Here is a 57,671-nt window from a genome sequence, read left to right on the forward strand (position 1 = left end):
AACGTTGAAGACGACGACGTTGATAGGCCGGGTGTGTAAGCGCAGCGATGCGTTGAGCTAACCGGTACTAATGAACCGTGAGGCTTAACCTTACAACGCCGAAGATGTTTTGGCGTGATTTGAGAGATTTCAGCTTGTGACGGATAAGCACTCATGGCGCAGGCGGTGAGTGTAATTTTAGCGTGCTGATATGGCTCAGTTGGTAGAGCGCACCCTTGGTAAGGGTGAGGTCCCCAGTTCGACTCTGGGTATCAGCACCACTTTTTCGGTTAAAGTTCGGCGCTTAGAAAGCAAAAAACCCGGTCTTATGACCGGGTTTTTTGCTTTCTGTATCCTGTCTGCAGTCATTTTGGCTAACCCTTACCGGGAGATAACTTAGCAAACAACACTTCAGACAACCTCATGCAATGAATAATAAAAGGCCATCCTGGAGGATGGCCTTTTTACATTGGAAAAAGTTAATGGATCACCTGAGACAGGAACGCTCGGGTGCGCTCCGACTTAGGATTAGCAAAAAATTCATTTGGGGGCGCCTGTTCAACAATTTCTCCGCGATCCATAAAAATGACCCGATCGGCGACAGTGCGAGCGAACCCCATCTCATGTGTTACGCAGAGCATCGTCATGCCCGATTCTGCCAGACCAATCATTGTATCTAACACTTCTTTCACCATCTCTGGATCAAGAGCAGAGGTCGGCTCGTCGAAAAGCATAATTTTGGGCTTCATACATAACGAGCGCGCAATGGCGACACGCTGCTGTTGCCCACCTGAAATCTGGCCTGGAAATTTATGCGCATGTTCCGCAATACGTACGCGCTCCAGGTAATGCATAGCAAGCGCTTCAGCCTCTTTCTTCGGCAATTTTCGCACCCAGATGGGCGCAAGCGTACAGTTTTGCAGCACGGTAAGGTGAGGAAACAGATTGAAATGCTGAAAGACCATGCCGACTTCAGTACGTACACGCTCGATATTGCGCAGGTCATCATTCAGTTCAATACCGTCTACTACTATTCGTCCCTGCTGATGTTCTTCAAGATGATTAATGCAGCGGATAGTGGTCGATTTACCCGAACCTGAAGGGCCGCAGAGAACGATACGCTCGCCTTGTTTAACTTTAAGGTTAATATCCTTCAGCACATGAAACTGCCCATACCATTTATTCACATTTTCGAGCGTAATCATCGCATCGGTAGCTGGCGTGGTTATATGGCTCATAAATTTCCTTAGTGCGGTGTACGCCCGGTGTTAAAGCGCTTTTCCAGATGCTGGCTGTAGCGCGACATGCTGAAACAGAAAATCCAGTAAACCAGCGCGGCAAAAACATAGCCTTCGGTCGACATTCCCAACCAGGCCGGGTCGACCGTTGCCTGCTGCACGCTGCTGAAAAGATCGAACAGGCCGATGATGATGACCAGACTGGTGTCTTTAAATAACGCGATGATGGTATTCACGAGGCCCGGGATGACGAGCTTTAACGCCTGCGGAAGAATGACCAGCCCCTGCGTTTTCCAGTAACCCAGCGCCAGCGATTCCGCGGCTTCGTACTGGCCTTTCGGCAATGCCTGCAATCCCCCGCGCACGACTTCCGCAACATAGGCGGACTGAAATAAAATGACGCCTACCAGCGCACGGACCAGCTTGTCGATGCTGGTGCCTTCAGCCATAAACAGCGGCAGCATAACGGAGGACATAAAGAGCACGGTGATTAACGGCACGCCGCGCCAGAACTCAATGAAGATCACCGACAGTATCCTCACAACTGGCATACGCGAGCGTCGCCCCAGCGCCAGCAGAATACCTAGCGGCAGCGCGCCGGCAATCCCGACAGAAGCGATAATTAGCGTAAGCGTAAGCCCGCCCCACTGACGCGTTTCCACCCGCTCCAGCCCAAGGAAACCACCGTACAGCAAGCCCCATACGACTAACGGGTAAACCACCGCCCAGCAGGCAATATAACGTCCGCGTGAAGGAAGCCCCTTCCAGAACATCAGTGCGATAGAAAACAGGCCGATAATCAGCGCCACGTTAATGCGCCAGCGTTGATCGTGCGGATAAAGCCCATACATGAACTGTCCGAAGCGGGCGTGGATAAATACCCAACACGCGCCTTCTTTGGTGCAATCCGCTCGCGTCTCGCCGGTCCAGTTAGCCTGAAAAAGCGCCCAGTTCAGCAGTGGCGGGATAAGCTCCCACATCAGCCACAGGCAAAAAATCGTCAGCAGGCTATTGCTCCAACTGGAAAAGAGATTCTTACGCGCCCAGGCAATAGCGCGTCCAGAGCCTGCCGGCGTTGCCGGGGTATCCGGCGACAATAAAACTTTCGACATAGGATCCTCAGCGCTCTATCAGGGCGATACGTCGGTTATATATATTCATCAGTAATGAAATCGTCAGGCTGATGATTAGATAAACCGACATGGTAATAGCGATGGTTTCAATCGCCTGGCCAGTCTGGTTAAGCACTGTGCCGGCAAACAGCGACACCATATCGGGATAACCGATAGCGGCCGCCAGTGAGGAGTTTTTTACAATATTGAGATACTGGCTGGTTAACGGCGGAATAATCACCCGTAGCGCCTGCGGTATGATGACCTGGCGTAGCGTTACCGGATTGGGCAGGCCTAGCGAGCGAGCCGCTTCGTGCTGGCCGTGCGGTACCGACTGAATGCCGGCGCGGATGATTTCCGCTATGAATGCAGAGGTATAAACCGAAAGCGCCAGCGTCAGCGCCGCAAGCTCGGGAATCAACGCAAGGCCGCCGCGAAAGTTAAAACCGCGTAGCTCTGGCACGTCCCAGTGAAGCGCCGGGCCAAAGGCAAGGTGCGCCGCTATTGGCAATCCTATGATAAGCCCAAGGGCAACAGGCCATGTACGGCGCAACTGACCCGTCTTTATTTGATGCTTGCTGTTAAAGCGATAAAGACCCACAGTCACCACGACGGCAACCACCAGCGCGACGAAAAACGCCATAAGCCCTTCACCCATCATGGGCGCAGGCAAATAAAGCCCTCGGTTGCTAAGGAACATCAGATCAAAGGCATTGACCGCCTGGCGAGGCCCTGGAAGGTTACGCAACACAGCGAAATACCAAAAGAAGATCTGTAGCAGCGGGGGGATATTGCGGAACGTCTCAATATAAATCGTGGAAAGCTTTCGCAGCAGCCAGTTTTCGGAAAGGCGAGCCAGCCCAAGAAAGAAGCCCAGAACAGAAGCGAAGACAATACAGAGCGCGGAAACCAGCAGCGTATTGAGCAAGCCGACTAAAAACACGCGGCCATAGGTATCGCCTTCGTGGTAGTCAATCAAGTGCTGGACGATGCCAAACCCCGCTCCCCGATCAAGAAAAGCGAACCCTGAGGTGATCCCACGGTTATTCAGGTTAGTAACAGTGTTGTGGATCAGATAAGCGACGATAGCAAGAACAACGGCAACGGCGAGGATCTGGAACAGCCAGGCGCGAACCGCAGGATTGGAAAAGGATAAATCACCTTTTACGGTTGGGCGGCGATGGGACATAGATAAACCTCAGTGACCATAACTCCGGACTGGACGCCGCAATGCGGCGCCCGTAACAGCAAACAGTTAGCGTACCGGCGGAGCGTACTGGATCCCGCCTTTGTTCCAGAGGTTGTTCTGACCACGTTTGATCTTCAACGGGCTTTCCGAACCTACGTTGCGCTCGAACACTTCCGCGTAGTTGCCTACCTGCTTCACAATGTTGTAGGCCCATTTGTTATCGAGCTTGAGATCCTTACCGTAATCGCCTTCTTTGCCCAGCAGATGCGCCATATCCGGCGTGGTTGGGTTAGCCGCTTTCGCATCAACGTTTTTCGAATCCACACCCATCTCTTCGGCGTTCAGCATGGCGAACAGCGTCCAGCGCACCACGGAGAACCATTCGTCATCGCCACGGCGCACGACCGGACCGAGCGGCTCCTTAGAGATAACTTCAGGCAGAACGAGCCATTCGGCGGGGTTGCTCAACTTAATGCGCAGTGCATACAGCTGTGACTGGTCGGAAGCAAGGGTATCGCAACGACCGGATTCCAGTGCTTTGGCGGATTCATCAGAGCGGTCGAAAGTGACCGGGGTGTACTTCATATTGTTCGCTTTAAAGTAGTCCGCCACGTTCAGCTCAGTATCGGTCCCCGCCTGAATACAAACGGTAGCGCCATCAAGTTCTTTCGCGCTCTTCAGGCCTGCTTTGTTATGCGTGAGGAAGCCGATGCCGTCGTAATAGGTGACACCGGTAAACGCCATGCCCATGCCCGTGTCGCGGGAAGAGGTCCACGTCGTGTTCCGGGAAAGCATGTCGACTTCGCCAGACTGAAGCGCGGTAAAACGCTCTTTAGCGGTCAGCGGCGTATATTTTACCTTAGAGGCGTCGCCAAACATGGCTGCGGCCACGCCACGGCAAACATCTACATCAATCCCGGTAAATTTGCCGCTGGCATCGGCATAAGAGAAACCCGGTAACCCGTCGCTAATACCGCACTGCACAAAACCTTTCTTTTTTACCGCATCGAATGTCGCGCCGGCGTGGGCTTGATTGGCAACAGCAAACAGCGCGGCCGCTGCGGCCAGAGTGGCTATCACTTTTTTCATAATGCATCCTGTGTGGCGAAAATTATCGTTATAAGTTTCAGGTCGTCCGGGAGGCGCCTGTTTCCTGTCTGTGGCATCAGCCATTGTGGGTAAAGCAAACGGAGTGCCAGGTTTGCATTCGCTACAGAAAGGGGCATGCGGATGCAATAAGCGAAGTGTAGCCGTGAAAAAAAGAGTTAAGCGCCCTGAAATGGTGCGAAACTGAAACCTGCGCCACATTTTGGCGCAAAAAAGTTTCATCTCTTTATTAAAAGGTAAGAGAGTGGTTGCGAGCGTGAATATTGGCCTGATCAGTATCGGAGCGGCTTGTGAGTTAACTCACGAAGCGTAATGAAATAAAACGAAGCGAGCATTCAAAACGTGAGTTGTTTCAGCGGTGAAGTTATTTCTCTGCTCTGTTGTGATGCCAGAAAATTGCCTTTCACAAGGCAGTTGCACCTTAATAAAGCAAAAAGCGCGGCCAGGCCGCGCTTTATTTAATAAAATGAGTTATTTACTCAAAGCGATGATGCCCATCGTCAACCCAGCCACCGCAGCAGCGCCGCCAGCAATGGCGCCAGCCGTTTCCCAGTTATCCTGAGTTGTGCCTTTCATGCAGGTATTAGTGTGCACCAGACGACCCTGATCGTCATAAACGGGTACGCAAGGCGAGTCGTGGGCACAGCCAGCCAGCAGGGTGGAAAGCAATGCGATAGCGATGACGTTTTTCATGATATTACCTCAGCAAGATACTCCTTCAGCAACCCACTGCTTTTACGCTTTCATTTCAGGTTAACTGAATCAGATGGCGCTATTTTATCATTCGGCGGTTGCGTCAGGCACCGGGAAATAATTGCAATCCATGTGCATTGTAAAAATTATGGAGGGAAAAATGGGGTTAAGGCGAAATAGTGAGAAAATTATGGAGAGCGCAAAGACTGAACGCTAAAAAGTAAAGTATTTGAAAGCAGGATGGCTTATCGGAGCACGACCTGAACGAAAGCGTAAAAATCCTAATATAAAAACTCAGGCTTTTAAATCTTCTTTTATGTAACGCCTTGTTTATTGAGCGAAAGGCGACAAGCGCCGCCTTTCGCTTATCTTTTAGCCGTGGCTTTTACCAAACCGTCGACGGATGACGACAAAGAACACGGGGACAAAGAAAATGGCAAGCAACGTGGCGGAAAGCATGCCGCCCATCACGCCGGTGCCGACGGCATTCTGGGCGCCGCTGCCCGCGCCGTGATTCAGCACCAGCGGCAGTACGCCAAGAATAAACGCCAGCGAGGTCATCAGAATCGGGCGTAAACGAAGCCGTACTGCTTCGAGCGTCGCTTCGATAAGCCCTTTGCCTTCTTTCTCCATTAAGTCCTTGGCGAACTCGACAATCAGAATGGCGTTTTTCGCTGAAAGACCAATAGTGGTTAACAAACCCACCTGGAAATAGACGTCATTATTCAGACCGCGTAGCGTCGCCGCCAACAGCGCGCCGATAACGCCAAGCGGCACCACCAGCATGACCGAAAACGGTATTGACCAGCTTTCATAAAGCGCTGCGAGACACAGGAAAACCACGATTAACGAGATGGCATAAAGCGCGGGCGCCTGGTTGCCTGAAAGGCGCTCCTGATAAGAAAGCCCCGTCCAGTCATAGCCGATGCCGGCTGGCAGTTTCGCGGCCAGCGCTTCCATCAACGCCATCGCCTCGCCGGTACTTTTGCCGGGCGCCGCTTCGCCAAGGATCTCCATAGACGGTACGCCGTTATAGCGCTCCAGGCGCGGCGACCCGGTGATCCAGTGAGAAGAGGAAAAGGCGGAAAAAGGCACCATTTGTCCATTGCTACCGCGGACATAAAGGTTGTTAATATCGCCTGGCAGCATACGGAAACGCGCATCCGCCTGCACATAGACTTTCTTTACGCGTCCACGGTCGATAAAGTCGTTTACATAGGTGCCGCCAAGCGCGGTGGAAATCGTCTGGTTGATATCGGAAACCGTCACGCCCAGCGCCTGCGCCTTATCCTGATCCACTTCCAGTTTAAACTGCGGCGTGTCTTCAAGGCCGTTGGGACGCACGCGAACCAGCAGGTCGGGCCGTGCTTTTACCATACCGAGCAACTGATTGCGCGCCTGCGTCAGCGCATCATGCCCCAGGTTGGCCTGATCCGTTAGTTCAAAGTCAAAACCTGTTGCGGTACCAAGTTCAAGAATAGCGGGCAGGTTGAAGGGGAACACCATGCCGTCCTGAATTTGGGAGAATGCGCGAGTAGCACGGCCAACAATGGCCTCTACATTGTTTTCGCTGCCCGGTCTTTCCTCCCAGGGTTTCAGGCTAACAAAAGCAATACCTGCGTTTTGCCCCTGACCGCTAAAGCTAAAGCCGCTAACGGTAAAGACCGATTCGACGTTCTCTTTCTCTGCCGTCAGGTAGTAATGCTGCACTTGATCCAGCACCTGCTGCGTGCGCGCCTGCGTAGCCCCGGCTGGCAATTGCACCATGGTCATGAAAACCCCCTGATCCTCCTCCGGCAGGAAGGCGCTGGGCAGGCGCAAAAACAGTACGGCCATGCCGCCGACAATCAGCAGATAAAGCAGCAGGTAACGCCCGGTATTCGCGAGAATGCCGCTCACGCTCTGCGTATAGTGGTGCGTGCTGTCATCGAACTTTTTATTGAACCAGGTGAAGAAGCGTAGCTGGTGGGCCTGATGTTCAGGATTGTGCGGCTTAAGCAGCGTGGCGCACAGCGCAGGCGTCAGAATCAGCGCCACCAGGACCGAAAGCGCCATCGCCGCCACGATAGTCACCGAGAACTGGCGATAAATCGCACCGGTTGAGCCGCCAAAAAACGCCATCGGCACAAACACGGCGGAGAGCACCATGGCAATCCCCACCAGAGCGCCCTGAATCTGCTGCATCGACATCTGCGTCGCTTCTTTCGGCGGCAAATGTTCCTCCGCCATAACGCGCTCGACGTTTTCTACCACCACGATAGCGTCGTCAACCAGTAGCCCTATCGCCAGCACCATGCCAAACATCGTCAGGGTGTTAATGGAATAGCCGAAGGCCGCCAGCACAGCAAACGTGCCGAGCAATACGACCGGGACGGCGATAGTGGGAATGAGCGTGGCGCGGAGGTTTTGCAGAAAAAGATACATAACGAGGAACACCAGAATGATGGCCTCGAACAGTGTTTTCACCACCTCATGAATAGAGATTTTCACAAACGGCGTGGTGTCATAGGGGTAAACGACCTTCATGCCCTGGGGGAAGAAGGTTTGCATCTGTGCCAGTTTCGTTTTAATCGCTTCGGCGGTATCCAGTGCGTTCGCACCAGTGGCGAGCTTGATGCCAAGGCCCGTGGCCGCCTGGCCGTTGATTTTGGTCACCATATTGTAGTTTTCGCCGCCAAGCTCAATGCGTGCTACATCTTTCAGCCGCACAACGGAGCCATCCTGATTTACCTTGAGCGTGACGCGGGCGAATTGCTGCGGATCCTTAAGCCTTGTCTGAGCGATGATAGAAGCGTTCAGCTGCTGACCCGTTATGGCTGGCGTGCCGCCAAGCTGGCCTGCCGCTATCTGGTCATTCTGCGCCTTGAGCTGGTTGATAACATCCAGCGGCGTAAGTTGATATTTATTGAGCAAGTTAGCATCAAGCCAGATACGCATCGCGTACTGGGCGCCGAAGAGCTGGACGTCGCCCACGCCGCTGGTGCGGCTGATGGCATCCTTCACATTGGATGCTACGTAATCGGAAATATCTTCCTGGGTCAGCGCCGGGTTGCTAGTGATAAAGCCTGCGACCAGCAGGAAGCTGCTGCTTGCTTTTTCTACGCTGATACCCTGCTGTTGCACTTCCTGCGGCAGCAGCGGCATCGCAAGCTGAAGCTTGTTCTGCACCTGCACCTGAGCGATATCCGGATCGGTGCCGGAGGTGAAAGTCAACGTGACGGTTACGTTGCCAGCGGAGTCGCTGGTGGAGGACATATACATCAGGTTGTCGATACCGTTCATGTTCTGTTCGATAACCTGCATTACCGTATCCTGCACCGTCTGCGCATCCGCGCCAGGGTAAACCGCGGTGACGGCGATAGCCGGCGGGGCGATGGTGGGATATTGGGCAACGGGAAGCTGCAGAATAGCCAGACCGCCCGCCATCATCAGGATAATCGCCAGCACCCAGGCGAAAATAGGCCGTTGAATAAAGAAATTAGCCATAGCGCCGCCTTAACTTGCTGGTTTCGCTGCGCTGTCAGGCGTGGCGTTAACCGTGACGCCCTCCCTTGCGCTTTGCAGGCCGCTGACAATGACCTTTTCTCCCGGTTTCAGTCCGGCGGTCACAAGCCATTTATCGCCTACCGCTTGTCCGGTAATCACCGTGCGCACCTCGACCTTGTTTTGCTCATTCACCACCATGACGGTAGCGTCGCCGCGCGGCGTGCGGGTTAGCGCTTGTTGAGGAACCAGAATGGCATCCGGGCGAACGCCTTCGTCAATGCGCGCGCGCACAAACATGCCTGGCAGCAGCATATGTTGTGGGTTTGGGAAAACCGCGCGAAGCGTAATAGAACCCGTGCTTTCATCCACCGTCACGTCGGAAAATTGCAGGGTTCCTTTAAGCGGGTAGGGTTGACCATTTTCCATCACCAGCTCTACAGCGCCTTGCCCATTCTGCTCAAGCTGCCCGTGAGTAAGCGCGTTCCTGAGTTGCTGGAAATCGGTGCTCGACTGGGTGACATCAACGTACATTGGATCGAGTTGTTGTACCGTTGCTAACGCGGTGGCCTGACCGTTTGTCACCAGCGCGCCTTCCGTCACGTTTGATTTGCCGATGCGGCCGCTGACTGGCGAGGTTACGCGCGTGTAAGCAAGATTTATCTCCGCTGTTTTGACTGCCGCCAGGGCGGCTTTCACGCTGGCGTCCGCCTGGTTAGCGCTCGCCAGCGCCTGGTCATATTCTTGCTTGCTGATGTATTGCGTGCCCGCGAGCGGGGCATAGCGCTTAACCGTCAGATGGGCGATAGCGGCGGCGGCCTGCGCTTTCGCCAGTTCGCCTTTGGCGCTCTGCCAGGCGGCCTGATAGGTTGCCGGATCGATTTGATAGAGCGATTCCCCGGCACGGATGTCGCTGCCTTCGGTGAAGTTGCGCTTGAGAATAATTCCGCTCACCTGGGGACGAACCTCCGCAACGCGAAAGGCGGAGGTCCTGCCTGGCAGTTCAGTCGTAATAGTTAACGGCGCGCTTTTTATGTTATGTACAGTGACGTGCGGAACCGCTGCCTGATTATGGGCGCCGTTATCGTCGTCGCATCCCGCCAGCAACGTGGCGCTGATAATAAAAGAAAGAGGCCAATATAAAAGCCCGACACGTTTCGTCATTGCTGTTCCTTTAAAAAACGCTAACACGCTATTCACCCTCAGGTGGGCAGCAGGAATAGGCGTGAACGAGAAAATAACAAGGTGCTATCCTACAAATAATAAAGCGGCGATGTAAGCAATCCTTATTTTTCGGAGGCGTTGAAAGCACGCAAACGCAAAAAATAAGATTACGCCAGGCCTGCTTATTCATGCGTGAGGTCGTCGGTGGGTATAATATATTGCTTGCTTGTTTATTATTTGTGATTTGAATTTATTCTGTTGATGTATTCACCGCATTTATTTATTGCGATGTGCGTTAGTGTGTTGCTGGTTAATAAAAAGCATAAGGCCGCATGACGAATAAGACATTCAAAAATTAAATGCCTTTAATTTTACTATTTAATAAATCTATGGCTCGAAAAACAAAACTTGATGCGCTTAAAACGCGTCAGCAGCTTCTCGACGCTGCCATCACAGAATTTGCTACACGCGGGTTTAACGGCACCACGCTCACTGATATCGCCCGAGCGGCAGGCGTTACGCGCGGCGCGGTTTACTGGCATTTCGAAAGCAAAGAGGCGCTTTTTAATGAAATATGGAAAGAGCAGTTGCCCGTACGACAACTCATTGCGCCGCTGCTTTCCTCTGAGACGCGGCATAATCCGCTCCAGTTGCTGCGTGAAACGTTAACGCTTGCCTTGCAATATATTTCCTGTAATCCGCGCTGGCGCGCATTAATGCAGATTCTGTATCAAAAATGTGAATTCAACAGCGAGATGATGCCGGAGCAGGAGATTCGTAGCCAGCTTGGTTTTAATAAAGAACGCATGGCTGCGCTCATTCGGCAGTGCATAGCAAGCGGACAGGTATCGCAAAGCATAAATATTGAACTTACGCTCACGCTTTTTTGTGGTTGCCTGAGCGGTATTGTTAAAAACTGGTTATTAAAACCTGACGCGATAAACCTATACGGTCAGGCTCAGGAGATAGTCGATAATATGCTACTGATGTTGCCGCCGAATAATAAGGAAAACGTGGCGACATTATCCGCGACAAGCGTTGAATTTACGCCCGCCGCGGAGAATAACGTTCCGATTACTCTTCCTGAAGTTGGGGCTGCGTTTCGCCATGGTGGGATAAATCCGCGCCCAGGCGAGTGATAGTATCAGGCGGCAGGGGCTTGCCAAGCAAATAGCCCTGCAGCGTGTTACAGCCGAGCCGCGTCAGGAATTGCTGCTGCTCCACGGTCTCTACGCCTTCAGCCACAACCTTCAGGTTGAGCGTTTTAGCCAGCGCGACAATGGCGGATACGATCGTCGCATCTTCGCCGTCAGCGCTTAGCTCATTAACGAAAGCGCGGTCAATTTTCAGCTCGCTGGCGGGCAGACGCTTAAGGTAAAGCAGGCTGGAATAGCCGGTACCAAAATCATCAATCGAGGCTCTTACGCCAAGATCGGTCAGGCGCGTGAGCATACGTACGCTCTCATCCGGGTTGTTCATCGCCGTGGTTTCAGTGACTTCCAGAATGAGTTTATCCGGCGGAATATTGTACTTCTCAAGGCAGCCGGTAATGGTCTCAATCAGCGAAGGTTGCTCAAACTGTAGCGTAGAGAGGTTAACCGCGACTGACCATTGCGTATGCCCCTGACGGTGCCATTCGCTTAACTGATGGCAGGCCTCATCCAGAACCCAGTCGCCGATGGGAATGATCATGCCGGTTTTTTCCGCCAGCGGTAGAAAAAGATCGGGCGATAACAGTCCGCGTTTCGGATGTTGCCAGCGCAGCAGGGCTTCAAAACCGATAACCGGTCCGGCTGGCGCCTGAAACTTTGGCTGATAAACCAGCCGCAACTCCTGACGCTCAAGGGCCATCCACAGGTCATTCATCAGTTGTAGCTGGGCTTGCGCCATCGTGTTCATCGAGGGCTGGAAGAAGTTATAGCCATTACGCCCGGTATGCTTGGTGTGATACATCGCCGCATCGGCGTTAAACATCAATTCACGTTCGTTATTGCCGTCATGAGGATAAAAGGCAATGCCCACGCTCAGCGTGACCTGCAGTTCATAATGTTCAATTGAGAAAGGCGTATCGATAGCGCGCACCATCGCACTGGCAAGCGTCGCCGCATCGTCTGGCTCTGCTGTTTCCACCAGCAGAACAAACTCGTCGCCGCCAATACGGGCCAGGGTATATTGTCCTTTCAGAAGCTCTTTTAGCCGCTCGGTAACGGCGATTAACAGTTGGTCGCCAATATCATGCCCGTAAGCATCATTCACCGCTTTAAAGCCGTCGAGGTCCATAAACATCAGCGCGAAACGCGAGTTCTCGCGATTAGCTTTGTGTATGGCCTGGTCGAGACGGTCTTCCAGTAGAATACGGTTCGGTAGCCGCGTCAGGGTATCCTGTAACGCCAGTTGAGCAAGTTCACGATTGGCCTCGGCAAGAGAAGAGGCGAGCAGCGAAGTGCGGGCCTGCAGTCGAGCGTCGAACATAGAAACCAGCAGCGTAATGCCAAGAATGAATAGCGTGACCATAATGACCAGTACAGCCAGCCAGTCGTTATTAACGCCGCTATGCATGCCGTGAGTGCCATAAGGAAAATGAGCCGCCATCATGCCGGTATAATGCATCCCGGCGATAGCGATGCCCATCACTACCGCCGCACCAGCACGCATCAGCGCCATTTGCCCGCCATCGCGACGCAAATGAAAGGTCAGCCACAGCGCGGCGACAGATGCCAGCAGCGCGATGGCAATGGAAAGTGCAACCCAGGTCCAACTCCAGATGATGCCTGGCTGCACCAGCAAGGCCGCCATGCCGGTATAGTGCATGGCCGCTATTCCGCAGCCCAACACCAGCGAGCCCGGTAATAAGCGGGAAATGTGTAATTGATGGCCGCACACCAGCCAGAGCGCGAAAAAGGAAGATCCTATCGCAATCAGCATGGAGACAGCGGTAACCAGCGGATCATAGCTGAGCGATATCGGCAGGTTCATGGCCAGCATCCCAATGAAATGCATCGCCCAGATGCCGATGCCCATGGCAATGCTGCCGCCGCAGAGCCAGACGCGCGCCGCCGTGCCGCTACTGGTGGTTACCCGGGCAGCCATATTAAGCGCAGTATACGAAGCCAGGATGGCGACAATAAAAGAAATCACGACCAGGATCTGGTCATAATGACTAACCAGCATGGCGTTGTTATCCATAGGGGTCACAGCGTCTCGCAGTTTTGCTTAAAAGAATAGAGATGAATTAAAGCGCCGACATTATCATTGGCAGAATAGTCGGGAAAGTGATTTAAGGCCCTTGTTTTCAGATGGATTTGATAGACATTACCAGCGATTACGTAGAGATGTGTAAAACCGGAAAATATATAATACAGACTACGTAATTTTATAATTAACTCCCGACAATTTCAGGAGAGACATTTTTCGAAAAAGACCGGGCAATCAGCGTGTTGACGCATTTGCAACACGTCTGTGCGGGAAGCTTAAAAGAGTAGAGGATAAAAAGAGAGCTCACCCTTCCGCTTTCGTTTAGCACGCCAGCGGTCGCTATTTTTATGACGTGCCTCTTGCCCGATAAAAAGAACAGGCAGCGGCAAAGAGAAATAATCGTGACGGCTTAAGCCAAATTTTTCTCGTCTGTAAATAACGAACAACAAAAAAGGCGCTTCCCCATGCCGGTTAGCGCCTTTTTATTCAGCAAGTTAACTGATTATTATCAGTTCATGCCGTATTTTTTCAGTTTCTTACGCAGCGTGCCGCGGTTGATACCCATCATCAGCGCCGCGCGGGTCTGGTTACCGCGGGTGTATTGCATCACCATGTCCAACAGGGGCTGTTCTACTTCAGCCAGTACCAGCTCGTAGAGGTCGTTCACATCCTGACCATTCAGTTGAGCAAAATAGTTCTTCAGTGCCTGTTTTACCGAGTCACGCAGGGGTTTTTGGGTTACCTGATCCTGAGAGTTAACGGTAGAAACGGTCAGTACGTCAGAATTTACGCGTTGTTCGAACATAGTTCTGTCAGCTCTTTATTTCTGTTTACGCAAAATTTTCGAAGTATGCCTCCAACGCCTCCAGCTGTTCGCTGGCGTCTTCTATGGCGTTGAATGTGCGCCGAAACTGGTCATCCGGAGCATGTTCCTGAAGATACCAGGAAACGTGTTTACGCGCGATTCGGTACCCTTTTGCCTGGCCGTAAAAGTCATGCAGTTCCCGAACGTGCGCGCAAAGCAAGCGCTTAACCTCTACCAGCGGCAGGGGGGGCAGCAACTCTCCAGTGTCCAGATAATGCTGGATTTCCCGGAAGATCCAGGGTCTTCCCTGAGCGGCTCGTCCTATCATCAGGGCATCCGCCCCTGTATAGTCGAGCACAGCTCTGGCTTTAAGCGGGTCAGTAATGTCGCCATTCGCGATAACCGGAATGGAAACCGTCTGCTTAACTGTCCGAATGCTGTCGTATTCTGCGTTACCCTGAAACAAACAGGCGCGTGTACGGCCGTGAATGGTCAGCGCCTGAATACCACAATCTTCAGCCAATTGGGCAATCTCTACACAGTTACGGTTCGCCGGATCCCAGCCGGTGCGAATCTTCAGCGTAACGGGAACGTCCACTGCATTTACTACCGCGGTAAGGATAGACTTCACCAGATCCGGGTATTGCAGCAGGGCTGAGCCCGCCAGCTTGCGATTCACCTTTTTGGCCGGGCAACCCATATTGATATCAATAATCTGGGCGCCGCTTTCCACGTTAATGCGTGCGGCTTCCGCCATCTCTTCCGGCACGCTACCCGCGATCTGCACGGTGCGAATACCGGGCTCATCCACATGGACCATCCGCAAACGAGATTTGTCGCTCGCCCACACTTCCGGGTTGGAGGACATCATCTCTGAAACGGTTAACCCCGCTCCCATCTCGTAACACAGCGTCCTGAATGGTCTGTCAGTGATGCCAGCCATAGGTGCTGCAATCAGGCGATTTCTGAGCTGGTGGTGTCCGATACGCATGAGTTAAGAAATGACCATACTGTGCCTGCAAGGCGGCGTATATTACGCATTTTTTGCACGAGATGAAAGGCCAAACTTTGAACAATCGGCTGTTATAGATCAAAGAACAAGCGGCTTGGCAGCGAGTGTGAATTAATAAGTCTTATAAATCATTTAGTTGAGAGGATGGCATCAACGCTAATTTCTTACGTTTGGCTTATAACTTCTTTCATTTCGTTGCTTCCGCACCCTGGTCATTCTGGCTGACTTGCTGATTTAATGCACAACTGAACGGGGATTCGTGCGGACTAACTCACATTTTTAAGAAAATAATGCGCTCAAAAGGGCGAGACGCAGCGTCTCGCCCTGAAGCATTATTCGTCAATAACGACGCGCCCGTGGGGTGGCTGTACCGGACGATTGTTATCGTGATGCATCACCGATTTGAATTTATCAAGCTGTGCCGGAGAAAGGGTAAGCGGATGTTTTAACACAAGCCAGGTCACCCCTTCAGAGCAAGGCGGCGTAGTGAGCGAGCCGCTAAAACGGTAATGCGTTTTATCCTGAGGCAGCAGCTTATTAATATCCACGCTGGCCGTCAGCGGCTGGCTCACCTCCGCTTTCGCGGGCATCGCCTGCCAGAGCTTCTCCAGCTCGTTGTTGGCTTTGCCTGTTTCAAACATCACGGCCACCACGGCAATTTCACCAGCCGCGTTTTTATGCACCAGGTGCATCTCCATTGCATAGTGTTTACCGTGCAACGTATTTTCGCTCGGCGCATGGAAATGGAACTGCTGAAGTGCGAAAGACTCGCCATCGAGGGTGAGGGTATCCTGGGTTTTCCCGTTTACGCTTGCCTGAATGGTATGGCCGTTGTTCAGAATTAAATTTGGCCCCTCAACGTAATGTATTTGCAGCGGGTTCGGCTGGGTTTTTACTGTGCGCTCGATATCAATAGGAGACTGGTTCATCCCTTTCTGACAGAGCGAGTATTGCGCATCCAGTTCGCCCCAGTGTTCCGGAGCGCCTTCACCTTCATAGCTCCAGTGCGAAGCCATGGCCAGAGTGGGCAGCATGCTCAGGGCGAGCAGCGCCGATTTAACGTGTGCGGTAGTCATAAAACATTCTCTGAGTGGATATTTCAGTAATTTATATTTGTGAAATTTATAGTTTCACTCAGTTATTATATGGGTAAAAGCGAAGGGGCAGTTGATAAAAAAAGCGAGACGGAAAAGGAAACGGCGCGAGCCTGGCCCGCGCCTGAAAATTACTGCTTAACGCCGGTAATGCGGCACCACTCTTCTTTTTCAACCACTGGATCAAGCGCAAAGGTCCCGGCATACGCTTCGCATACGCTCTGCGCCTGGCTTGCCAGAATGCCGGACAGGCCAAGCTGGCCGCCTTTGATCGGCAGCACGCTGATAAGCGGCGCCAGTTCGCGCAGAGGACCGGCCAGAATGTTCGCGACCACCACATCGGCCTGCATATCGGCAGGCTGATCCTGCGGCAGATAAAGCGCCAGACGGTCAGACACGCCGTTGCGTTCGGCGTTGTCGCGGCTCGCCTGAATCGCCTGCGGGTCGATATCAATGCCGATGGCTTTCGCGGCGCCTAGCTTCAGAGCGGCGATGGCGAGGATGCCGGAGCCGCAGCCGAAGTCGATAACCGTCTTGCCGGTTAAATCGAGGCTGTCCAGCCATTGCAGGCAGAGCGACGTGGTGGGATGGGTGCCGGTGCCGAAAGCAAGGCCTGGGTCGAGCATGACGTTTACCGCATTCTCATCCGGTACCGGACGCCAGCTTGGGCAAATCCACAGCCGCTCGCCAAAGCGCATCGGGTGGAAGTTATCCATCCATTCGCGCTCCCAGTCCTTATCTTCCAGTTGTTCAATTTTGTGGCGAAAGCCCGCGCCCAGCAGCGGATGATTTTCCAGTAGTGTTACCACTTCCTGCATATCGGTTTCGGCGTCGTACAGGCCAATAACGTCGGTATCGCCCCACAGGCGGGTTTCGCCAGGCAGCGGTTCGAACACCGGCGTATCGTGGGTATCCTGAAACGTGATGGAGACCGCGCCGCTTTCCATCAGCGCGTCACTCAACTCTTCGGCGTTCGCCCCGGTGGTGTTAATTTTCAGTTGGATCCATGGCATGGCAAAACTCTTTATTTATCGACAGATGAAACGGCTGCGGCTTGCATTACGGGGCGACCAAAACAGTTACCTACAAGGAAAGCCAGCAGACTTAAAAGCAGAGACGGCACAATCGGGTGAAAACCCAGGTATTGTATCTTTAGCGTAGCCAAAACGGCGTAGAGCACCGCGCCGACGATCATCGCGCTGAGCGCGCCGGCCGCGTTCGCTCGCTCCCAGTACAGCCCCAGCACCAGCGGCCACAAGAAAACCGCTTCCAGGCCGCCAAAGGCCAGCAGGTTGAGCCAGATAATCATTTCCGGCGGACGCCAGGCCGCCAGCAGCAGCAACGCGCTCAACACCAGCGTGATAACCGAAGACATGCGCTTAAGGCGTTTCTCGTTATGGATCTGGTCCGGGTGCAGGTTCAGCCAGAGATCTTTTACGATCGTGGCGGAAGATTGCAGCAGCTGCGCGTTAATGGTCGACATGATCGCCGCCATCGGCGCAGCGAGGAAGATCCCCGCCGCCACCGGCGGCAGCACGGTGACCATCAGCGTAGGGATAACCAGATCCGGCACTTTTAGATCGGGCAATACGGCACGGCCCAGCGCACCCGCGAGATGCATACCGAGCATCAGGATAGCGACCACAATGGTGCCGATGATAATACCGCTGTGCACCGCCTTGCTGTCTTTATAAGAGATGCAGCGTACCGCCGTATGCGGCAGGCCAATGACGCCGAAGCAAACCAACACCCAAAACGAGGCCATAAAGGTTGGCGAGAGGATATCCTCTGCGCCCTGCGGCGCGACCAGCTTCGGATCGATATGCTGAAGTTTTTCCACCGCGCTGTGCAGGCCGCCTGCGGCGTGAATAATGCCCACCAGCAGCAAGATGGTGCCAATCAGCATGACCAGCCCCTGCATCGTGTCGTTAAGCACGCTGGCGCGAAAGCCGCCAAATGCGGTATAGAGCGCAATGCTGATGCCGAAAATCAGCAGGCCGGTTTCATAGGGAATGCCCGCCGCGGTTTCCAGCAGGCGCGCGCCGCCAATAAATTGCACCGTCATGGCGCCAATAAAGGCCACCAGCAGGCTCAGGCTGGCAAGCCATACCAGCAGACGGCTTTGGTAGCGTGCGTAAAGCATGTCGTTAAGCGTGACGGCGTTATAGCGGCGGGCGAGAATAGCGAACTTCTTGCCCAGAATGCCGAGAGAAAGCCAGACGGCGGGGAGTTGAATCATCGCCAGCAGTACCCAGCCCAGACCATATTTATAGGCTGCGCCCGGGCCACCGATAAATGAACTGGCGCTAATGTAAGTCGCCGTCAGCGTCATCGCCAGCACAAACCCGCCCATGGAACGGCTGCCAAGGAAGTATTCGTTAAGGAAGTTTCCCGTCGTGCGCTTGCGCATGGCGTAGAGCGAAAGGCCAAATACCACCAGCAGATAGGCGATAAGAGGAAGGATCACTTCATGCTGCATCGTTATCCTCCAGCGGAATATCGCGATAAATAAATTTCACCATCAACCAGCAGAGCAGAATGAACAGCAGCGGCACCAGCAGACAAGCCATCTCAAACCAGTGCGGCAGGCCCGTTACGCCTGTTGCTGAATCAGGTAAGTAAGCAGCCACTAACCATGCGGCGAGATAGAGAAGGGTCAGCCACAGCGCCCAGCGCGCCTCTTTATGGGCCTGAACAAAACGGTTGTCCATTTTTATCCCTTGTGACGTAAGAAAGCGGCGATTGTACCGCAGCAGCAGGGGGAGGCGACAAAAAATAAAGGCCAGCGGAAGCTGGCCTTATCAATGAAAGCAGGGCTTATTTTTCGTTCAGGCCCAGCTTCTTCTCCAGATAGTGGATATTGGTGCCACCGTGCTGGAAGTTCTCATCGTTCATGATGCGCGTCTGCAGATCGACGTTGGTTTTAATGCCGTCGATGATCAATTCCTGCAGGGCGTTCTTCATGCGGGCAATCGCCACGTCGCGGTTTTCACCGTAGCAGATGAGTTTGCCTATCATGGAATCGTAATACGGCGGTACGGTATAGCCCGCGTAGATATGTGATTCCCAGCGAACGCCAAAGCCGCCCGGCGCGTGGAAGCGCGTGATTTTACCCGGGCTCGGCAGGAAGGTGTTCGGGTCTTCGGCATTGATACGGCATTCCACCGCATGGCCTCTGATCGTCACTTCTTCCTGCTTAATGGAGAGCGGCTGGCCTGCTGCGATACGCAGCTGCTCTTTGATCAGGTCGACGCCGGTGATCATCTCGGTAACCGGATGTTCTACCTGAATACGGGTGTTCATTTCAATGAAGTAGAACTCGCCGTTTTCAAACAGGAACTCAAAGGTGCCCGCGCCACGATAGCCAATATCCACACAGGCTTTGGCACAGCGTTCGCCGATGTAGCGACGCAGTTCCGGGGTGATGCCCGGCGCCGGCGCTTCTTCGACCACTTTCTGGTGACGACGCTGCATAGAGCAGTCGCGCTCGGCGAGATAAATGGCGTTGCCCTGGCCATCCGCCAGCACCTGAATCTCAATGTGGCGCGGGTTTTCCAGGTATTTCTCCATGTAGACCATGTCGTTATTGAAAGCGGCTTTCGCTTCCGCACGGGTCATGGAGATGGATTGCGCCAGGTCGGCGTCGCTGCGCACTACGCGCATACCGCGACCGCCGCCGCCGCCGGAAGCTTTGATAATCACCGGGTAGCCGATGCGTTTCGCATGGGCGCGGTTCTTATCCATATCGTCGCCCAGCGGGCCGTCGGAACCCGGCACCGTCGGGACGCCTGCTTTCTTCATCGCCGTAATCGCAGACACTTTGTCGCCCATCAGGCGGATGGTGTCCGCTTTCGGACCGATGAAGATAAAGCCGGAGCGCTCAACCTGCTCGGCGAAGTTGGCGTTCTCGGAAAGGAAGCCATAGCCCGGGTGAATCGCGACCGCACCGGTGATTTCCGCAGCGGAGATAATGGCCGGGATGTTCAGATAGCTTTTTACTGACGGCGCCGGACCGATACATACGGTCTCATCCGCCAGCAGTACGTGTTTCAGATCGCGGTCCGCGCTGGAGTGCACAGCGACAGTCTTGATGCCCAGTTCTTTACAGGCACGAAGAATACGCAGTGCAATCTCGCCGCGGTTAGCGATAACAATTTTATCCAGCATGTTCGCCTCGTTATTCGATGACAACCAGCGGCTCGTCAAACTCTACCGGCTGACCGCTTTCAACCAGGATCGCTTTTACTACGCCCGCTTTATCGGCTTCGATCTGGTTCATCATTTTCATCGCTTCAACGATGCACAGGGTGTCGCCCACGTTGACTTTCTGGCCTACTTCAATAAACGCTTTGGCGTCCGGGCTCGGGGTACGATAGAAGGTACCAACCATCGGGGAACGTACGATGTGGCCACTGACTTCTGCTGCAGCTGGCGCTTCCAGCGCCGGCGCGGTTGCCGGTGCGACAGCAGTAGACAGCGCAGGCTGCTGCTGCGGGGCATACATCGGCGCAGCATAGGCCTGCTGCATAACCGGGATGCCTGCATTGGCCGGCGCGCGGCTGATGCGTACAGACTCTTCGCCTTCAGAAATTTCCAGTTCAGCGATGCCTGATTCTTCAACCAGCTCGATCAGTTTTTTAATCTTACGAATATCCATGAGTGGGTTCCGTACTCTTTGTTTAGTGTGATTGTGACAGGCGTTTTACCGCCGTCTGTAGTGCATAGCTATAGCCGTCAGCGCCGAATCCGCAGATAACGCCAGCGGCGACATCAGAAAGGTATGAATGATGCCGGAACGGCTCGCGGGCATGCACGTTGCTGAGGTGGATCTCGATAAACGGGATGCTCACCGCCAGCAGGGCATCGCGCAGCGCGACGCTGGTATGCGTAAAAGCGGCCGGATTAATCAGGATATAGTCGACATTGTCTTTAGCCTGATGAATACGGTCGATAAGCGCATACTCCGCGTTAGATTGCAGGTGATCGAGCGAAACGTTTAGCGATTCAGCTTGCGCCTGGAGGCCGCTCACAATTTCATCCAGCGTCTGTTTGCCATACTTTTCGGGCTCACGGGTGCCGAGCATATTAAGGTTTGGGCCGTTCAAAAGCAAAATCTGAAATCTGTTCGCCATTGTGACGCTATCTCCTGCAATTCTCCGGTAAAAAACAAAATATACCTTCGTTGCGAGGTTGTCACCCTTAACACCATGAAAATGGGCGGGCGAAAAACCAAAGTCGCACATTATAACGATTTCGTAGCATTTGGCAGCTAAATACTGGTCTTATCAGGGAAGATTATCAACCGGTATCAGCCAATCGATACCGGGTAATAACAGAAGTGGATTAAATGGCGCAGAACAACGCATTATCTCAGCCACTGACGGAACTTCTTATAGCGCCATGCCAGCAGCACAAGCGCGATAAAGGCATAGATTAACGGCTGCGGTGAGAGGATCTTGACCGACCAGAGGTAGTGAATAGGTGCCAGGATCGCTACCAGATAAATGAAGTTATGCAGAATTTGCCAGCGGCGACCCAGTTTTCGCTGCGCCGCCTGCGTCGAGGTAAACGCCAGCGCCAGCAGCACCAGCCAGCTAATGATGCCGAGCGTCAAATAGGGACGGCTTACCAGTTCCTGGCCGAGCAAAGAAAGGTTGTTGATGCCCAGTTCTAGCAGCGAATAGCTAATAAGATGAAGCGTTGCCCACGCAAAACACCATAATCCCAGCAGACGTCGGGTGCGGATCAGCAGCGGCTGCTTGAGCAAACGGGTCAGCGGCGTGACCAGCAGCGTGGCAAGCAGCAGCTTAAGCGCCATGCGGCCGGTAAAATGCTGAATATCTTTCGCCGGGTCGGCGCTGAAGTATCCCTGGCTTGCGGCGTAAAAAAGCCACACGAGCGGCAGGAAAGCGGCCAGATGCAGCGCCACTTTCAGCCAGACAATCTGTTTTGCCGTTAAACGCACTTAGAAATTCTCCCGCAAATCGAGTCCTTTATAGAGCGAAGCGACCTGCTCGGCGTAACCGTTGAACAACAGGGTAGGCTGGCGCTTCACATCAAGCACGCCGCCGGAACCGATAACGCGCTCGGTGGCCTGCGACCAGCGGGGATGATCGACATTAGGATTCACATTAGCGTAAAAACCATATTCGCCCGGCGCGGAAAGATTCCAGGTTGTCGGCGGCCGTTCGCGGGTCAGCTTAATGCTGACGATCGACTTAATTCCCTTAAATCCATACTTCCACGGCACGGTAAGGCGTACAGGAGCGCCGTTTTGCGGCGGCAGCGCCTTGCCGTAAACGCCGACGGTCAGCATAGTCAGCGGGTGCATCGCTTCATCTATACGCAGCCCTTCTACATAGGGGTAATCCAGACCGCCGCCAATAAAGCGGTCCTTCTGGCCCGGCATCTGCTCCGGCGCATAGAGCGTGGTAAAAGCGACATATTTCGCCGCACTGGTAGGTTCGACTTTTTTCAACAAGCTGGCGAGCGGGAAGCCTATCCACGGCACGACCATCGACCAGGCCTCTACGCATCGCATCCGATAAATACGCTCCTCCAGCGGGAAAAGCTTATATAAATCATCGTGATCAAGCGTCAGCGGCTTCGCCACTTCGCCGTCAATAGTCAGTTTCCAGGGCGTAGTCTGCAGCGTGCCTGCATTGGCGGCCGGGTCTGCTTTATCCAGACCGAATTCGTAGAAATTGTTGTAGCCGGTCACTTTATCTTCCGGCGTCAGCGGCAGCTTCGCCTGCCATTCTGCTGGCTTAGAAAAATTAAGAGGCTGGCCCGCCGGGGCTTTGGGCCTGTCGTTGCCCTTAAACCAGTCCAGCAGATCCGCCTGGGCGACCGGGGAAAGCGAAAGCGCGGCGGCGCCGATGCCTAATGTTTTTAAGATCTGGCGGCGCTGCATAAAGAAAGCCGATTCGGCAGTGACATCGGCTTCAGTTAAACGGCTGATTTTTTTCATGACCGACTCTCTGGTGATGCGAAGATAACGATACGCCTTAATCATGACAGGGAGTCGGTCAGCCTGCGAGGCATCTGGTTAAAATTGTGTAAAAAAATCTCTCACTTCACTTTAACCAGGGTGCGGCCCTGCGCCGTGTTGTTAATGATGGCTTCGGCGAATTTCGGCGCGTCGGCAAGCGCAATCTCCGTTGCGCTCTGCTCGTAGAAATCAGCAGGCAGATCCCGCACCAGTCGCTCCCAGGCTTCTTTGCGCCGGGCCGCTGGCGTCATTACGGAATCAACCCCTTGCAGACGAACGTTACGCAGAATAAAGGGCATGACCGTCGTCGGCAGCGCGAAACCGCCCGCCAACCCGCAGGCCGCCACGCAACCGCCGTAGTTCATCTGCGCCAGCACTTTCGCCAGCACTTTATCGCCCACGGTGTCGATGGCGCCTGCCCACAGCTGTTTTTCCAGCGGACGGCTGTCGGCGAACTCGTCACGGCCCAGAATGCGGCTGGCGCCGAGACGCTTAAGATACGCATGCGTGCTTTCGCGGCCGCTGACCGCCGCTACCTGATAACCCAGCTTATGCAGCAACGCCACCGCCGTGCTGCCTACGCCGCCGCTTGCGCCGGTCACGACCACTTCGCCGCTTTCCGGGCGCACGCCCCCTTCTTCAAGCGCCATAACGCACAGCATGGCGGTAAACCCTGCGGTGCCGATAATCATCGCTTTACGTCCGTCCAGCCCCTGCGGCATCGGCACCAGCCAGTCGCCTTTTACCCGCGCCATCCCGGCGAGGCCGCCCCAGTGGTTCTCGCCGACGCCCCAGCCGGTAAGCAGCACGGTCTGGCCTGCATGAAAGCGCGGGTCTTCGCTTTTACGTACGGTGCCCGCAAAATCAATGCCCGGTACCATCGGGAAGTTACGAATAATTTTGCCTTTGCCGGTTATCGCCAGCGCATCTTTATAGTTAAGGCTCGACCAGTCGATATCAACGGTTACGTCACCTTCAGGCAGGGCGCTTTCGTCAAGGGGTTTAATAGCGGCGAGCGTCTTCCCATCCTGCTGTTCAAGAATCAAAGCCTGCATACATTACTCCTCAATGGGTCGCTTAAGATTGGAAAAAAAACTTTGAAGACTATACTCGCATATTGAAACGCTATGCCGACTTATCGCAATAAAACCTCTGAACGTCCCGTCGGGTTTGGTAATATGCGCGGCGGGTCTGTGTAGTTAGTACTTACTATATATGTGGCCCCGGCACTCATGCAGCGCCGTTCGCTCGTGCCGATAACTGACGGAGTTAACACAAGGATGCGATTAACGACGAAATTTTCCGCCTTTGTCACCCTGCTGACGGGGCTTGCCATCCTTGTCACGCTGCTGGGATGTTCGCTTAGTTTCTTTAATTCCATTCAGCAAAAAGTCGCCTCCCGCGTGGTGTCAGTCGCCTCCATTATTGATAACGACCTCGTAAGCCATTCCCCCGAGGCGTTGGTTCATCGTCTGGATGAGCTAATGGTGCCGGTCGATATTGTGCGCATCGACTTCAACAGTGATACCGGAAGGCTTTACAGCCATACGCGGCCGCAAAGCTATCACCCGGCGGGCAGCCAGCATCAATACCGCACGCTTGAAGTGCCGCTGCTAAAGCACCCAGGCATGTCGCTGAAGCTGACCTGGCAGGATCCGCTTGCCAACTACTACCGCTCTTTGCTCACCACCGCGCCGCTCAGCATCGCCATTGGCTTTATGGTCGTGGTGATTTTCTTTGCGGTGCGCTGGCTTAAACGTCAGCTTGCCGGGCAGGAGCTGCTGGAAACCCGCGCGGCCCGCATCCTTAACGGCGAGCGTGGCGTGCGCGTGCGCGGCAGCGTGCATGAATGGCCGACCCACGTCAGCAGCGCGCTGGATGTGCTGCTTTCCGAAATCCAGAGCGCGGGCGAGCAGCGTAGCCGCATGGACACGCTTATTCGCTCCTACGCCGCGCAGGATGTAAAAACCGGCCTCAGCAATCGTCTCTTTTTCGACAACCAACTGGCGACGCTGCTGGAAGATCAGGAGAAAGTCGGCACGCACGGCGTGGTCATGATGATCCGTTTGCCGGATTTTGACATGCTGCGGGAGAGCTGGGGCAAAACCGCCGTCGAGAACTATCTCTTCACCCTCATTAATATGCTTTCGACCTTTGTGATGCGTTACCCGGGGGCGCTGCTGGCGCGCTATTTTCGCAGCGACTTTACCGTGTTGCTGCCGCATCGCACCTTAAAAGAGGCGGACAGCATCGCCAGCCAGTTGCTGAATGCTGTCGACTCGCTGCCGCCTACCCGCATGCTCGACCGCAACGATATGCTGCACATCGGCATTTGCGCCTGGCGCAGCGGGCAGACGACAGAGCAGGTGATGGAGCATGCGGAGATAGCCACCCGCAACGCCGTGCTGCAGGGCGGAAATGGCTGGGCGGTGTATGACAATTCGCTGCCCGAAAAAGGACGCGGCAACGTACGCTGGCGTACGTTGCTTGAAGGCGTTCTCCAGCGCGGAGGTCCGCGCATTTATCAGAAACCCGCCGTTTTACGCGACGGCCGGGTGCACCATCGGGAACTAATGTGCCGTATTTTCGATGGCGAAGAAGAGGTGCTGGCAGCGGAGTATATGCCGATGGTGCAGGCGTTTGGCCTGGCCGAACAGTATGACCGCCAGATGGTGGCGCGCGTCGTGCCGTTTTTACGCTTCTGGCCTGAAGAAACGCTCGCCGTGCCGCTTACCGTCGAGTCGCTCATCCGCCCGCCGTTCCAGCGCTGGCTGCGCGATACCCTGATGCAATGCGAAAAATCGCAGCGAATGCGCATTCTTTTTGAACTTGCTGAGGCAGATGTTTGTCAACACATCAGTCGGTTACAACCGGTGATTCGGTTAATCAAAGCGCTGGGCGTCCGCATCGCGGTCGCGCAGGCGGGATTAACGGTGGTCAGCACGGCCTATATCAAGGAGCTGGATGTAGAAATTATCAAGCTGCATCCGGGTCTGGTGAAGAACATTGAAAAGCGTACCGAAAACCAGCTCTTCGCCCAAAGCCTGGTGGAAGCTTGCAACGGTACGCAAACACGGGTTTTCGCCACGGGTATAAAAACCCGTAGCGAATGGCAGACGCTGGTGGAAAGGGGCGTCGCGGGCGGGCAGGGCGATTTTTTTGCTGCTTCTCAACCCCTCGACACGAGCGTGAAAAAATATTCTCAAAGATATTCGGTTTAGCCTGCCGTTTAATTTGTTTTCACGTAGAATAACGCGCGCTGCATCTCAAGGGGGCGAGCGCGCCTGCCGGCCGGATTGTCGCAGCGTAGCGAAGCCAGTTTTGCTTTCGTGCGCGTTTTACCTTGTCAGCTCTGAACTGGTCGCTTTTTCAACAAACGGTCCGGGCGGGAGAACGTAAAACGCAGGAAGCGAGAACTGCACTATTTTTCACCGATGCAGAACGTTTTTGCGCCTTGTCGCTGCATCGTGTGGTTGGTAAAGTAAGCGGATTTTATTTTTCCGCCCCAGCTTTCAGGATTATCCCTTAGTATGTTGAAAAAATTTCGTGGCATGTTTTCCAATGACCTGTCCATTGACCTGGGTACCGCGAATACCCTGATTTACGTAAAAGGACAAGGCATCGTATTGAATGAGCCGTCCGTTGTGGCCATTCGTCAGGATCGTGCCGGCTCGCCGAAGAGCGTCGCTGCCGTTGGTCATGAAGCGAAACAGATGCTGGGCCGTACGCCGGGCAACATCGCCGCCATTCGCCCGATGAAAGACGGCGTAATCGCCGACTTCTTCGTTACCGAAAAAATGCTGCAGCACTTCATCAAGCAGGTGCACAGCAACAGCTTTATGCGCCCAAGCCCGCGCGTGCTGGTGTGCGTGCCGGTTGGCGCGACGCAGGTTGAACGCCGCGCGATTCGCGAATCCGCGCAGGGCGCAGGCGCCCGCGAAGTTTTCCTGATTGAAGAACCGATGGCCGCCGCGATTGGCGCAGGCCTGCCGGTCTCCGAAGCTACCGGCTCCATGGTGGTGGATATTGGTGGCGGTACCACTGAAGTGGCCGTTATTTCCCTGAACGGCGTGGTTTACTCCTCTTCTGTACGTATCGGCGGTGACCGTTTCGACGAAGCTATCATTAATTATGTACGCCGCAACTACGGCTCCCTGATTGGTGAAGCGACCGCTGAGCGCATCAAGCACGAAATCGGCTCCGCTTACCCGGGTGATGAAGTGCGTGAAATCGAAGTTCGCGGCCGTAACCTGGCCGAGGGCGTGCCGCGCGGTTTTACCCTCAACTCCAACGAAATCCTCGAAGCGCTGCAGGAACCGCTGACCGGCATCGTCAGTGCGGTCATGGTGGCGCTGGAACAGTGCCCGCCGGAACTGGCTTCCGATATCTCCGAGCGTGGTATGGTGCTCACCGGTGGTGGCGCACTGCTGCGTAACCTTGACCGTCTGCTGATGGAAGAGACCGGCATTCCGGTCGTGGTGGCGGAAGATCCGTTGACCTGCGTGGCGCGCGGCGGCGGCAAGGCACTGGAAATGATCGACATGCACGGCGGCGACTTGTTCAGCGAAGAGTAACAGCCGCAAGCAAGGGCAACTCCGGTTGCCCTTCTTGTTGGTTTGGGAATACGCATAGCCTATGAAGCCAATTTTTAGCCGTGGCCCGTCGCTACAGATTCGCCTTATTCTGGCGGTGCTGGTGGCGCTTGGTGTCATTATCGCCGACAGCCGCCTCGGTACGTTCAGCCAGATTCGAACGTACATGGATACCGCCGTCAGCCCTTTCTACTTTGTGTCGAATGGTCCCCGTGAATTGCTTGATAGCGTGTCGCAAACGCTCGCATCGCGGGATCAGCTTGAGCTTGAAAACCGGGCGCTGCGCCAGGAACTGCTGCTGAAAAATAGCGAATTGCTGATGCTTGGGCAGTACAAGCAGGAAAACGCGCGCCTGCGCGAACTGCTTGGCTCTCCGCTGCGTCAGGACGAGCAAAAAATGGTCACTCAGGTGATCTCCACCGTTAATGACCCTTACAGCGACCAGGTGGTTATCGATAAAGGCAGCATCAACGGCGTTTACGAAGGTCAGCCCGTCATCAGTGATAAAGGCGTCGTCGGACAGGTTATCGCCGTCGCGAAACTTACCAGCCGGGTATTGCTGATTTGCGACGCTACCCATGCGTTGCCAATCCAGGTGCTGCGCAACGATATTCGCGTGATTGCCGCCGGCAACGGCTGTACGGATGATTTGCAACTGGAGCACCTGCCCGCCAATACCGATATTCGCGTAGGCGACGTGCTGGTCACCTCCGGCCTTGGCGGACGCTTCCCGGAAGGGTATCCGGTGGGCGTGGTGTCGTCAGTAAGACTGGATACTCAGCGCGCTTACACCGTGATTCAGGCGCGTCCGACAGCTGGCCTGCAGCGCCTGCGCTATCTGCTGCTGCTGTGGGGCTCGGATCGTCAGGGGGTTAACCCCATGACGCCGGAGGAAGTGCACCGCGTGGCGAATGAACGCCTGATGCAGATGATGCCGCAAGTGCTGCCCTCGCCTGATGCGATGGGCCCACCTGCGCCAGTGCCCGCGCCTGCGACCGGCATCACCACGCCGACGACTGGCGCTACAACGTCTGCGCCAGGCGCGGCAGCGCCCGCATCGTCCTCTGACGTGGCGCCTGCCGCCCGGGGAGGACCGTAGTGGGGAGCTATCGTAGCCAGGGGCGCTGGGTCATCTGGCTCTCCTTCCTTGTCGCATTGTTATTGCAGATCATGCCCTGGCCGGACGACATTCTGGTTTACCGGCCAAACTGGGTATTGCTAATCCTGCTTTACTGGATCCTGGCGCTGCCGCATCGCGTAAATGTCGGTACGGGTTTCGTGATGGGTGCCATACTGGATCTCATCAGTGGTTCAACGCTCGGCGTACGCGCGCTGTCGATGAGCATTATCGCTTACCTGGTCGCCCTGAAATTCCAGCTTTTCCGTAACCTGGCGCTCTGGCAACAGGCGCTGGTTATTATGTTGCTCTCTCTGGCGGCCGATATTATTGTTTTCTGGGCAGAGTTTTTAGTTATCAACGTCTCTTTCAGACCGGAAGTGTTCTGGAGCAGCGTAGTGAACGGCGTGCTCTGGCCGTGGCTTTTCCTGTTGATGCGTAAAATCCGTCAACAGTTTGCGGTGCAATAAGGGTTTTTATGACTGCAGTTTATCTCGCCTCCGGTTCGCCTCGTCGTCAGGAACTGCTCGCTCAACTGGGCGTGACGTTCGAACGTCTCATTACCGGCCTTGAAGAAGTGCGCCGTGAAAACGAAAGCGCGCAGCACTATGTGTCGCGCCTGGCGCGGGAGAAAGCGCAGGCGGGCGTCGCACTGGCGGCGCGCGACTGGCCGGTGCTTGGCGCAGACACCATCGTCATTCTCAATGGCGAAGTGCTGGAAAAGCCGCGGGACAAAGCCCATGCAGGCGCCATGCTGCGCCAGCTTTCCGGGCAAACGCATCAGGTGATGACGGCCGTCGCGGTGGCGGATAAACGTCAGGTAATGGATTGTCTGGTGGTGACCGAGGTCACTTTCCGCGCGTTATCGGAAGCGGATATCGAGGCGTATGTGGCAAGCGGCGAACCCATGGATAAAGCGGGCGCGTATGGCATTCAGGGGCTGGGCGGCTGTTTTGTGAGAAAGATCAACGGCAGCTACCACGCCGTGGTCGGCTTGCCGCTGGTAGAGACGTATGAACTGCTAAGCAATTTTAACGCCTTGCGTGAGGGATAAGGAAAAGATGACGGCTGAACTGTTAGTCAACGTAACCCCTTCGGAAACCCGGGTGGCGTATATCGATGGCGGTATCCTGCAGGAGATCCATATCGAGCGCGAAGCGCGCCGCGGGATCGTAGGCAATATCTACAAAGGTCGGGTAAGTCGCGTTCTGCCAGGAATGCAGGCGGCATTTGTAGATATTGGCCTCGATAAAGCGGCATTTTTACATGCTTCGGACATTATGCCGCATACAGAATGCGTGGCGGGCGAAGAGCAGAAAAACTTCACGGTGCGTGATATCTCCGAACTGGTTCGTCAGGGACAGGATCTCATGGTGCAGGTGGTAAAAGATCCGCTCGGCACCAAAGGCGCGCGCCTGACCACCGATATTACACTGCCTTCCCGCTATCTGGTTTTCATGCCCGGTGCGTCGCACGTGGGCGTTTCCCAGCGTATTGAAAGCGAAACCGAGCGCGAGCGGCTGAAAAAAATCGTCGCCGATTACTGTGACGAGCAGGGCGGATTTATCATCCGCACCGCAGCGGAAGGGGTTTGCGAGGCCGATCTCGCCTCCGACGCCGCCTACCTCAAACGGGTATGGACCAAGGTGATGGAGCGCAAAAAGCGCAACCAGACCCGCTATCAGCTCTACGGCGAGCTGGCGCTGGCGCAGCGCGTGCTGCGCGATTTCGCCGTGGCCCAGCTCGACCGCATTCGCGTCGACTCGCGGCTGACTTATGAAATGCTGCTGGAATTTACCGCGGAATATATGCCGGAGATGACCAGCAAGCTTGAGCACTACAGCGGCAAGCAGCCGATTTTTGATCTTTACGACGTAGAGAACGAAATTCAGCGCGCGCTGGAGCGCAAGGTAGAGCTGAAGTCCGGCGGCTATCTGATAATCGATCAGACCGAGGCGATGACCACCATCGACATTAACACCGGCGCGTTTGTTGGCCATCGCAACCTCGACGATACCATCTTCAATACCAATATCGAGGCGACGCAGGCGATTGCGCGCCAGCTGCGGTTGCGTAACCTGGGCGGCATCATCATTATCGATTTTATCGACATGAATAATGAGGACCACCGCCGTCGCGTGCTGCATTCGCTGGAGCAGGCGCTCAGCAAAGACCGCGTGAAAACCAGCATTAACGGTTTTTCGCAGCTGGGGCTGGTGGAGATGACCCGCAAACGCACCCGCGAAAGCATTGAGCACGTACTTTGTAATGATTGCCCGACCTGCCATGGACGCGGTACGGTAAAAACCGTTGAAACCGTCTGCTATGAGATCATGCGTGAAATCGTCCGCGTGCATCACGCCTATGATTCCGACCGTTTCCTGGTTTATGCTTCCCCTGCGGTGGCGGAAGCGTTGAAAGGCGAGGAGTCGCACGCGCTGGCGGAAGTGGAGATTTTCGTCGGCAAACAGGTGAAGGTGCAAATTGAACCGCTCTACAACCAGGAGCAGTTCGACGTGGTAATGATGTAACGCGCGACGGCAGCTTCGCAAGTAAAGGGTACCGCTACGGCGGTTGACAAGGAGAGAAGGGTGAGGCGACTGCCGGGCATTTTACTACTCACAGCCGCAACGCTGATTGTTATCGTCGCACTGCTGGTGAGTGGCCTGCGGCTCGTTTTGCCTCATCTGAACAGCTGGCGCCCGGCGCTGCTGGAGAAAATCGAAGCCGCCACCGGCATGCCGGTAGAGACCGGGACGGTAGAAGCCTCCTGGCAAAACTTCGGCCCGACGCTTGAGGCGCTGGACATCAAAGCGGGCCTGAAAGATGGCGGCGAGTTGAGCATCAAGCGCGTTACGCTGGCGCTCGACGTCTGGCAAAGCCTGCTGCACCTGCGCTGGCAGTTTCGCGATCTTACCTTTTATCAGCTCCATTTTCGCACCAATACCCCGTTCCAGCAGGATCAAAACCGGGAAAAGCTGGAAACCAGCAAATTCACCGATCTCTTCTTTCGCCAGTTCGATCACTTCGATCTGCGCGACAGCACCGTCAGCTTTATTACGCTTTCCGGCCAGCGCGCCGAGCTGGCTGTCCCGCAATTAACGTGGGTGAACGGTAAAAATCGTCACCGCGCTGAAGGCCAGGTCAGCCTCTCGAGCTTAACGGGCCAGCATGGCGTAATGCAGGTGCGCATGGACTTACGCGACGATAACGGACTGCTGAACAACGGTACGGTCTGGATGCAGGCGGATGACGTTGACGTGAAACCCTGGCTCGGCCAGTGGATGAATGAAAACGTGGCGCTGGATACCGCGAAATTCAGCCTGGCGGCCTGGATGACCCTGAAAGATGGCGATATCGCCGGCGGCGATCTCTGGCTGAAAAAAGGCGGCGCCAGCTGGCAGGGCGGCGCAGACGCCACCCACCGCTTGTCTGTCGATAACCTGACGGCGCACGTCACGAAGCAGCAGGGCGGCTGGCAGTTCGCCATTCCCGCCACCAATATCACTATTGATGACAAGCCCTGGCCGCGCGGCGCGCTGACGCTTGCGTGGATCCCGCAGCAGGATGTCGGCGGCGCGGGCAACACGCGTAGCGACGAACTGCGCGTTCGGGCCAGCAATCTGGAGTTGAGCGGGCTGGATGGCCTGCTGCCGCTCGCCGCCAAATTCTCCCCCGCGCTTGGCGAAGTCTGGGCCAGCACGCAGCCGCATGGGTATGTCGAATCGCTGGCGGTTGATATCCCTTTACAGGCGACCAATAAAACCCGCTTTCAGGGCAACTGGAAAAACCTTTCCTGGAAACAGTGGAAGCTCTTGCCGGGCGCCGATCATTTCTCGGGCTCGCTCGCTGGCAGTCTGGAGTCCGGGCGGCTGCAGGCGCAGATGAATAACAGCAAAATGCCGTACGAGACGGTGTTTCGCGCGCCGCTGGAGATCAAACAGGGCGCGGCGACGCTGGAATGGCATAAAAATGAAGAGGGCTTCACGCTGGATGGCAAGAATATCGACGTGCAGGCCCATTCGCTCTGGGCGCGCGGCGATTTCCGCTGGCAGCAGCCCACCGGGCAGCAGCCCTGGCTTTCTATTCTTGCCGGCATTCGCACTAATGACGGCAAACAGGCGTGGCGCTACTTTCCGGAAAACCTGATGGGCAAACACCTGGTGGACTACCTGAGCGGCGCCATCCAGGGCGGTCAGGCGGATAACGCCACGCTGGTTTATGCCGGCAATCCGCATAATTTCCCCTATAAGCACAACGACGGTCAGTTTCAGGTTTATGTTCCGCTGCATAATGCCACTTATGCTTTCCAGCCCAACTGGCCGGCGCTGAAGAATTTCGACATTGAACTCGATTTTCGCAACGACGGGCTGTGGATGTCGGCGCCGGAGGTGAATCTCGGCGGCGTGAAGGGGCGTCATGTTGAAGCCGTGATCCCGGACTACTCGCAGGACAGACTGTTTATCGACGCCGATATCGCCGGGCCGGGTAACGCCGTCGGTCCTTACTTCCAGAAGACGCCTTTAAACGATTCGCTTGCCGCTACGCTTGAAGAACTCCAGCTCGACGGCGATGTGAATGCTCGCTTACATCTTGATATTCCGCTTGATGGCGAACTCGTCACCGCCAAAGGCGATGTGGCGCTGAACAATAACTCGCTTTTCATCAAGCCGCTGGACAGCACGCTGCATAACCTTTCGGGCAAATTCAGCTTCGTTAACGGCAACCTGCAAAGCGAGCCGCTGCGCGCTACCTGGTTTAACCAGCCGCTGAATGTCGATTTCTCCACCGAGGAGGGGCAGAAGTCTTATAACGTGGCGGTGAATCTGGACGGCGACTGGCAGCCCGCCCGTACAGGCCTGCTGCCGGAACCGGTGAATAACGCGCTGAAAGGCAGCGTGCCGTGGCAGGGTAAAGTGGCTATCACGCTGCCTTATCGCGGCAGCGCCAGTTACAAAATCGATGTGAACGGCGATTTAAAAAATGTGAGCAGTCGCTTACCTTCACCAGTGAATAAAGCGTCGGGCGAGCCGTTGCCCTTTAAGGTAAATGTGACGGGCGACCTGAAAAGCTTCGCGCTGACCGGCAACGCCGGTGCAAATAACCATTTCAACAGCCGCTGGCTGCTTGGCGAAAAGCTGACGCTCGATCGCGCCATCTGGGCTTCCGACAGCCGTACGCGACCGCCGCTGCCTGAAAATGCGGGCGTGGAACTGAACCTGCCGGCGATGGACGGCGCGCAGTGGCTCGCGCTCTTTAATCAGGGCGCGGCGGATAAAGTGAGCAGCGCCACGCGCTTCCCGGAAAGCGTAACGTTACGTACCCCTTCGCTGACGCTGGGCGGCCAGCAGTGGAACAATCTCAGCATCCAGATGCGCCCGACGCCTGGCGGCAAAGAGGTCAGCGCTCAGGGCCGGGAGATCAACGGTACGCTGACGATGCGCGAGCGCGCGCCGTGGCAGGCAAACGTTCAATACCTTTACTTCAACCCGAGCGCCAGCGCCAATAGCGGTTCGGCAAAAACCGCCTCGCCGCTTGCGGGTATGGATAGTATTGATTTCAGCGGCTGGCCCGATCTCCAGCTGCGCTGCGCCGAGTGCTGGCTGTGGGGACAGAAATATGGCCGTATTGATGGCGACTTCAACGTACGCGGCAACACGCTTGCCCTCAGCGACGGCCTGATCGATACCGGCTTTGCCCGGCTGACCGCGCAGGGGGAATGGGTCAATAAACCGGGCGAGCTGCGCACCTCGCTAAAAGGCGCGCTCAAGGGAAGCAAGCTGGACGCTGCCGCCAACTTTTTCGGCCTGACGACCCCGTTGCAGGGTTCCTCATTTAACGTTGATTACGACCTCCACTGGCGCGATGTGCCCTGGCAGCCGGATGAAGCTTCGCTCAACGGCGTTATACATACGCGCCTTGGCAAAGGGCAGATAGCCGATCTCGGCACTGGCCACGCCGGGCAACTGCTGCGGCTGCTGAGCTTCGATGCGCTGTTGCGCAAGCTGCGCTTTGATTTCAGCGACACCTTCGGCGATGGCTTCTACTATGACTCCATCCGCAGCACCGCCTGGATAAAAGATGGCGTGTTGCATACTGATGATACGCTGGTTGACGGGCTGGAGGCGGATATTGCCATGAAAGGCTCAGTAGACCTGCCGCGCCGCCGACTTAATATGGAAGCGGTCGTCGCGCCGGAAATCTCCGCTACGGTCGGCGTGGCGACCGCCTTCGTGGTTAACCCTATCGTGGGCGCGGCGGTGTTTGCCGCAAGCAAGGTGCTCGGTCCACTGTGGAGTAAAATTTCCGTGCTGCGCTACCAGATAACCGGCCCGCTTGATAAACCGCAAATTAACGAAGTGCTGCGCCAGCCACGGGCAAATAAGGCGCAATGATTTGACGCGGACAATGAATTGCCGCAAGCTCGATAGATATCACCATTGTCCTCGCCCGTCAGGGCGCAAGTCAGAAGAGTAGCGAAACGATGAGTCTGAACCTGGTAACTGAGCAACTGCTGTCTGCGAATGGCCTGAACCATCAGGATCTGTTTTCCATCCTTGGCCAGCTGTCCGAGCGCCGTCTCGACTATGGCGACCTCTATTTTCAGTCCAGCTACCATGAATCCTGGGTTTTAGAAGACCGCATCATCAAAGACGGCTCGTGGAATATCGACCAGGGCGTCGGCGTACGGGCGGTCAGCGGCGAGAAAACCGGTTTCGCCTATGCCGATCAGATAAGCCGCCTGGCGCTGGAGCAAAGCGCCGGCGCGGCGCGCAGCATCGTGCGTGAAATGGGCGAAGGCCGCTCTCATACCTTAGGCGCGGTCGAACATAAATCGCTCTATACCTCGCACGATCCGCTGCAAAGTTTAAGTCGCGAAGAGAAGCTCGACATCCTCAAGCGTGTGGATAAAGCGGCCCGTGCGGCGGATACGCGCGTGCAGGAAGTGACTGCCAGCCTCACCGGCGTTTATGAGCTTATCCTGGTCGCGGCCACCGACGGCACGCTGGCGGCGGATGTACGTCCGCTGGTGCGCCTGTCGGTAAGCGTGCAGGTGGAAGAGAGCGGCAAGCGCGAGCGCGGCTCAAGCGGCGGCGGCGGCCGTTTTGGTTATGACTGGTTCCTTGAAGAGAGCGACGGTGAAGTGCGCGCGGAAGCCTGGGCGAAAGAGGCGGTGCGCATGGCGCTGGTCAACCTTTCCGCCGTCGCGGCGCCAGCGGGCACGCTGCCAGTCGTGCTGGGCGCAGGCTGGCCGGGCGTGCTGCTGCATGAAGCGGTGGGTCATGGTCTGGAAGGCGATTTTAACCGTCGCGGCACTTCCGTGTTTAGCGGGCAGATGGGGCAACTGGTCGCTTCTGAGCTCTGCACCGTGGTGGATGACGGTACGCTGATGAATCGTCGCGGCTCGCTTGCCGTTGATGATGAAGGCGTGCCCGGGCAGTACAACGTGCTTATCGAAAACGGCGTATTGAAAGGCTATATGCAGGACAAGCTCAACGCGCGTCTGATGGGTGTAGCGCCGACCGGCAACGGGCGGCGTGAATCCTACGCCCACCTGCCGATGCCGCGTATGACCAACACCTACATGCTGGCGGGCAAATCCACGCCGCAGGAGATTATCGAATCGGTGGATTACGGGATCTTCGCGCCGAACTTTGGCGGCGGACAGGTGGACATTACTTCCGGGAAGTTTGTCTTCTCTACCTCGGAAGCTTATCTGATTGAGAAAGGTAAAGTGACGAAGCCGGTGAAGGGCGCGACCCTGATTGGTTCCGGCATTGAAGCGATGCAGCAGATCTCTATGGTGGGCAACGATCTTGCGCTGGATAACGGCGTGGGCGTGTGCGGCAAAGAGGGGCAGAGTCTGCCGGTAGGCGTGGGCCAGCCAACGCTTAAGGTCGATAACCTGACGGTGGGTGGTACCGCGTAAAGTCATGAGGAAGCGGTCATGAAAAAAGGATACGTGCAGGCGTATCCTTTTTTTTGTCTGATGGCGAGTTAGGTTACTCCGTAATCGACAGACTCTCGTTGTCCAGCTGCAGCGCGATATAGAGCAAAATGCGATCGTCGAAGCTGTCCAGATTGAGACCGGTTATCTCCGAGATCCGCTTCATGCGGTATTCGAGCGTGTTACGGTGGATAAACAGCGCTTTTGCCGCGAGGCTCGCCTGGAGGTTATTGGCATACCAGCCTTTTAGCGTGCGCAGCAGCAGACCGTTGCTGTCCATCTGCTTTAAACGGGCCACCGGGCGGGTCAGCTCTTTTGCCTGCCAGTCCTCCTTTATGCTGTCTAACAGCAGCGGCAAAATCAGATCCTTATAAAAGTAGATTCGCTTCTGCGGCTGGTTGCTCTTGCCGACGGCCATCGTGGTGGAGGCCGTGCGGTAAGAGCGGGCGATGCCGCCCGCGTCGGGGAAATAGTTGCCCATAGCGAGGCGGATCTTAAGGCGGCTTCGCGCGCTTATCTGCTCCATCAACGCATGCATATATTGCCTCTGCTCATCGGGCGCCCACATGCCGCGCGCGTTAAGCGCGGGTTTCAACAACACGATTTGCGTCATCGAAACAATGGCGATAAGCGGCGATTTCTCTGTCGACGTCAGCAGCGTCTGAAGCTGCTGTAGCTCTGTCATGGCGGTATCGACGCCAAGCTGACCGCTGTCTATCTCCACCACCAGCGCCACGCGCGGCTGGCTGAGATCGATGCCGAGACGGTGCGCCCATTCGCTCAGCATCGGCGAAGTCTGTTCCGAACGGATAAGGTTCAGCACCAGCTCTTCACGCAGGCGAACATCGCGCGCCATCATGTGCATAAGCTGCGCCTGCTCAAGCATCATTTCAGCCGTCATGCAAACCAGCTCGCCATACTGGCGCAGTTGCCCCGGGTCGCCTGTCAGGCCGATGACGCCGACGATATTGCGGTTAAGGCGCAAGGGCAGATTGATGCCAGGTTTTACCCCCTGCAAATGACGCGTTACCGCATCGTCGATATCCACAATCCTTCGCTGGGAGATAGCCAGCAATGCCCCTTCGTGCAATTCGCCAATACGCTCCGGATCGCCGCTGCCGATAATGCGGCCTTTACCATCCATGACGTTGATATTGCAGTCGATGATTTTCATCGTGCGGTCAACAATATTTTGCGCCAGACGGGCGTCGAGATGGTAATCGTCCATAACATTTCCTGTACAGAGTGGTTATCGAATCTGAATGAGCATAACTGTGAAAATGTTGTGCGGCATTGTGCAACTGCCCAGTCGGGAAACTAAATGTAAACTCTTCGGCGAGCGTCACGTTTTGCGGTTCAGTCGCAATGAAACGCACGCCGCAGACAAAAAACCGGATGCGGAAATCCGCATCCGGTTGAGGCATAGCGCGAGGCGTCAGGTCACCGGCGCCGGGTTAAAGACCGCGAGCTGGTTATGCAGTCCCCACTGGTCGGAAAAGGTTTTGCGACGACCGCTCGCCACATCAAGAATAAAGTGGAAAAGCTTCCAGCCCACCTGCTCAATAGTTTCCTCGCCGGTAGCGATGGTGCCGGCGTTAATATCCATCAGATCGAACCAGCGGTTGGCCAGCTCCGTGCGTGTCGCCATCTTGATAACCGGCACCGCCATCAGGCCATACGGCGTGCCGCGACCGGTGGTAAATACCTGCAGCGTAATGCCGGAGGCCACCTGCTGCGTGCCGCAGACAAAGTCGCTGGCGGGCGTGGCGGCATAAATCAGGCCGCGCTTCGTCGGGCGCTGGCCCGGCGACAGCACCTCGACAATAGCGCTTTTACCCGACTTGGCGATGGAGCCAAGCGCTTTTTCCACCACGTTCGCCAGCCCGCCTTTTTTATTGCCGGGAGAAGGGTTGGCGCTGCGGTCGGTCTGGCCCATATCCAGGTAATTATCGTACCAGGCCATCTCTTCCAGCAGCCGCTTGCCCACCTCTTCGTTTACCGCGCGCGGCGTTAACAGGTGGATGGCGTCGCGTACTTCGGTGACTTCTGAGAACATCACCGTGGCGCCGCAGCGCACCAGCAGATCAGAGGCGTAGCCCACCGCCGGGTTAGCGGTCACGCCGGAGAAAGCGTCGCTGCCGCCGCACTGCATGCCCACCACCAGCTCTGAGGCCGGGCAGGTTTCGCGCTTACGCTGGTTGAGCTTAGCCAGATGCTGCTCCGCCACGCGCAGGATGTCGTCCACCATCGAGCGGAAACCCACGTGCTGCTCATCCTGCAGGCGGACAATGCTCGCGGAATCCACCGCGATTGCCGCCACATCTTCCGTGCCCTGCAGCAATCTTTCCGGCTGCAGTTTTTCACAGCCGAGGCCAATGACCATTACCTCGCCGCCAAAGTTAGGGTTCAGCGCAATGTTATGAATGGTACGGATAGGGATCACCGCAGCGGGAGCGTTAATCGCCACCCCGCAGCCGTAAAGATGGTTAAGGCCGACCACACCATCGACGTTCGGGTAACGCGGCAGCAGGTCACGCTCAATTAATTTGATAACGTAATCCACCACCCCTGCCACGCAATGCACGCTGGTGGTAATGCCGAGCAGGTTTTTCGTCCCCACGCTGCCATCGGCATTGCGGTAACCTTCAAAGGTGTAGCCTTCCAGCGGCGGCAACGGTTCGGGCACCCGGGTCGCCAGCGGCAATGTATTAAGCGGCGGCGCTTTGGGCAGTTCCACCAGCGATTCGTCAATCCAGCTGCCGCGCGCAATGGCACGCACGGCGTAGCCAATAACTTCGCCATAGCGAACGATTTCGCCATGCGCGGGAATATCAACCAGCGCGACTTTATGACCTTGTGGGATATGTTCTATCAACTCGAGCCCATCCGGAAAACGCGCACCCGCCTTGAGCCCATTATCGTTGACAATAATCGCTACATTATCGTTGTCATCGACTTTTATATAAAAATTGCCCGTCTCAAGGTTTTTAATTTTTATATCAGTCATTATCCAGTATTCTCCGAAATTACGGTAAAGGCGTTGCTTAAATAAAAAGAGCAATACGTATAAGGGCCCGCTTTAAATTAATACTGTCAGGATTATCTTAAGCCTAATGTGATGCAGATCACTGAAACTGGTGAGCCCGCCCAATGCGATGTGACTCTTTCCCCGTTTTGTGGAATCAAGCGGCTGATATTGTGCATTCATACAAAAATATAGCGAAAAAAAGCGCAGGAATTGTGTGAGTCTCTAATGATTAGCGTGATGAGCCGAGTCTATACTGAGCTGCATAAAAAAGAGCAAAACCTGTGAAGGCCCGGTTATTGCTTTATCAAAACGAATATCTACCGCTACCAGATTTACTTTCAGGCTGTACTCATACATGGGGAATAAAAATGTCTGTGCAATCAGAAGCTGTTGTATCCAGCAAAAGAGTCCCTACCCGTTTTTATATATTGCTGACGATTTTTATTGTCACCACTATTAATTATGCCGATCGCGCTACGTTATCTATTGCCGGTACGGAAGTCGCCAAAGCGCTTCAGCTTGATGCGATTTCCATGGGTTATATTTTCTCGGCGTTTGGCTGGGCCTATTTGCTGATGCAGATCCCGGGCGGCTGGCTGCTTGACCGCTACGGCTCAAAAAAGGTCTACACCTGGAGCCTGTTCTTCTGGTCGCTGTTTACCTTTACCCAGGGTTTTGTCGATATGCTGCCGCTCGCCTGGGCCGGCATTTCTATGTTCTTTATGCGCTTTATGCTGGGCTTTTCCGAAGCGCCGTCCTTCCCGGCCAACGCCCGCATCGTTGCGGCCTGGTTTCCGACCAAAGAGCGTGGCACCGCTTCGGCGTTGTTTAACGCCGCACAATATTTCTCGCTCGCTATTTTCTCGCCGCTGCTCGGCTGGCTCACCTTCGCCTGGGGCTGGGAGCATGTCTTTACCGTTATGGGCGCCATCGGCTTTGTGCTGACGCTGGTATGGGTGAAGTTTATCCATAACCCGGGCGATCACCCGCGCATGTCGAAAGAAGAGTTGGAGTACATCAGCAACAACGGCGCGGTGGTGAATATGGACCACAAAAAAACGGATAGCCAGCAGAGCGGGCCGAAGCTGCACTACATCAAGCAACTGCTGACCAACCGCATGATGCTTGGCGTCTTTTTCGGCCAATACTTTATCAACACCATTACCTGGTTCTTCCTCACCTGGTTTCCTGTTTATCTGGTGCAGGAAAAAGGAATGTCGATTCTGAAAGTGGGCCTGGTGGCCTCTATCCCGGCGCTGTGCGGTTTCGCAGGCGGCGTGCTGGGCGGCGTCTTCTCCGACTATCTGGTGAAACGGGGCGCGTCGCTAACGTTTGCCCGTAAGCTGCCTATTGTGGTCGGCATGCTGCTCGCCTCCACCATTATTTTGTGCAACTACACCGACAGCACTGTGCTGGTCGTCTCGCTGATGGCGCTGGCGTTTTTTGGTAAAGGTTTTGGCGCGCTGGGCTGGCCGGTGATTTCCGACACCGCGCCGAAAGAGATTGTGGGCCTGTGCGGCGGCGTGTTTAACGTCTTCGGTAACGTGGCTTCTATTGTTACTCCGCTGGTCATCGGCTATCTGGTCAGCGAGTTGCACTCCTTTAATGCTGCGTTGATTTTCGTCGGGTGCTCCGCGCTGATGGCGATGGTCTGTTACCTGGTGATTGTCGGCGACATCAAGCGTATGGAACTGGCGAAGTAAGCCATACAGTCAGGGTTTGAACACTTTAAGGTCTGAACAATGAACGATATTTTTCCGAACAAATTCAAGGCCGCGCTGGCGGCTCACCAGACGCAGATCGGTTGCTGGTCGGCGTTAGCGAACCCCATCAGCACCGAAGTGCTGGGCCTCGCGGGCTTCGACTGGATTGTGCTGGATGGCGAGCATGCCCCTAACGACGTCACCACCTTTATTCCTCAGCTGATGGCGCTTAAGGGCAGCCGCAGCACCCCGGTGGTGCGCGTGCCGACCAACGAGCCGGTCATCATCAAACGTCTGCTGGATATCGGCTTTTACAACTTCCTCATTCCGTTTGTGGAATCAGAAGAGGAAGCGGTGCTGGCGGTGGCCTCCACCCGTTACCCGCCAGAGGGCATCCGCGGCGTTTCTGTCTCGCACCGCGCCAATATGTTCGGCACCGTGCCGGATTACTTCGCCGCTTCCAATAAAAACATCACCATTCTTGTGCAGATAGAGAGCCAGCAAGGCGTGGATAACGTCGACGCCATCGCCGCTACCGAAGGCGTGGACGGCATTTTTGTCGGCCCGAGCGATCTTGCGGCGGCGCTGGGTCATCTTGGCAACGCCTCGCACCCGGAAGTGCAGCGCTGCATTCAGCACATCTTTGCCCGCGCCAAAGCGCACGGCAAACCGGCGGGCATTCTGGCGCCGGTGGAAGCCGACGCTAAACGCTACCTGGAGTGGGGCGCGACATTTGTCGCCGTCGGCAGCGACCTTGGCGTATTCCGCGCCGCGACGCAAAAGCTGTGCGACGCCTTTAAAAAGTAATTCCCTAATTAACGAGAGATAAGCGTTATGACGATGAAAGTTGGATTTATTGGCCTTGGCATCATGGGTAAGCCGATGAGTAAAAACCTCATCAAAGCGGGTTATTCGCTGGTGGTTTACGATCACAACTCAGCCTCGGTTTCTGAGGTGATCTCTGCGGGCGCCGAAACGGCCTCCTCGCCAAAAGAGATTGCCGCGCAGTGCGACGTCGTTATTACCATGCTGCCTAACTCTCCGCACGTTAAAGAGGTGGCGCTGGGCGAGAACGGCCTCATTGCAGGGGCGCACGCGGGCCTGACGCTTATCGACATGAGTTCGATTGCGCCGCTCGCCAGCCGTGAAATTAGCGAGGCGTTACAGGCGAAAGGCGTGGGCATGCTGGATGCGCCGGTCAGCGGCGGCGAGCCAAAAGCTATCGACGGCACGCTGTCGGTGATGGTGGGCGGCGATAAAGCGTTATTCGATAAATACTATGATCTGATGAAAGCGATGGCGGGCTCGGTGGTGCATACCGGCGATATCGGCGCAGGCAATGTCACGAAACTCGCAAACCAGGTGATTGTGGCGCTGAACATCGCTGCGATGTCGGAAGCGCTGGTTCTGGCGACCAAAGCGGGTGTCAACCCGGATCTGGTTTATCAGGCGATTCGCGGCGGCCTTGCGGGCAGCACCGTGCTCGATGCCAAAGCGCCGATGGTGATGGAGCGCAACTTCAAGCCCGGTTTTCGTATCGACTTGCATATTAAAGATCTGGCGAACGCGCTGGATACCTCGCACGGCGTGGGCGCGCAGCTGCCGCTGACGGCGGCGGTTATGGAAATGATGCAGGCGTTGAAGGCGGATGGCTTGGGCACCGCCGACCACAGCGCGCTGGCGTGCTATTACGAAAAGCTGGCGAAAGTCGAAGTCGCAAAATAGCGATGAAATAACGACAGGGGCGCCGCTGGCGCCCGGTTATCTCTCCGGTCTGGATTACTTATGAAAATAGTCATTGCACCCGATTCATGGAAAGAAAGTCTCTCCGCCGCCGAGGTGGCGCAGGCGATTGAAAAAGGTTTTCGCGAAATATTCCCCCATGCTGACTATGTCTGCGTGCCGCTTGCCGATGGCGGCGAGGGGACGGTGGACGCGATGGTCAGCGCCACGCAGGGCACGACTATCACCACCCGCGTAACGGGGCCGCTCGGGCAGCCGGTGGAAGCCAGCTGGGGGATTTCGGGCGACGGCAACACCGCGTTTATTGAAATGGCGGAGGCGAGCGGTCTGGCGCTGGTGCCGACTTCGCAGCGCAACCCGCTGTTAACCACCTCGCGCGGCACCGGCGAGCTTATCCTGGCCGCGCTGGATCGCGGCGTGCGTCATATTCTTATCGGTATTGGCGGCAGCGCCACCAATGACGGCGGGGCGGGCATGGTGCAGGCGCTCGGCGCGAAGCTCTGCGAGGCTTCCGGCCAGGAGATTGGCCCGGGTGGGGCGTCGCTTGCGAAGCTCGCCCGCATCGATCTCTGCGCGCTTGATAGCCGTTTGCAGGAGTGCGATATCAAAGTCGCCTGCGACGTGACAAACCCGCTTACCGGCGAGCAAGGCGCTTCGTTTATCTTCGGGCCGCAGAAAGGCGCGGATCCGCAGATGGTGCGCCAGCTGGATGAGTGCCTGGCGCACTACGCGCAGGTTATCCGCAGCGAGTTGCAAAGAGACGTGGACGCCATACCCGGCGCGGGCGCGGCGGGCGGTATGGGCGCGGCGTTGATAGCCTTCCTGAATGCAGAACTCCGAAGCGGTATTGAGCTGGTAACAGAAGCGCTGCATCTGGAAAATCATATTCACAACTGCACGCTGGTGGTGACGGGGGAAGGGCGTATCGACAGCCAGAGCATTCACGGCAAAGTGCCGGTGGGCGTGGCGCGCATCGCGAAAAAGTATCATAAGCCCGTTATCGGCATCGCCGGCTCGCTGACGCCTGACGTGGCGGTGGTCCACCAGCATGGGCTGGATGCGGTGTTCAGCGTGCTCAACAGTATCGGCACGCTGGACGAGGCGCTGCGCAACGCCGCGGACAACGTTTACCGCTCGGCGAGAAATATCGCCGCCACGCTGCAGGTAGGGATGAGCGTGGCGGAAAAGCAGAGCCAGACGGTGAAAGAGTGCGAGCCTGGCGTGCTGTAAACCCCATTGGTTTCAGGCTGGCGGCAACGGCGTTTCCACGCCGTTGCCGGTTCCCCGTATCGTCTGGTAAACCTGCGCCACCTTCACAAAGTACTCGGTCAGGTAGTTGATGCACACCTGCACCTTCAGCGGCATTTTGTCTTTCTCGGTATAAAGCGCATAAACCGGACGCGGGTCGGACTGGTAGCGCGGCAATAAGATCTCAAGCTCCCCGCTGTTGATCTCATCGATCACCCACATTAGCGGCACATACGCGATGCCTGCCCCGGTTTTCACCCAGCGCGACAGCGTCATCGGGTCGTTGGTGACAAACCGTCCTTGCGGGATCAGACGCGTTGAAATCCCTTCCGGGGCAATCAGTTCAAACTCGTTGTCGGGCCGCACGCTATATTCAAGCCATGAATGGCTGGCGAGATCGGAAGGCTTTTCCGGCGCGCCGTTCAGGGCCAGATAGCTTTTGGCGGCGCAGACCACCATCGGCATAGAGCCGAGGCGACGCGAGAAAAGGCTGGAATCCTGCAATGCGCCGACGCGGATAACCAGGTCCAGGCCGTCGGCTATCAGATCCGGCGCCGGGATGCCGGTCACCAGATTGACCGTCAGGCCCGGGTACTCTCTGAGCATGTCCGCTGTCATGGTCGCCAGCACGTTTTGCGCCATGGTGGAGGAGCTGCCGATGCGCAGGGTGCCGATAGGCGTATTATTAAACGCATAGAGTTGTTCATGCACTTCCCGCACTTCATGCAGCATGCGGCGGCAACCCTGATAATAAATCCTTCCCGCTTCGGTCAGGCCGATGCTGCGGGTGCTGCGGTTGAGCAACTTAACCTGCAGTTCATCCTCAAGTTTTGATACCGTCTGGCTGATAGAAGAGACGCTCATCTGCAGCTGCCTTGCCGCACTGGTGAAGGAGCCGAGCTCCACCACCCTTGCGAATACGGACATGCGTTTTAGTCGTTCCATTATTCACTCTGGCTTAAAAGTGATTTAGATCACATATCGTAGATAACTTATTATCAGTTACGTTAATATATTATTACTAAGATAACCAACGCCGCGCTCTCTCCCGGCCATCCAGGCCACCCGGTTGCGGTCTATCGTTAATAATCGTCGCCTGCACAGTAATCAGAGTCATCATGAGTCTATTTCCCGTTATCGTGGTGTTCGGCCTCTCGTTTCCGCCGATCTTCATCGAGCTTATCTTATCACTGGCGATTTTCTGGCTGGTGCGCCGCCTGCTGGCCCCTACGGGGCTCTATGATTTTGTCTGGCATCCGGCTCTCTTTAATACGGCGCTTTATTGCTGCCTGTTTTATTTAATATCGCGTCTGTTTGTCTGAGGTTGATGTGAAAACGCTTACAAGAACACTCTCCCGTACTGCGATTACCCTGGTGCTGGTCATCCTGGCTTTCATCGCGATTTTTCGTGCCTGGGTTTATTACACCGAATCCCCGTGGACGCGCGACGCCCGTTTTAGCGCCGACGTGGTAGCCATCGCGCCCGATGTCGCCGGGCTTGTCACTGCCGTTAATGTCCACGACAACCAGCTGGTGAAAAAAGGTCAGGTGCTGTTTACCATCGACCAGCCGCGCTACCAGAAAGCGCTGGAAGAAGCCGAGGCGGACGTCGCCTATTACGACGCGCTGGCCGGCGAAAAACGTCGCGAAGCGGGCCGCCGCAACCGTCTTGGCATACAGGCGATGTCGCGCGAGGAGATCGATCAGTCTAACAACGTCTTGCAGACTGTGCTGCATCAGCTGGCGAAAGCGCAGGCGACCCGGGACCTGGCGAAACTCGATTTAGAGCGCACGGTTATCCGCGCGCCAGCCGACGGCTGGGTCACCAACCTGAACGTCTACGCCGGCGAGTTTATTACCCGCGGCTCTACCGCCGTGGCGCTGGTTAAACAGAACACATTCTATGTGCTGGCCTATATGGAAGAGACCAAGCTTGAAGGCGTGCGCCCAGGCTATCGCGCAGAGATTACGCCGCTTGGCAGCAACTCGGTGCTGCACGGCACCGTCGACAGCGTGGCGGCAGGCGTGACCAACGCCAGCAGCACGCGTGACGACAAAGGCATGGCGTCGGTGGACTCCAACCTGGAGTGGGTGCGCCTTGCGCAGCGCGTGCCGGTGCGTATCCACCTCGATCAACAAACGGGGAACCTCTTCCCGGCGGGCACGACCGCAACGGTAGTGATCACCGGCGAAAAAGACAGGGACCGCAGCCAGGAATCGCCTTTTAACAAGCTGATGCATCGGCTGCGCGAATTCGGTTAATCGTTATGGGCATCCTCTCTATCGCGCCGCAGCATGTGCGCTTCGCCATTAAGCTCGCCACCGCCATTGTGCTGGCGCTTTTTGTCGGCTTTCACTTCCAGCTTGAGACGCCGCGCTGGGCGGTGCTGACCGCCGCCATCGTCGCGGCGGGGCCCGCCTTTGCCGCAGGCGGCGAGCCGTGGTCTGGCGCTATCCGCTATCGTGGCATGCTGCGCATCGTCGGCACTTTTATCGGCTGTATCGCGGCGCTGGTGATTATTATCTCGATGATCCGCGCGCCGGTGGTGATGCTGATGGTCTGCTGCATCTGGGCGGGCTTCTGTACGTGGATTTCATCGCTGGTAAAAGTGGAGAACTCTTACGCCTGGGGGCTGGCGGGCTACACGGCGCTCATCATCGTCATCACTATTCAGACTGCGCCGCTCTCCACGCCGCAGTTTGCGGTGGAGCGTTGCAGCGAGATAGTGATAGGTATTTTTTGCGCCATCGTCGCCGACCTGCTCTTTTCTCCGCGCTCCATTAAGCGTGAAATCGACCGGGAGCTGGATAGCCTGCTGGTGGCGCAGTTCCAGCTTATGCAGCTTTGCATTAACCACGGCGACAGCGAAGCGCTGGATAAAGCCTGGGGCGCGCTGGTGCGCCGCACCACCGCGCTGGAGGGAATGCGCACCAACCTGAAGATTGAATCGTCGCGCTGGGCGCGGGCTAACCGCCGGTTGAAGGCGCTTAACACCGTGTCGCTGACGATGATTACTCAGGCGTGCGAAACCTGGCTTATTCAGAACAGTCGGCCGGAGGCTATCGCGCCCGAGTACCGTGAGCTGTTCGCCGAGCCGGTGGAAACGGCGGCTGACGTGCATAAGCGGCTTAAGTTTATGCGTCGCGTCATGGCCTGGACTGGTGAGCACGATACGCCAGTCACTATCTATAGCTGGATCGGCGCCGCGACCCGCTACCTGTTGCTGAAACGCGGGGTGATTACCAACGCGAAAATCAGCGCGGTGGAAGAGGAGGTGCTGAGCGGTGAGGTGGTGGTGAGACCGGTTTCGGCAGAACGTCATCACGCCATGATTAACTTCTGGCGTACTACCGTTTCCTGCCTGCTGGGCGCGCTGTTCTGGCTGTGGACCGGCTGGACCTCCGGCAGCGGCGCGATGGTGATGATTGCCGTCGTTACGGCGCTTGCCATGCGTCTGCCGAATCCGCGCATGGTCGCGCTCGACTTCGTCTATGGCATGCTGGCGGCGCTGCCGCTCGGGGCGTTCTATTTCCTTGTGCTTATCCCTGCCACCCAGCAAAGCATGCTGCTGCTCTGCATCAGCCTTGCGCTGCTTGGCTTTTTCATTGGCGTTGAAGTGCAGAAGCGGCGGCTCGGGTCGATGGGGGCGCTTGCAGGAACGATTAACATCATCGTGCTGGATAACCCGATGACCTTTCACTTCAGCCAGTTCCTCGACAGCGCTCTGGGGCAACTGGTGGGCTGTATGCTGGCGATGATGGTGATTCTGGTTATCCGGGATAACTCACAGGCGCAAACCGGGCGTACGCTGCTTAACCAGTTTGTCTCGGCGGCAGTCTCGTCGTTAACCACTAATAAGGCGCGCCGCCGCGAGAACCATCTGCCGGCGCTTTATCAACAGCTTTTTCTGTTGCTGAATAAATTCCCCGGCGATGTGGCGAAATTCCGCCTGGCGCTGAACCTGATTATCGCGCATCAGCGTCTGCGGGAGGTGCCCATTCCTGTGAATGCGGATCTCTCCGCGTTTCACCGCCAGCTGCGCAATACCGCCGATCGGGTGATTGCCGCAAGAAGCGTAGATAAGCGTCGTCAAACCTTTAAGCAACTGCTGGATGAGCTGGATATCTACCAGGAGAAACTGCGCGTCTGGGAGGCGCCGCTGCAGGTTACCGAGCCGGTGAAGCGCCTTACCACGATGCTGCATAAGTATCAGCATGCCCTGACGGACCGCTGATTTTCATCCGTTTTCCCCTCCGGACCGACGCCAGAAGCGTCGGTTTTTTTGTAGCTATACTTACGCAAGACGACAGGACACAACGGTCAGGAGGAGAAGATGACGATGCAAACCCTGGCGGATAACGCCCTTTTTCAGACAGGCTATCTGATTGATGGCACATGGCATACCGCAGCAAGCACCTTCGATGTGCTTAACCCGGCCACAGGCGAGGTGGTAGCGAAAGTCGCTAAGGCAGGCAAGAAAGAGACCGAAGCGGCGATTGCCGCCGCGAGCCGCGCTTTTCCGGCCTGGCGGGCAAAGACGGCGAAAGAACGCTCAGAAATCCTTTACCGTTGGTACCAGCTGATCATTGAGAACAAAAGCTGGCTTGGCGAGCTGATGACCACCGAGCAGGGGAAACCCCGCAAGGAGGCGGAAGGCGAGGTGGAGTACGCCGCAAGCTTTATTCAGTGGTTCGCCGAGCAGGCCAAGCGCGCCAACGGCGAGATAATCCCGCCCATTAAGCCGGGTTCCCGCATTCTGGCGACCCGAGAGCCGGTGGGCGTCGTGGCGGCCATTACGCCCTGGAACTTCCCGATGGCAATGCTGACCCGCAAGCTTGGTCCGGCGCTCGCCGCAGGCTGCACCGGGGTGATTAAGCCCGCCAACAATACGCCGCTTTCCGCTTTCGCGCTGCTGGCGCTGGCTAAGCAGGCGGGGGTGCCGGACGGCGTGCTCAATGCCGTGGCGGGCAACACCTCGGAAATCAGCGACGCCATTATGGCCAGCCCGCAGGTGCGTAAAATCTCCTTCACCGGTTCTACCGCCGTAGGGAAAACGCTGATGCGCAACGCGGCGGAAACCATGAAGAAGGTCTCCATGGAGCTTGGCGGCAACGCGCCTTATATCGTTTTTGACGACGCCGATATCGACGCGGCGGTAAAAGGGGCTATCGCCAATAAATTCCGTAATGCAGGCCAGGTATGCGTAAGCGTAAACCGCTTTTTTATTCAGGACGGGATTTACGAGCGCTTCGTGAATCAGCTGGCGGAAGCGGTTAAGGCGCTTAAAGTCGGCAACGGCATGGATGACGGCGTGGTCGTCGGCCCGCTGATTGAGCAATCGGCCGTGGATAAAGTACGTGAACACGTCGAAGACGCGGTAGCGAAAGGGGCAAAAGTGCTGGTGGGCGGCAAGCCGCACGAACTGGGCGGCAACTTCTGGCAACCTACCGTCCTGATTGACGCTAACGACGAAATGAAGCTTGCGCAGGAAGAGACGTTTGGCCCGCTGGCGGCCTGCTTCCGTTTTAAAACGGAAGAGGAGGTGATTCAGCGCGCCAACAATACCCCTTATGGCCTTGCGGCTTACTTCTACACGCAAAACCTGCAACGCGTTTTCCGCGTTTCCCAGCAGATTGAGAGCGGCATGATTGGCATTAACGAATGTGCGGTATCAACGGAACTGGGGCCGTTTGGCGGAGTAAAAGAGTCAGGTCTGGGACGCGAAGGGTCGGTGCTGGGGCTGGAAGAGTTTATGGAAGTGAAAACCCTGCATCTGGGCGGACTCTGAAACAGAGGGCGGCCTGCGGGCCGCTCCATAGACCGGTGACGCAGCATGAAAATCTACACCTTCGATTTCGATGAAATTACCGATCAGGCGGATTTTTACCGGGAGTTTTCCCGCACCTTTGGTCTGGCCAAAAATCAGGTAAACGATCTGGATGCGCTATGGGAGGTGGTAACTGAAGGGGGATTGCCGCTACCGCTGGAGATAGAGTTTGTGCATCTGGGAGAGGAGCAGCGTCGGCGTTATGGGGCGCTGATTTTGCTTTTTGACGAAGCAGAAGAGGAGCTGGAAGGTCAGCTCCGCTTCAATGTACGTCATTCAACATAGGACAGGCACTTAAAAAGGCCCCTGCGAAAACAGGGGCAAGTCGTCAGACAAGACGACGAGGGTTACTTATACAGTTCAGCGGTGGCGTGCCAGTGGTCACCCTGAGTCAGTTCAGTGATGCGATAGCTGCTGGCGCCTTCTTTTTCCGCTTTTTCCGCCAGCTGCTGGCGAATATCCATTGGCGCGCCCGTTACCTGAGTGACAGAAACGCTGCCCATCGGCTGGAGGTTTTGCGCCTGCTGGGTGTTGACTTGTTGTACTGCGGCGCTGGCGCCAAAAGAGATAATTGAGGCCAGGCCCAGGGCTGCGATGGTAAATGGGGTTTTCATTGTCTTAACTCCTCGTCAAAGCACCCAACGGCCGGAAGGGTTGAAACGCTATTTTTCTGCTTGAGGCCGTTGCGTGCGTTTATGGCTATTCAGAACTTTTACTTTTAACGCGTTGTTTATTTGTAGAGCTCAGCGGTAGCGTGCCAGTGGTCGCCGGTACGCGCTTCGATGATGCGATAAGAAGACGCGCCTTTTTCCTGCGCTTTCTGATCCAGCATTTCACGCATATCCATCGGGACGCTGCCTACCGCGTCAACGGTGACAGTACCGATAGCCTGGCGGTTTTGCGCCTGGTCGGCATTGATGGAAGATGCTGCGAAAGCACCGAAAGAAAGCACAGAAAGAACGGTTGCGGCTGCTACGGTAGATTTAATGTTCATATTGTTTACCTCGTCGTATTTATTATTACTGGTCACTGTTCCGTGACCCTCATCACAAAAACAAGTATACACTAGTCACCCAAAAAATTAATAACAGGCTAATGGTTTCCTATGAAACTTTGAGTCTGGAGTGATGTTTATTTATTACCGAACGTTATAAAAATGGTTAAAATTTAGCCAATATTTTTTATTATTTCTTATGAATCAATAAGATATTTTATTTTTGCAATTTGTGCGGTTTTCTTTTTCTAATACACTGGGTGAATGGTTTTCAGCAGACGAAGCGACTGGTTAAGCGGGAGATGGCAGAAGAAGGTAAAAGAAGGGAACAACGCTCCCGCTACGATATAGCGGGAGCGGGGCATCAGAGTTCCTGTTCGAAAAGCACCAGGATGGCTTCGTAAAGCTCTTTGACCGTGAAGCCGCGCGCGGGCGTAGTGAAGATAGTATCGTCCCCTGCGATGGTGCCGAGGATGCCTTCCGCTTTGCCGAGGGAATCCAGCAGGCGAGCAATCAGCTGCGCCGCGCCTGGGCTTGTGTGAATGACGACTACGGCGTCGTTATAGTCGATATCCAGCACCAGGTTTTTAAGCGGGCTGGACGTGGTCGGTACGCCAAGCTCAACCGGCAGGCAGTAAACCATCTCCATTTTGGCGTTGCGGGTGCGCACGGCGCCAAACTTGGTCAGCATGCGGGAGACTTTTGACTGGTTGATATTCTCAAAGCCTTCGTCCTGCAGCGCCTGGACAATCTCACCCTGCGAACTGAATTTTTCTTCTTTGAGTAATGCTTTAAACGCTTTAACTAACTCTTCTTGTTTTGCGGAGCTGCGCATACGTCACCCGTGGTCAGGCCAATAAGAACAACATTATTATGCATAAAATTGAATTTTTATGCAAATTATCTGCCGTGAGCGGGGCTGAAATAATGTTATGAAAGCGGCGGATTTTATCAAATTTTGTTATCAAGGAACATGCCTGCGTCACGACTCGAAAATAAGCGATAAAGTAAAACAATTGTTATCAAAATGATGTTGTTTTGCTGTCGCGAGAGGGTGTAATGTAACCGCCTGTTGATATGTTGCTCCGGTAGTGACCCGGCGAGCCCGATAGTCTCCGTGCACCGGTAAAGCCGCCGCATCGCTTTCAGTAAAGCGCGTCAGGAGTCGCAAACTGAAGGCCAGAAGATTGTACTCATTTCAGCTCTGAATGATTATGGTCGCCACCAATGGAGTAACGGCACACTTTAGCTCACCATAATAAGGAGTTTAGGATGAAAGTTGCAGTCCTCGGCGCGGCAGGTGGTATTGGCCAGGCGCTTGCCCTTCTACTCAAGACCCAACTGCCTTCAGGTTCAGAACTCTCTCTGTATGACATCGCACCGGTTACCCCAGGGGTAGCGGTTGACCTGAGTCATATCCCTACCGACGTAAAAATCAAAGGCTTCTCCGGCGAAGACGCTACCCCGGCGCTGGAAGGCGCAGACGTGGTGCTGATCTCCGCAGGCGTGGCGCGTAAGCCGGGCATGGACCGTTCCGATCTCTTTAACGTGAACGCCGGCATCGTGAAAAACCTGGTTCAGCAGATCGCGACGACCTGCCCGAAAGCCTGTATCGGCATCATCACCAACCCGGTTAACACCACCGTGGCGATTGCTGCGGAAGTGCTGAAAAAAGCGGGCGTGTACGACAAGAACAAACTGTTCGGCGTGACCACGCTGGATATCATTCGCTCCAATACCTTTGTGGCGGAGTTAAAAGGCAAGCAGCCGACCGAGATCGACGTACCGGTTATCGGCGGTCACTCTGGCGTGACCATTCTGCCGCTGCTGTCGCAGATCCCAGGCGTTAGCTTCTCCGAGCAGGAAGTGGCCGACCTGACCAAACGTATCCAGAACGCGGGCACCGAAGTGGTGGAAGCGAAAGCGGGCGGGGGTTCTGCAACCCTCTCTATGGGCCAGGCGGCGGCGCGCTTTGGGCTTTCCCTGGTGCGCGCATTGCAGGGCGAGCAGGGCGTAGTCGAGTGCGCTTATGTGGAAGGCGACGGCGAATACGCTCGCTTCTTCTCTCAGCCGCTGCTGCTGGGTAAAAACGGTATCGAAGAGCGTAAATCCATCGGCACCCTGAGCGCGTTCGAACAGCAGGCGCTGGAAGGCATGCTGGATACGCTGAAAAAAGATATCACGCTGGGCGAAGAGTTTGTTAACAAGTAAGAACGCTAGCCTGAAAAAAAACCGGAACACAGGTTCCGGTTTTTTTATGTCTGCCGTTTAGTTGGTGGCGGGGTATTCCTGAATCGTCACCTGCAGCGTAATGCGCTGGTCATTGCGCATGACCTCAACCGGGATAACTGAGCCGGGACGAATCTCCGCAACCTGGTCCATGGTTTCCAGCGCAGAGACCGCAGGCTTGTTATTCACCGAGACAATAACATCATTCACCTGAATGCCCGCGCGCGCCGCCGGGCCATCCGGCGCCACTTCATTTACGACAATGCCCTGGATCTGGTCAATGCCTGCTGCTGGCGCATGCAGCGGCGTGATTTCACGTCCGCCGATGCCGATATAGCCACGAATAACGCGGCCATCGCGGATAAGCTTATCCATTATCTTGGTGGCAAGCTGCGTGGGAATCGCGAAGCCCAGCCCTTCTGGCGTTTCGCCGTCATTACTTTTATCAAACGACAGGGTGTTGATGCCCATCATCTCGCCGAGCGAGTTCACCAGCGCGCCGCCGGAGTTGCCATGGTTGATGGAGGCGTCAGTCTGCAGGAAGTTCTGTCTGCCCGTAGGGTTCAGCCCCACGCGGCCGGTGGCGCTGATAATCCCCTGGGTGATGGTCTGCCCGAGGTTATAGGGGTTGCCTATAGCTAACACCACATCGCCAATATGCGGTGTACGTCTGGGGTTAATCGGAATAGTCGGCAGGTTCGCGGCATTGATTTTCAGCACGGCAAGGTCCGTCAGACTATCGGAGCCGACCAGCAGCGCCTCAAAAACACGGCCATCCTGCAACGCGACGATAATCTGGTCGGCGTCATTAATGACGTGCTTATTGGTAATGATGTAGCCGCGCTGATCCATGATAACGCCAGAGCCGAGCGTGCGAATTTCCAGCTGGTTGCGCCCGCCGTTGCTGACGCCGCGATTATAAACATTGACGACCGCTGGCGCGGCGCGCTTCACCGCCGCATTGTAGCTGACCGGCGTTTCATCGGCGCTATCATAGACCGGCGTCGACAGCGGGTTAATCTGGCGCAGCGAGGGCATGACCGCCAGCAGTATCGCCGCGACAATCAGGCCGAGCACTATCGGACGTAAAAACTTAAGAAACATGGGCATGGGTTAGTTAATCAGGAAGACGACCGCAGCATAGCATGAGTTATGCGGACATCCCACGCGGGTGGGATGTCCTGCACGGCTTTATTAGCGCAACAGTAAATAGATGCTTTCGTTGCCGCGCACCACATGGAGCGCAATAACGGCGGGCTTGCTCTCCAGAACTTTGCGCATTTCGGCGATGGAGCGTACGCGGTCGCGGTTCACGCCGATTATCACATCATCTTTATGCAGGCCGATTTGCGCCGCCGCGCTGCCTTTTTCCACCTCGGCTATGGTAACGCCTTTGGTGCCGTCTTTCAGTTGACCATCGCTCAGGGTGGCGCCTTGCAGGGCCGGCGCGATCATCTCCGCGCTGGCGGAGGAGGCCGTGCTTTTATCCAGCGTCACTTCCACTTCCTGAGGCTTGCCGTCGCGCAGCAGGCCAAGCTTTACTTTGGTTCCCGGTTCGGTGGTGGCGATGCGCGAACGCAGCTCGGCAAAGCTGCTCAGCGGCTTGCCGTTCAGGCTGATAATCACGTCGCCTGGCTTGATGCCCGCTTTTGCCGAACCCGAGTTAGCCAGCACTTCGCTGACGAATGCTCCGCGTTGCACGTTAAGATTAAAGGCTTTGGCGATATCGGCGCTCATCTCGGTGCCTTTAATGCCAAGCAGGCCGCGGCGGATTTCGCCGAACTGGATAAGCTGGTTCGCCAGCGTTTGCGCCATATTGCTGGGGATAGCAAAACCGATGCCGATGCTGCCGCCTCCTGGCGCCAGAATCGCGGTATTAATGCCTATCAGTTCGCCGTTGAGGTTTAACAGCGCGCCGCCGGAGTTGCCGCGGTTAATGGAGGCGTCGGTCTGGATGAAATTCTCCAGTCCTTCAAGGTTTAACCCGCTGCGACCCAGTGCCGAGATGATGCCGGAGGTTGCCGTCTGGCCGAGGCCGAACGGGTTGCCGACCGCAATAGCGAAGTCGCCCACGCGCAGGCTGTCGGAATCGGCGATTTTTATCTGGGTCAGATTAGTGGCGTTCTGTAGTTGCAGCAGGGCGATGTCGCTCTGGTCGTCGCTGCCGATAAGTTTGGCGTCGAACTCACGGCCATCGTTAAGCTGAACGCTGATTTTCTCGGCATGATTTACCACGTGATTGTTGGTCAGCACGTAGCCTTTCGCCGCGTTAATAATGACGCCGGAGCCCAGCCCTTCAAATGGCTGCGCCTGCTGGTCCGGCAGCTCGTCGCCGAAATATTTTTTCAGCTCTTCCGGCACCTTCTGGCCTTCCGGCGCGGCGGTTCCTTCCACCTGCACGCTGACCACGGCGGGCAAGACTTTTTCCAGAACCGGCGCGAGGCTTGGCAATGCGGCCTGGCCTGGAACTTGCGAAGGCAATGCGGCTACTGCCTGAAAGGGCGCCGAGAGAGATAACCCGACACTTAACGCTAATGCACTCAACAGCAGGGTTTGTTTTTTCATCGATGCTGGCTCTCGCAACCTGGAAGAAGGAAAGGATACCCAAAACGTACTGATATTATTGAATTCCCTGTCGGGTAACAATGGGGGGCATAAGCCGGAGTCTGATTACCATAATCATAGCCAGACCATAAAGAAAGCGGGCGCGAAAAACGCGCCCGGAGGAAAAATATTTACTGCCGCATTAATCGCGGCGGGCGCCGTTGCGCAGCAGGCCGGAGGCGCCTTCAGAATAGTCACGCGGCATCTGCACCGGCGCCTGATCGTTGCTGGCTTCCGATTCCGCCAGACGATTACGGAACGGATTAGACTCAGCGGACATCTCCGGCAGCAGGTTGCTGGAGCTTTTCGCCATATGTTGATAAAGCTGGCGATAGTCGTGCGCCATGTTGTCTAACAGTTCGGCGCTGCGGGCGAAGTGGCTGACCAGTTCCTCGCGGTACTCTTCAAGCTCCGCTTTGTTCTTTTCCAGCTCGTACTGCAAAGCCTGTTGCTGGCGTAATTTGCGGTTGCCGAAACGCATGGCGACGGCACCAATAATGATACCGACCACTAACCCGATTAGCGCATATTCCCAGGTCATGTACATCTCCCGTTGTCTTGTGTTTCCGTAGGGTGGTAACGGCGAGGCTTGCTTGTCTCGTCAGTGCCGTCGCCCAGTTATGCCACTATAACCGCTATTTCAGGAGAAGTGGAATCCTGCTGCGGCATGGCGTAGTGTAGAACGGCCTTTTTTTCGACAGCCGCAGCTCGCGGCGCACCGATATCCAGGGAATAACTATAACACCATGCAAAGCTTCTCTCCGACATCGCGCTATCAACAGGCTCTTAACGAAGGTTCACATCAGCCAGACGATGTACAACGCGAAGCGGTCAGCCGCCTTGATACGATTTATCACGAGCTGACCGGTAATAAAACCGCTCCCGCGGAAAGCGGCGGCCTGCTGGCGAAAGTGGGCAAGCTGTTCGGCAAACGGCCCCAGCCGGAATCCATTACGCCGGTACGCGGCCTTTATATGTGGGGCGGCGTCGGGCGGGGGAAAACCTGGCTGATGGATCTTTTTTATCAGAGTTTGCCGGGCGAGCGGAAACAGCGGCTGCACTTTCACCGCTTTATGCTGAAGGTGCATGAGGATTTAACGGCGCTGCAGGGGCACAGCGACCCGCTGGAAATTATCGCCGATCGCTTTAAAGCGCAGACCGACGTGCTGTGCTTTGATGAGTTTTTTGTCTCCGACATTACCGACGCCATGCTGCTGGGCGGCCTTATGCAGGCCCTGTTCGCGCGCGGCATTACGCTTGTGGCGACCTCCAACATTCCGCCTGACGAGCTTTACCGCAACGGACTGCAACGCGCCCGTTTTCTTCCTGCTATTGAGGCGATTAAGCGCCACTGCGATGTCATGAATGTAGACGCGGGCATTGATTACCGCTTGCGCACCCTGACTCAGGCGCACCTCTGGCTTTCGCCGCTTAATGAAGAAACAAAAGGGCGCATGGAGCAGCTTTATACCGCGCTTGCCGGGGCGAAGCGTCAGGGCGAGCCGGTGCTGGAGATAAACCATCGCCCGCTGCCGACGCTTGGCCTGGAGAACCAGACGCTCGCCGTGGCGTTCC

The 57,671-nt window shown here is 55.7% G+C and carries 49 protein-coding genes, 1 tRNA gene and 1 rRNA gene (1 of these 51 running past the window's edge); 22 read left to right on the forward strand and 29 right to left on the reverse strand.

The window, feature by feature from the left end:
* Window positions 1–92 (forward strand): 23S ribosomal RNA (locus IEX01_RS09325); the annotation flags it as partial.
* Window positions 93–184: 92 nt separating this feature from the next.
* Window positions 185–260 (forward strand) — tRNA-Thr (locus IEX01_RS09330).
* A 198-nt stretch (window positions 261–458) separates the two neighbouring features.
* Here IEX01_RS09330 and IEX01_RS09335 read toward each other — a convergent pair.
* The 7 genes from IEX01_RS09335 to IEX01_RS09365 form a co-directional block, all read right to left on the reverse strand.
* Window positions 459–1,217 (reverse strand): amino acid ABC transporter ATP-binding protein, encoded by a 759-nt coding sequence (locus tag IEX01_RS09335; RefSeq protein WP_024558882.1) that lies wholly within the window; start codon window positions 1,215–1,217, stop codon window positions 459–461.
* An 8-nt stretch (window positions 1,218–1,225) separates the two neighbouring features.
* The gene (locus IEX01_RS09340; RefSeq protein ID WP_035897012.1) at window positions 1,226–2,329 is read right to left on the reverse strand and encodes an amino acid ABC transporter permease; all 1,104 of its coding nucleotides are present in this window, start codon (window positions 2,327–2,329) and stop codon (window positions 1,226–1,228) included.
* A gap of 7 nt (window positions 2,330–2,336) precedes the next feature.
* On the reverse strand, window positions 2,337–3,518 hold the full coding sequence (locus tag IEX01_RS09345; protein WP_188723751.1) for an amino acid ABC transporter permease: 1,182 nt from the start codon (window positions 3,516–3,518) through the stop codon (window positions 2,337–2,339).
* Window positions 3,519–3,584: 66 nt separating this feature from the next.
* Window positions 3,585–4,610 carry an amino acid ABC transporter substrate-binding protein gene (locus IEX01_RS09350; RefSeq protein WP_024560953.1) on the reverse strand — a complete coding sequence of 342 codons (1,026 nt, stop codon included), beginning with the start codon at window positions 4,608–4,610 and terminating at the stop codon, window positions 3,585–3,587.
* A 486-nt stretch (window positions 4,611–5,096) separates the two neighbouring features.
* Window positions 5,097–5,318, reverse strand: a complete 222-nt coding sequence (locus IEX01_RS09355) for a putative periplasmic lipoprotein (RefSeq protein WP_024558878.1) — start codon at window positions 5,316–5,318, stop codon at window positions 5,097–5,099.
* 372 nt (window positions 5,319–5,690) lie between these two features.
* The gene (locus tag IEX01_RS09360; protein WP_188723752.1) at window positions 5,691–8,804 is read right to left on the reverse strand and encodes an efflux RND transporter permease subunit; all 3,114 of its coding nucleotides are present in this window, start codon (window positions 8,802–8,804) and stop codon (window positions 5,691–5,693) included.
* Window positions 8,805–8,813: 9 nt separating this feature from the next.
* The gene (locus IEX01_RS09365) at window positions 8,814–9,965 is read right to left on the reverse strand and encodes an efflux RND transporter periplasmic adaptor subunit (protein ID WP_188723753.1); all 1,152 of its coding nucleotides are present in this window, start codon (window positions 9,963–9,965) and stop codon (window positions 8,814–8,816) included.
* Window positions 9,966–10,354: 389 nt separating this feature from the next.
* Between IEX01_RS09365 and envR the strand changes: the two genes are divergently transcribed.
* Window positions 10,355–11,104, forward strand: coding sequence for an acrEF/envCD operon transcriptional regulator (gene envR / locus IEX01_RS09370; protein WP_024558875.1), 750 nt, complete (start codon window positions 10,355–10,357; stop codon window positions 11,102–11,104).
* Here the strand turns inward: envR and IEX01_RS09375 are convergent.
* The 13 genes from IEX01_RS09375 to acuI form a co-directional block, all read right to left on the reverse strand.
* A complete protein-coding gene (locus IEX01_RS09375) occupies window positions 11,040–13,136 on the reverse strand; it encodes a putative bifunctional diguanylate cyclase/phosphodiesterase (RefSeq protein WP_024558874.1) in 2,097 nt (698 codons plus the stop codon). The genes envR and IEX01_RS09375 overlap by 65 nt on opposite strands.
* Before the next feature lie 532 nt (window positions 13,137–13,668).
* On the reverse strand, window positions 13,669–13,965 hold the full coding sequence (fis, locus tag IEX01_RS09380) for a DNA-binding transcriptional regulator Fis (protein ID WP_000462905.1): 297 nt from the start codon (window positions 13,963–13,965) through the stop codon (window positions 13,669–13,671).
* Between the two features lie 25 nt (window positions 13,966–13,990).
* Window positions 13,991–14,956: a tRNA dihydrouridine synthase DusB gene (gene dusB, locus IEX01_RS09385; RefSeq protein WP_024558873.1), complete on the reverse strand. Its 966-nt coding sequence runs from the start codon at window positions 14,954–14,956 to the stop codon at window positions 13,991–13,993.
* A 353-nt stretch (window positions 14,957–15,309) separates the two neighbouring features.
* Window positions 15,310–16,053 (reverse strand): carbonic anhydrase, encoded by a 744-nt coding sequence (locus IEX01_RS09390; protein ID WP_024560957.1) that lies wholly within the window; start codon window positions 16,051–16,053, stop codon window positions 15,310–15,312.
* A gap of 149 nt (window positions 16,054–16,202) precedes the next feature.
* A complete protein-coding gene (gene prmA, locus IEX01_RS09395; protein WP_024558871.1) occupies window positions 16,203–17,084 on the reverse strand; it encodes a 50S ribosomal protein L11 methyltransferase in 882 nt (293 codons plus the stop codon).
* Between the two features lie 11 nt (window positions 17,085–17,095).
* Window positions 17,096–18,550 (reverse strand): sodium/pantothenate symporter, encoded by a 1,455-nt coding sequence (gene panF, locus IEX01_RS09400; RefSeq protein ID WP_188723754.1) that lies wholly within the window; start codon window positions 18,548–18,550, stop codon window positions 17,096–17,098.
* Complete coding sequence (locus IEX01_RS09405) at window positions 18,540–18,782, reverse strand: YhdT family protein (RefSeq protein WP_024558869.1); 243 nt, start codon at window positions 18,780–18,782, stop codon at window positions 18,540–18,542. The genes panF and IEX01_RS09405 overlap by 11 nt, the downstream gene beginning before the upstream one ends.
* 106 nt (window positions 18,783–18,888) lie before the next feature.
* Entirely contained in the window at window positions 18,889–20,238 is a 1,350-nt protein-coding gene (gene accC, locus IEX01_RS09410) for an acetyl-CoA carboxylase biotin carboxylase subunit (protein ID WP_024558868.1), read from the reverse strand.
* Between the two features lie 10 nt (window positions 20,239–20,248).
* The gene (gene accB, locus IEX01_RS09415) at window positions 20,249–20,728 is read right to left on the reverse strand and encodes an acetyl-CoA carboxylase biotin carboxyl carrier protein (protein ID WP_024558867.1); all 480 of its coding nucleotides are present in this window, start codon (window positions 20,726–20,728) and stop codon (window positions 20,249–20,251) included.
* Window positions 20,729–20,750: 22 nt separating this feature from the next.
* Window positions 20,751–21,203, reverse strand: a complete 453-nt coding sequence (aroQ, locus tag IEX01_RS09420) for a type II 3-dehydroquinate dehydratase (RefSeq protein WP_024558866.1) — start codon at window positions 21,201–21,203, stop codon at window positions 20,751–20,753.
* A gap of 233 nt (window positions 21,204–21,436) precedes the next feature.
* Entirely contained in the window at window positions 21,437–22,036 is a 600-nt protein-coding gene (gene msrQ / locus IEX01_RS09425; RefSeq protein WP_024560958.1) for a protein-methionine-sulfoxide reductase heme-binding subunit MsrQ, read from the reverse strand.
* On the reverse strand, window positions 22,037–23,041 hold the full coding sequence (msrP, locus tag IEX01_RS09430) for a protein-methionine-sulfoxide reductase catalytic subunit MsrP (protein ID WP_188723755.1): 1,005 nt from the start codon (window positions 23,039–23,041) through the stop codon (window positions 22,037–22,039).
* A gap of 101 nt (window positions 23,042–23,142) precedes the next feature.
* Complete coding sequence (gene acuI, locus IEX01_RS09435) at window positions 23,143–24,117, reverse strand: acrylyl-CoA reductase (NADPH) (RefSeq protein ID WP_024558863.1); 975 nt, start codon at window positions 24,115–24,117, stop codon at window positions 23,143–23,145.
* Between the two features lie 225 nt (window positions 24,118–24,342).
* Between acuI and csrD the strand changes: the two genes are divergently transcribed.
* The 8 genes from csrD (at window position 24,343) to tldD (ending at window position 36,701) form a co-directional block, all read left to right on the forward strand.
* On the forward strand, window positions 24,343–26,283 hold the full coding sequence (gene csrD, locus IEX01_RS09440; RefSeq protein WP_024558862.1) for an RNase E specificity factor CsrD: 1,941 nt from the start codon (window positions 24,343–24,345) through the stop codon (window positions 26,281–26,283).
* 309 nt (window positions 26,284–26,592) lie between these two features.
* A complete protein-coding gene (gene mreB / locus IEX01_RS09445) occupies window positions 26,593–27,636 on the forward strand; it encodes a rod shape-determining protein MreB (RefSeq protein ID WP_006818047.1) in 1,044 nt (347 codons plus the stop codon).
* 61 nt (window positions 27,637–27,697) lie between these two features.
* Entirely contained in the window at window positions 27,698–28,753 is a 1,056-nt protein-coding gene (mreC, locus tag IEX01_RS09450; protein WP_048888024.1) for a rod shape-determining protein MreC, read from the forward strand.
* Window positions 28,753–29,241 carry a rod shape-determining protein MreD gene (gene mreD / locus IEX01_RS09455; RefSeq protein WP_024558860.1) on the forward strand — a complete coding sequence of 163 codons (489 nt, stop codon included), beginning with the start codon at window positions 28,753–28,755 and terminating at the stop codon, window positions 29,239–29,241. The genes mreC and mreD overlap by 1 nt, the downstream gene beginning before the upstream one ends.
* Before the next feature lie 8 nt (window positions 29,242–29,249).
* Window positions 29,250–29,825: a Maf family protein gene (locus IEX01_RS09460; protein WP_028019961.1), complete on the forward strand. Its 576-nt coding sequence runs from the start codon at window positions 29,250–29,252 to the stop codon at window positions 29,823–29,825.
* A 7-nt stretch (window positions 29,826–29,832) separates the two neighbouring features.
* Window positions 29,833–31,302 carry a ribonuclease G gene (gene rng, locus IEX01_RS09465; protein WP_024558859.1) on the forward strand — a complete coding sequence of 490 codons (1,470 nt, stop codon included), beginning with the start codon at window positions 29,833–29,835 and terminating at the stop codon, window positions 31,300–31,302.
* A 60-nt stretch (window positions 31,303–31,362) separates the two neighbouring features.
* Complete coding sequence (gene yhdP, locus IEX01_RS09470) at window positions 31,363–35,166, forward strand: AsmA2 domain-containing protein YhdP (RefSeq protein WP_188723756.1); 3,804 nt, start codon at window positions 31,363–31,365, stop codon at window positions 35,164–35,166.
* Between the two features lie 89 nt (window positions 35,167–35,255).
* Window positions 35,256–36,701 (forward strand): metalloprotease TldD, encoded by a 1,446-nt coding sequence (tldD, locus tag IEX01_RS09475; RefSeq protein ID WP_024558857.1) that lies wholly within the window; start codon window positions 35,256–35,258, stop codon window positions 36,699–36,701.
* 73 nt (window positions 36,702–36,774) lie between these two features.
* Here tldD and IEX01_RS09480 read toward each other — a convergent pair whose 3' ends face one another.
* Both IEX01_RS09480 and garD read right to left on the reverse strand, forming a co-directional pair.
* Window positions 36,775–37,947, reverse strand: a complete 1,173-nt coding sequence (locus IEX01_RS09480; RefSeq protein WP_024559692.1) for a CdaR family transcriptional regulator — start codon at window positions 37,945–37,947, stop codon at window positions 36,775–36,777.
* Between the two features lie 207 nt (window positions 37,948–38,154).
* Window positions 38,155–39,726 carry a galactarate dehydratase gene (gene garD / locus IEX01_RS09485; RefSeq protein ID WP_024559691.1) on the reverse strand — a complete coding sequence of 524 codons (1,572 nt, stop codon included), beginning with the start codon at window positions 39,724–39,726 and terminating at the stop codon, window positions 38,155–38,157.
* Between the two features lie 389 nt (window positions 39,727–40,115).
* Here garD and IEX01_RS09490 point away from each other — a divergent pair, with 389 nt between their 5' ends.
* From IEX01_RS09490 to IEX01_RS09505, 4 genes are read left to right on the forward strand one after another with little or no spacing between them, the layout of a single operon-like run.
* The gene (locus IEX01_RS09490; protein WP_188723757.1) at window positions 40,116–41,450 is read left to right on the forward strand and encodes an MFS transporter; all 1,335 of its coding nucleotides are present in this window, start codon (window positions 40,116–40,118) and stop codon (window positions 41,448–41,450) included.
* A gap of 39 nt (window positions 41,451–41,489) precedes the next feature.
* A complete protein-coding gene (gene garL, locus IEX01_RS09495) occupies window positions 41,490–42,257 on the forward strand; it encodes a 2-dehydro-3-deoxyglucarate aldolase (RefSeq protein WP_188723758.1) in 768 nt (255 codons plus the stop codon).
* 27 nt (window positions 42,258–42,284) lie between these two features.
* Window positions 42,285–43,175 (forward strand): 2-hydroxy-3-oxopropionate reductase, encoded by an 891-nt coding sequence (gene garR / locus IEX01_RS09500; protein ID WP_024558852.1) that lies wholly within the window; start codon window positions 42,285–42,287, stop codon window positions 43,173–43,175.
* Window positions 43,176–43,235: 60 nt separating this feature from the next.
* Window positions 43,236–44,423 (forward strand): glycerate kinase, encoded by a 1,188-nt coding sequence (locus IEX01_RS09505; RefSeq protein ID WP_188723759.1) that lies wholly within the window; start codon window positions 43,236–43,238, stop codon window positions 44,421–44,423.
* Between the two features lie 12 nt (window positions 44,424–44,435).
* On the opposite strand, the gene aaeR is transcribed toward IEX01_RS09505, so the two are convergent.
* Window positions 44,436–45,386 carry an HTH-type transcriptional activator AaeR gene (gene aaeR / locus IEX01_RS09510; protein WP_188723760.1) on the reverse strand — a complete coding sequence of 317 codons (951 nt, stop codon included), beginning with the start codon at window positions 45,384–45,386 and terminating at the stop codon, window positions 44,436–44,438.
* A 173-nt stretch (window positions 45,387–45,559) separates the two neighbouring features.
* Here aaeR and aaeX point away from each other — a divergent pair, with 173 nt between their 5' ends.
* The 5 genes from aaeX to IEX01_RS09535 all read left to right on the forward strand — a co-directional run bounded on the left by aaeX (window position 45,560) and on the right by IEX01_RS09535 (window position 50,554).
* Window positions 45,560–45,763: a p-hydroxybenzoic acid efflux pump operon protein AaeX gene (gene aaeX, locus IEX01_RS09515; protein ID WP_024558849.1), complete on the forward strand. Its 204-nt coding sequence runs from the start codon at window positions 45,560–45,562 to the stop codon at window positions 45,761–45,763.
* A 7-nt stretch (window positions 45,764–45,770) separates the two neighbouring features.
* Window positions 45,771–46,703 (forward strand): p-hydroxybenzoic acid efflux pump subunit AaeA, encoded by a 933-nt coding sequence (gene aaeA, locus IEX01_RS09520; RefSeq protein ID WP_024560076.1) that lies wholly within the window; start codon window positions 45,771–45,773, stop codon window positions 46,701–46,703.
* A gap of 5 nt (window positions 46,704–46,708) precedes the next feature.
* Complete coding sequence (gene aaeB, locus IEX01_RS09525) at window positions 46,709–48,676, forward strand: p-hydroxybenzoic acid efflux pump subunit AaeB (protein WP_024560077.1); 1,968 nt, start codon at window positions 46,709–46,711, stop codon at window positions 48,674–48,676.
* A gap of 99 nt (window positions 48,677–48,775) precedes the next feature.
* Window positions 48,776–50,230 carry an NAD-dependent succinate-semialdehyde dehydrogenase gene (locus tag IEX01_RS09530; protein WP_188723761.1) on the forward strand — a complete coding sequence of 485 codons (1,455 nt, stop codon included), beginning with the start codon at window positions 48,776–48,778 and terminating at the stop codon, window positions 50,228–50,230.
* Window positions 50,231–50,275: 45 nt separating this feature from the next.
* Window positions 50,276–50,554 carry a barstar family protein gene (locus IEX01_RS09535; protein ID WP_024558845.1) on the forward strand — a complete coding sequence of 93 codons (279 nt, stop codon included), beginning with the start codon at window positions 50,276–50,278 and terminating at the stop codon, window positions 50,552–50,554.
* A gap of 62 nt (window positions 50,555–50,616) precedes the next feature.
* Here IEX01_RS09535 and yhcN (IEX01_RS09540) read toward each other — a convergent pair whose 3' ends face one another.
* The 3 genes from yhcN (IEX01_RS09540) to argR form a co-directional block, all read right to left on the reverse strand.
* Complete coding sequence (yhcN, locus tag IEX01_RS09540) at window positions 50,617–50,883, reverse strand: peroxide/acid stress response protein YhcN (protein ID WP_024558844.1); 267 nt, start codon at window positions 50,881–50,883, stop codon at window positions 50,617–50,619.
* A 116-nt stretch (window positions 50,884–50,999) separates the two neighbouring features.
* Entirely contained in the window at window positions 51,000–51,263 is a 264-nt protein-coding gene (yhcN, locus tag IEX01_RS09545) for a peroxide/acid stress response protein YhcN (protein WP_024560079.1), read from the reverse strand.
* 364 nt (window positions 51,264–51,627) lie between these two features.
* Window positions 51,628–52,098, reverse strand: a complete 471-nt coding sequence (gene argR, locus IEX01_RS09550) for a transcriptional regulator ArgR (RefSeq protein ID WP_024552571.1) — start codon at window positions 52,096–52,098, stop codon at window positions 51,628–51,630.
* A gap of 437 nt (window positions 52,099–52,535) precedes the next feature.
* Here argR and mdh point away from each other — a divergent pair, with 437 nt between their 5' ends.
* Window positions 52,536–53,474 carry a malate dehydrogenase gene (mdh, locus tag IEX01_RS09555; protein WP_188723762.1) on the forward strand — a complete coding sequence of 313 codons (939 nt, stop codon included), beginning with the start codon at window positions 52,536–52,538 and terminating at the stop codon, window positions 53,472–53,474.
* 57 nt (window positions 53,475–53,531) lie between these two features.
* Here mdh and degS read toward each other — a convergent pair whose 3' ends face one another.
* The 3 genes from degS to zapG form a co-directional block, all read right to left on the reverse strand.
* Window positions 53,532–54,596, reverse strand: coding sequence for an outer membrane-stress sensor serine endopeptidase DegS (degS, locus tag IEX01_RS09560; protein ID WP_024558841.1), 1,065 nt, complete (start codon window positions 54,594–54,596; stop codon window positions 53,532–53,534).
* Between the two features lie 90 nt (window positions 54,597–54,686).
* The gene (gene degQ, locus IEX01_RS09565) at window positions 54,687–56,057 is read right to left on the reverse strand and encodes a serine endoprotease DegQ (RefSeq protein ID WP_024558840.1); all 1,371 of its coding nucleotides are present in this window, start codon (window positions 56,055–56,057) and stop codon (window positions 54,687–54,689) included.
* A gap of 181 nt (window positions 56,058–56,238) precedes the next feature.
* Entirely contained in the window at window positions 56,239–56,637 is a 399-nt protein-coding gene (gene zapG, locus IEX01_RS09570; RefSeq protein ID WP_024558839.1) for a Z-ring associated protein ZapG, read from the reverse strand.
* Between the two features lie 205 nt (window positions 56,638–56,842).
* Between zapG and zapE the strand changes: the two genes are divergently transcribed.
* Window positions 56,843–57,671, forward strand: partial view of a cell division protein ZapE gene (gene zapE / locus IEX01_RS09575; RefSeq protein ID WP_188723763.1) — the 5' portion only. 299 nt of this gene lie beyond the right edge of the window; the window shows 829 of its 1,128 coding nt (coding positions 1–829); its start codon is at window positions 56,843–56,845; its stop codon lies beyond the right edge, outside the window.

The organism is Franconibacter daqui, from assembly GCF_014644275.1.
GTDB lineage: Bacteria > Pseudomonadota > Gammaproteobacteria > Enterobacterales > Enterobacteriaceae > Franconibacter > Franconibacter pulveris.

Coding starts and splice junctions, on each gene's coding strand:
- IEX01_RS09335 (WP_024558882.1), bottom strand. CDS start 1,217: ATGAGCCATATAACCACGCCAGCTACCGATGCGATGATTACGCTCGAA.
- IEX01_RS09340 (WP_035897012.1), bottom strand. CDS start 2,329: ATGTCGAAAGTTTTATTGTCGCCGGATACCCCGGCAACGCCGGCAGGC.
- IEX01_RS09345 (WP_188723751.1), bottom strand. CDS start 3,518: ATGTCCCATCGCCGCCCAACCGTAAAAGGTGATTTATCCTTTTCCAAT.
- IEX01_RS09355 (WP_024558878.1), bottom strand. CDS start 5,318: ATGAAAAACGTCATCGCTATCGCATTGCTTTCCACCCTGCTGGCTGGC.
- IEX01_RS09360 (WP_188723752.1), bottom strand. CDS start 8,804: ATGGCTAATTTCTTTATTCAACGGCCTATTTTCGCCTGGGTGCTGGCG.
- IEX01_RS09365 (WP_188723753.1), bottom strand. CDS start 9,965: ATGACGAAACGTGTCGGGCTTTTATATTGGCCTCTTTCTTTTATTATC.
- envR (WP_024558875.1), top strand. CDS start 10,355: ATGGCTCGAAAAACAAAACTTGATGCGCTTAAAACGCGTCAGCAGCTT.
- IEX01_RS09375 (WP_024558874.1), bottom strand. CDS start 13,136: ATGCTGGTTAGTCATTATGACCAGATCCTGGTCGTGATTTCTTTTATT.
- fis (WP_000462905.1), bottom strand. CDS start 13,965: ATGTTCGAACAACGCGTAAATTCTGACGTACTGACCGTTTCTACCGTT.
- dusB (WP_024558873.1), bottom strand. CDS start 14,956: ATGCGTATCGGACACCACCAGCTCAGAAATCGCCTGATTGCAGCACCT.
- IEX01_RS09390 (WP_024560957.1), bottom strand. CDS start 16,053: ATGACTACCGCACACGTTAAATCGGCGCTGCTCGCCCTGAGCATGCTG.
- prmA (WP_024558871.1), bottom strand. CDS start 17,084: ATGCCATGGATCCAACTGAAAATTAACACCACCGGGGCGAACGCCGAA.
- panF (WP_188723754.1), bottom strand. CDS start 18,550: ATGCAGCATGAAGTGATCCTTCCTCTTATCGCCTATCTGCTGGTGGTA.
- IEX01_RS09405 (WP_024558869.1), bottom strand. CDS start 18,782: ATGGACAACCGTTTTGTTCAGGCCCATAAAGAGGCGCGCTGGGCGCTG.
- accC (WP_024558868.1), bottom strand. CDS start 20,238: ATGCTGGATAAAATTGTTATCGCTAACCGCGGCGAGATTGCACTGCGT.
- accB (WP_024558867.1), bottom strand. CDS start 20,728: ATGGATATTCGTAAGATTAAAAAACTGATCGAGCTGGTTGAAGAATCA.
- aroQ (WP_024558866.1), bottom strand. CDS start 21,203: ATGGCGAACAGATTTCAGATTTTGCTTTTGAACGGCCCAAACCTTAAT.
- msrP (WP_188723755.1), bottom strand. CDS start 23,041: ATGAAAAAAATCAGCCGTTTAACTGAAGCCGATGTCACTGCCGAATCG.
- acuI (WP_024558863.1), bottom strand. CDS start 24,117: ATGCAGGCTTTGATTCTTGAACAGCAGGATGGGAAGACGCTCGCCGCT.
- csrD (WP_024558862.1), top strand. CDS start 24,343: ATGCGATTAACGACGAAATTTTCCGCCTTTGTCACCCTGCTGACGGGG.
- mreB (WP_006818047.1), top strand. CDS start 26,593: ATGTTGAAAAAATTTCGTGGCATGTTTTCCAATGACCTGTCCATTGAC.
- mreC (WP_048888024.1), top strand. CDS start 27,698: ATGAAGCCAATTTTTAGCCGTGGCCCGTCGCTACAGATTCGCCTTATT.
- IEX01_RS09460 (WP_028019961.1), top strand. CDS start 29,250: ATGACTGCAGTTTATCTCGCCTCCGGTTCGCCTCGTCGTCAGGAACTG.
- rng (WP_024558859.1), top strand. CDS start 29,833: ATGACGGCTGAACTGTTAGTCAACGTAACCCCTTCGGAAACCCGGGTG.
- tldD (WP_024558857.1), top strand. CDS start 35,256: ATGAGTCTGAACCTGGTAACTGAGCAACTGCTGTCTGCGAATGGCCTG.
- IEX01_RS09480 (WP_024559692.1), bottom strand. CDS start 37,947: ATGGACGATTACCATCTCGACGCCCGTCTGGCGCAAAATATTGTTGAC.
- garD (WP_024559691.1), bottom strand. CDS start 39,726: ATGACTGATATAAAAATTAAAAACCTTGAGACGGGCAATTTTTATATA.
- IEX01_RS09490 (WP_188723757.1), top strand. CDS start 40,116: ATGTCTGTGCAATCAGAAGCTGTTGTATCCAGCAAAAGAGTCCCTACC.
- garL (WP_188723758.1), top strand. CDS start 41,490: ATGAACGATATTTTTCCGAACAAATTCAAGGCCGCGCTGGCGGCTCAC.
- garR (WP_024558852.1), top strand. CDS start 42,285: ATGACGATGAAAGTTGGATTTATTGGCCTTGGCATCATGGGTAAGCCG.
- IEX01_RS09505 (WP_188723759.1), top strand. CDS start 43,236: ATGAAAATAGTCATTGCACCCGATTCATGGAAAGAAAGTCTCTCCGCC.
- aaeR (WP_188723760.1), bottom strand. CDS start 45,386: ATGGAACGACTAAAACGCATGTCCGTATTCGCAAGGGTGGTGGAGCTC.
- aaeX (WP_024558849.1), top strand. CDS start 45,560: ATGAGTCTATTTCCCGTTATCGTGGTGTTCGGCCTCTCGTTTCCGCCG.
- aaeB (WP_024560077.1), top strand. CDS start 46,709: ATGGGCATCCTCTCTATCGCGCCGCAGCATGTGCGCTTCGCCATTAAG.
- IEX01_RS09530 (WP_188723761.1), top strand. CDS start 48,776: ATGACGATGCAAACCCTGGCGGATAACGCCCTTTTTCAGACAGGCTAT.
- IEX01_RS09535 (WP_024558845.1), top strand. CDS start 50,276: ATGAAAATCTACACCTTCGATTTCGATGAAATTACCGATCAGGCGGAT.
- yhcN (WP_024558844.1), bottom strand. CDS start 50,883: ATGAAAACCCCATTTACCATCGCAGCCCTGGGCCTGGCCTCAATTATC.
- yhcN (WP_024560079.1), bottom strand. CDS start 51,263: ATGAACATTAAATCTACCGTAGCAGCCGCAACCGTTCTTTCTGTGCTT.
- argR (WP_024552571.1), bottom strand. CDS start 52,098: ATGCGCAGCTCCGCAAAACAAGAAGAGTTAGTTAAAGCGTTTAAAGCA.
- mdh (WP_188723762.1), top strand. CDS start 52,536: ATGAAAGTTGCAGTCCTCGGCGCGGCAGGTGGTATTGGCCAGGCGCTT.
- degS (WP_024558841.1), bottom strand. CDS start 54,596: ATGTTTCTTAAGTTTTTACGTCCGATAGTGCTCGGCCTGATTGTCGCG.
- degQ (WP_024558840.1), bottom strand. CDS start 56,057: ATGAAAAAACAAACCCTGCTGTTGAGTGCATTAGCGTTAAGTGTCGGG.
- zapG (WP_024558839.1), bottom strand. CDS start 56,637: ATGACCTGGGAATATGCGCTAATCGGGTTAGTGGTCGGTATCATTATT.